This window comes from Glycomyces sp. NRRL B-16210, from assembly GCF_000719515.1.
Lineage (GTDB): Bacteria > Actinomycetota > Actinomycetes > Mycobacteriales > Micromonosporaceae > Glycomyces.
The window spans coordinates 1-57671 of sequence record NZ_JOGR01000012.1; the positions used below are offsets into that span (position 1 = coordinate 1).

Here is a 57671-nt window from a genome sequence, read left to right on the forward strand (position 1 = left end):
CACCCTCGACCTGGTCGTGGACATCGAGACGTTGCAGGGCAAGGACACCGGCCGCCTGCCCCTCCTCGAAGGCCGCCCCATCTCAGTCGCCGGGGCCCGGCTCCTCGCCTGCGAAGCCGGGATCATCCCCTCAGTGTTCGACTACGCCACCGGCGAAGCCGTGGAACTCGGCCGGGCCCTGCGCCTGCCCAACACCGCCCTCCGCCGCAAACTCGAGCTGGAGCAACCTGAAGGGTGCGCTTGGCAGGGCTGTGACCGGCCTGTCGCGTGGACCGAGGCCCACCACATCACCCATTGGGCCGATGGCGGACCCACGGTCGCTGCGAACCTGATCTTGCTGTGCCGGTTCCACCACGGGCGCATCCACACCCCTGGCTGGACGGTTGAGAAGACCGGCCCCGGACAGGCCTTGATCGTCCACCACGACGGCCACGACACCAGCCCTGAGGCACAGGACGGCCAGGGCGGCCAGGGCTCCAATAGCACCGGCTGCGGGTGTGCGGACTGGCGTACCGATGCGGACATGGATGCCGAACACGCCAGCGCGGACGACACCGCGGGCCTGTTCCCCACTGGTCTGTACCGGTCGGAGTGGTCGGAGATGCTGACTCCTGACCTCAATGACCGGGCCGAGGCCGCCGAAAGAGACCGGGTCCTCGCCGAGATCGCGGCAGCCCGTGCACGGCTGCGCGAGAAGTTCGGCACCACGAACCTTGAACCCGCCGAGCAGGCAGCTGATCCCACGCCCACCGCGAAGCGAGCGCCTCTCGACCTCGGCAGGACCGCACGGCCTCAGGCGAAGACGCCCGTGCTGGCGGTACCCGTTGACTACGGTGAGCCGCCGTTCTTAGGATGCCCGTCCCGGTGGCGATCGGGGCGGGGGGAAGGGAGCACACTGAGTGTCTTCCCGCCCGAAACCCAGACGGGTTCGGGCCCTTCACCATGCCCGGAAACAGAACAGAGCGCTCACATACCCACACGCGCCGCAAAGCCGATGAACCCACCCCGGCCCGGCACCACCGCTTTCGTCGCCGCCATCCTTGACCGCCACCCAATACCGCCGGAAGGCCGATAGACCCACCCCGACCCAGCACCGTCCTCTTTGTCGCTGCCATCCTTGACCGCCACCCAGTACCGCCGGGAAGCCGATGAACCCACCCCGGCCCGGCACCACCGCTTTCGTCGCCGCCAGCCCTGACCGTGGCCATCAAGACACCAGCACGCCGAAGGCCAAGCCCAAGAACACCAGACCCGTTATCGCTGCCCTCTGTAACCCCAACCTTCTACGGTTTGCGAGCCGAAGGTGTACCTCAGGACCAAGAGGCCCCTTTATCGCTGCCTTCCCTAACCGCGACTATCACCTCAGCAGCAGTTCAGTCGCCGGCCTGCCTACGAAACAGCTCGTCCTTCACTGCCACGGTCGAAGCGGCCTAATGCCTTGAAGAGACTTATACCTTGTTGCGGGTGTGGGGAAAGGCTGCTGCAATCGAGGATGCGCCTGCACCGGTTGTGGTGCCTCTTCGAAGGATCTCGCTTTGCCGCCGAACGACCTCGATTACGCCGATGCGGTCCGTGCCGCTGCCGAGTCCGCACTTGGCCGTTATGACCTGGCCGGTCCTGTCTCGTTGGAACCGATCCGGCTGCTTAACAATGCTGTGTTCGCCGTGACTACCGGTGATCGGGAACGGTTCGTGTTGCGAGTGCACCGGCCTCGGTGCCGGCTCGATGCGCACAGTCGCTCGGAGTTGGATTTCCTGGACTCGATACATGAGCCTCTGGGCCGCGTTGGTGTGCGAGTGCCCGCGCCGGTCAGGGCTGCGGATGGTGCGTTGTCCGTGGAGGCCACGCTGCCCGAGATCGGGGAATCCTCTCCGCGGGTGTCCTGTGATCTGCTGACTTGGGTGGAGGGACAGGTACGGCGGCCAGGGACCGGCCTCGGTTTGAGCGGGGTGCGGAGGATCGGGCGCGGGATGGGGCAATTCCATCAGATCTCCGAGACCTTCGTGCCTCCTGAGGGATTCCGGCTTCCCACGTGGGATGCCCGGGCCATGTTCACCGAGGATTCGCCCTACCGGCCCGGCCCGTTCCGAAGTCTGCTGAGCCGATCGGATCGAGCGGTGTTCGACGAGGTTTCGGAAGAAACTGCCGCGATATTCGAGAGCCTCGGAGGAGGAGGCGAAGCGTTCGGCCTCATTCACAACGACTTCATCCTCGGCAACTGCCACCTGGTGCGCGCTCGGAACGGTTGGGACCTTGGTGTGATCGACTTCGATGATTGCGGTTGGGGCCACTTCCTCTACGACCTGGCCCCGGTCATGGGCAATTTCAGCGACTACCGGCATTTCCACCGGCTGCGTGCGGCCTTTCTGGACGGGTACCGGTCGGTCCGGGCGCTGCCGGTCGAACTGGAGGCGCATTTGCCGGTGCTCATGGCCGCACGTCATGCCGGGCATTGCCTTTGGGCTGCCGGGTTGGTGCACAGCAATGGGAGTCGAGGGCTCGACACGGCCGAGCACATCGCCTATCGCATGCGGGAGGTGCGCCGTTGCCTGGCGATGCGGCCGCTCTTCGAACCGTGAGGGGTGTTGGTCACCAGTCGGCGCCTGCTCGTTTGATGCGGGACGGGGCCAGGCCCGTCTCGTCGAGCAGGTAGGTGCGCATGGCCTCCAGGCCCGGGGAGTAGACGTGGAGGCTCACCGCGGGCGCGTTGGAGTCGTTGCGCATGGCGTGGACCGTGCGGTCGTCCACGACCGAGACCTCGCCCGCCTGGAGCGGCTTGCGTCGCAGTCCGGGGAAGTCGCCGGGCTGGACGGTGTACTCGGTGAGGGCCCCGGAGACGACCGCTACGGCCGCGGCGGCCGGGCGGGCGACGCCGCCGTGGTCGTGCAGTTCGGTGGCCTGCCCGGGGAGCCAGGCGAGGAGCCAGGCCTCGTGGTCGGGCCCGGCGAGGACCCGCCTGGCCCAGCGGCTGCCCTTGGTGAATCGCGGGCGCAGGGTGAGGTTGGCGGCGTAGAAGTCGGCGAGCGCGGTGAGCCGGTCGGCGGCGATGCGGTCCGCCGCCGTGGGGTCGGGCGCGGTGCGACCGGGCAGGACCGGGGTGGGCGGGTTCTCGGGAGCAGTGCTCATGGAGCGAATGACCTTCGGTGTGTCGGATATCTGTCGTCGCGGGCGCGCCGAGCGGCGGAAGCGGCTCAGCGCTGGTGACAGTGGCGGCGACACGACGTGAAGGTCATGTGCGCCATCATACCAATTCCCAGACAACTCACAGGAGCGACACACCATCGGTGGAATGCTCGTTACCCTGCGAATTTGTCACCGCCGGGGTCTTCCGGTGGATATTGGGGCGCGCTAGGCTCATGTTCGGCCCGGTGGCGACGTGCGTGAGCCCCAGGCCAGGAGAGCACCCCGACCTCCCCCTGATCCCGAAGGAGCACCCTCCTCGTGAAGCAGTCGTCTGCCCGACGCAAGTGGACTTCCGCCGCCCTCGTCGGCGGTCTGATGGTCTCCCTGGTGGGGTCGTCCCCCGCGTGGGCCCAGCGGGACACTTCTGAGATCAACGACGAGATCGCGGCCGCCGACGAGGACCTGGGCGTGGCCGTCGAGGCGTACAACGTGCTCGCACAGGACGTTGCCGACAACCGCCAGCTCATCGAGGAGACCGAGGCGTCCCTGGGGGTCGCGGAGGCCGAACTCGACGACCTGCGCGAGCAGCTCGCCGACTTCATCAACGAGACCTATGTGGACCAGGGCATCGGCGACGCGGCGATGCTGCTCGACTCGGGCTCCCCGCAGGCGTTCGTGGAGCGCCTCGACCGGCTCAACTCGGCGAACCTCTACAACTTCGACCTCATGGAGGAGCTGCGCGAGGCCTCGGACTCGTACACCGCGCAGCTCGAACTGCTCGAAGACCTCCAGACCGACCTGGAGAACGAGGAGGCGGAGCTGGAGCGGGTCGCCGAAGAGCTGACCTCGCGCATGTCCGACCTCGAATCGGAGTGGCAGACCGCCGCGGGCCAAGAGGTCAGCGCCTTCAACGAGTACGACCTGCCGCACATGACCGACGACCAGTGGACGGTGGTCAAGTTCGCGCTCAACCAGCGCGGCGAGCCGTACGTGTGGGGCTCGGCCGGGCCGAACAGCTGGGACTGCTCGGGCCTCATGCTCGGCGCCTACTCCCAGCTCGGGATCAACCTGCCGCACAACGCGGCCGCGCAGTTCCGGCAGACCGCGAGCATCAGCCGCGACGAGTTGCAGCCGGGCGACCTGGTGTTCTACAACAACCTCGCGCACGTGGGCATGTACATCGGCAACGGCCTGATCGTGCACGCCCCGAACTCGACGACCGTGGTGAAGATCGTCCCGCTCGACCACGGGAACGTCTACTACGGCGCGACCACGATCCTGCACTAGTCGCTCAGTCGCTCAGTCGCTCAGTCGCTCGGTCGCTCAGTCGCTCGGTCGCTCAGTCGCTCGGTCGCTCAGTCGCTCGGTCGCTCAGTCGCTTGGAGAAGAGCCCCGTGGCCTCGGCCGCGGGGCTTTTCCGTGTGTCGCTCTAGGCCCGTCAGTCGCCGTCGCAGCGGACGACGAGGATCGCGATGTCGTCACGGGGGGCCTCGGGCGAGAACGCCTCGACCGCCTCCAGCAGTGCCGTGGCGACCTGCCGGGCGCTCTTGCCCGCCACGTCGCGCACCGAGCGGGCGATGCGGTCGTGGCCGAACATGGCCGCGCCGTCGCGGCGTTCGGTGACGCCGTCGGTGAAGAACACGAGGGCGTCCCCGGCTTCGAGCCGGATGACCTCGGGGTTGACCTTGACCTCGGGGAAGAGCCCGACCGCGGTGCCCTCCTTGCCGACCCAGGAGGCCTGGCCGCCGGCCCGCAGCAGGAGCGGTCGGTCGTGGCCGGAGAGGCAGAGGGTCGCGGTGAGTGAGCCGGGCCGGTCGCGGTCGAGGAGCGCGGAGGCGACGGTGGCGTAGCGCATGTCGCCGGGCTGTTCGAGGAGGGTCGCGTTGAGCAGTTCGAGCGCGCGCGGGAGCGGGCGGCCGTCGCGGGCCATGACGCGCAGGACGTCGCGGACGACGCCGGTGACGGCCGCGGCCTGGGCGCCCTTGCCGCACACGTCGCCGATGGCGACCCAGAGGCGGTGGTCGTGCAGTTCGGTCGCGTCGTAGAAGTCGCCGCCGACCTCGGTGCCGATGATCGGGCCCGGGCCCGATCCGGGAAGGCGCCGCGCGGTCGCGGGCAGGTACTCGGCGGCGAAGGACACGCCGGGCACGTCCGGGAGCGAGCCGGGCATGAGGGCGGCCTGGAGTTCGTTGGCGACGGCCTGGCGTTCGGCGTGGATGCGGGCGTTGTCGAGGGCGAGGGCGCTGCGCTTGGCGAGGTCGGCGACGACGGCGCGTTCCTCGGAGGAGTGCTGGCGCTCGATGGGGCGCCCGACGGTGAGGACGCCGATGGTCGCGCCGCGCGCGGAGAGGGGGACGGCGATGCCGTCGAGGCCGCGGGGGACGGGCAGTTCCATGCCGGTCCAGCCGTCGGTGGCGAGCGCGCCGGCGAGCGCGGGCGCGGCGCCTTCGAGGCGACGGCGGAGCTGTTCGAGCTCGGACTCCTCGGCGTGGGTGAGGGCGGCCAGGCGCAGGTCGCCGCCGTCGCCGGTGAGGTGGACGGCGGCCCAGCGGCCGAGCTGGGGGACGATGAGCTGCGGGATGAGGGCGACGGTGAGGTGCTCTTCGAGGGAGTGGGCGAGCAGTTCCCCGGCTTCGGCGAGGTAGGTGAGCCAGCCGGAGCGGCGCTGCTCGTCGACGCGCATCCGGTCGATCTGGACGGCCAGGGCGATGCGCTCGGCGACGAGTTCGGCCAGGGGCCGCCAGGAGGGCTGGGGGTCCCCGGCGAGGAGGAGCTTGCCGCAGGCGGGGGCGGTGAGCGGCAGGGGCACGGTGAGGGTGATGGAGCCGACGTCGCCGAACTTGGCGAGGATCTGGGCGCCGGTGCCGTCGCCGGCGTCGTATTCGATCGCGCCGCCGGCGGCGGCGGTGGCGTCGTGGCAGCGGGCGAGGAGCTCGGTGACGAGCTGGTCGACCGGCAGGCGCGACTGGAGCACGGGGGCGACGGTGAGGAGCGCGGCGAGCTGGGGGAGGTCGGGGAGGGCGGGCTCGACCTGCGCGTCGGGCACGGGCCGGGCGGCAGGGCGCGCGTCGGGGTCGCGGTCGATGCGGAACCAGATGGACTTGCCGGTGACGTCGTGGGTGGTGCCCCAGGAGGAGGCGAAGCGGTCGACGAGGAGGAGCCCGCGGCCGCCTTCGGCGGTGACCTCGGGCATGGCCGTGTCCATGGGGTCGATGCCGCCGCTGCGGTAGTCGGTGACGGTGACGCGCACGCCGATCGAGTCGGCCGCGACTGTGAGGTTGATGTCGGTGCCGGCGTGGACGACGCCGTTGGTGGCCAGCTCGGTGGTGAGCAGGAGGGTCTCGTCGAGCAGCTCGGAGAGCCCGGCCTCGGCGAGCACCGCGCGGACGGCGGCGCGGGCTGCTGCGGGGGAGCGGTCGTCGGCCGGCAGCCGCAGCCGACGGGCGGCCCTCTCGGGGTACGTCACGATCCCCAGTCTATGCCTGGGCGGTGGCGGTCCGCCGCACCCGTGCGGGGTGGTTCACCTGGTCCGGAGGTGTGGACGGTGACGGCCGCCACGGCCCTGGAAGGCGGTGGCGGCCCGGTGGCGCCGCGGGTCGCGTTCGCCTTGCGGCGCAAGGACGGCCGAGCGCACCGGGCGAGCCGGACATGACGATGTGGACGCATTGCGCCACGAGTGGCCTATATGGCCTGGTTCACACCCCGCCGAGTGAGGGGCTGGAGGCGCCGGTCGCACGGATGCGCCGGTTCCGCTCTGGTGACGGATGGTGATCGTCGATGGTGGCTTGAGTAACCTGCCTTCACGTTTGTCGCCTCCGTGTGACAACCTGGAGGTCGAGCCAGACCCTGCAGTTGAGGAACCGGCGCAGTTGAGGAAACCGCGCAGTCGCAGAACCACCGCAGTTGAGGAACCACGCCATGACGGACACCGCTTCCCGTACAGCGAACCCCACCGACGAGTCCGACCTGCTCCGAAGCCTGGCCGATGCGCTGGGCGCGGTCGAGCGGGGCGATTTCTCGGTGCGGCTGCCGCGGGGCGAGGGCCTGGCGGGGGAGGTCGTCGACCGCTTCAACGCCGTGGTCGAGCAGGCCGACCGGCAGACCCGCGACCTCGCCCTCATCGCCCGCGCCGTCGGGCAGGAGGGCTCCTGGAACCACCGCCTGGTCATCGAGCACCTCGACGGCGGCTGGTCCGAGGGCGCGGCCAGCGTCAACCGGCTCGTCGAGGAACTGGTGCGGCCCACCACCGAGCTCGGGCGCGTCCTGGAGGCGGTCGCCGCGGGCGACCTCTCGCAGGAGGCGGCCCTGGAGATCGAGGGCAAGCAACTGCGCGGCGAGTTCCGCCGCCTCGGCGAGACCGTGAACCAGATGGTCGGGCTCCTGCGCTCCTTCGCCGGTGAGGTCACGCGCGTGGCCCGCGAGGTGGGCACCGAGGGCCAGCTTGGCGGCCAGGCCGACGTCCAGGGCGTTTCGGGCACCTGGCGGTCGCTGACCGACGCGGTGAACACCATGGCCTCGAACCTCACCGAGCAGGTCCGCTCGATCTCCACGGTGACGCAGGCGATCGCCTCGGGCGACCTGAACCAGAAGATCACCGTCAAGGCCTCCGGCGAGGTCGCCGAGCTGGCCGACACCATCAATTCCCTCACCGAGACCCTCCAGGTCTTCGCCGGTGAGGTCACGCGCGTGGCGCGCGAGGTGGGCACCGAGGGCCGCCTGGGCGGCCAGGCGGAGGTGCCGGGCGTCTCGGGCACCTGGAAGAACCTCACCGACAACGTGAACTCGATGGCCTCGTCCCTGACCGACCAGGTGCGCGACATCGCGAAGGTCACCACCGCCGTGGCGCGCGGCGACCTGAACCAGAAGATCGCCGTGCCCGCGCAGGGCGAGATCCTCGAACTCAAGACCACCGTCAACACGATGGTCGACCAGCTCTCCAGCTTCGCCGACGAGGTGACGCGTGTGGCCCGCGAGGTCGGCACCGACGGGCGCCTGGGCGGCCAGGCGAACGTCCAGGGCGTCTCCGGCACCTGGCGCGACCTCACCCAGAACGTGAACCAGCTCGCCGCGAACCTCACCGAGCAGGTCCGCAACATCGCCAAGGTCACCAGCGCCGTCGCCGCCGGCGACCTGGGCCAGAAGATCACCGTCGACGCCCAAGGCGAGGTCGCCGAGGTCAAGACCACGGTCAACACGATGGTCGACCAGCTCTCGCGCTTCGCCGACGAGGTGACGCGCGTGGCCCGCGAGGTCGGCAGCCAGGGCCGCCTGGGCGGCCAGGCGGACGTGCCCGGCGTCTCGGGCACCTGGAAGGACCTCACCGAGAACGTCAACCTCATGGCCGCCAACCTGACCAGCCAGGTCCGCAACATCTCCTCGGTCGCCAGCGCCGTCGCCAAGGGCGACCTCAACCGCCAGATCACCGTCGACGCCCAAGGCGAGATCCTGGAACTGAAGTCGACGATGAACTCGATGGTGGCGCAGTTGTCGCAGTTCGCCGACGAGGTCACGCGTGTGGCCCGCGAGGTCGGCACGGACGGCAAGCTCGGCGGCCAGGCGAACGTCCAGGGGGTCTCGGGCATCTGGGAGGCCCTGACCGACAACGTGAACTCGATGGCCTCGAATCTGACCAGTCAGGTCCGCAACATCTCCTCGGTGGCCTCCGCGGTCGCCCGAGGCGACCTGAACCGCCAGATCACCGTCGACGCCCAAGGCGAGATCCTCGAACTGAAGTCGACGATGAACGCCATGGTCGACCGGCTCTCCTCCTTCGCCGACGAGGTCACCCGCGTGGCCCGCGAGGTCGGCACCGAAGGGCAGCTCGGCGGCCAGGCGAACGTCGCGGGGGCCTCGGGCACCTGGAAGGACCTCACCGACAACGTCAACTCGATGGCCTCGAACCTCACCAGTCAGGTCCGCGACATCGCGAAGGTCACCACCGCCGTCGCCAAGGGCGACCTGAACCAGAAGATCACCGTCGACGCCCAAGGCGAGATCCTGGAGCTCAAGACCACCGTCAACACGATGGTCGACCAGCTCTCCAGCTTCGCCACCGAGGTCACGCGCGTGGCCCGCGAGGTGGGCGTCGAGGGGAACCTCGGCGGTCAGGCCGAGGTCGCCGGGGTCTCCGGCACCTGGCTCCTGCTGACCCGCAACGTGAACTCCCTCGCCGCGACCCTGACGCTCCAGTTGCGGGCCATCGCGAACGTCGCCCACGCTGTCGCCCGAGGCGACCTCACCCAGTCGGTGGACTTCGAGGCCGCCGGCGAGATCGCCGACCTCACCGAGTCGATCAACCAGATGATCACCGCCCTGCGGGACAAGACCCGTCAGAACACCGACGCGGACTGGCTCAACTCGAACCTCGCGCGCATCTCCTCGCTCCTCCAGGGCCGCCGCGGCGTCGAAGAGGTCACCCGCATGGTCCTCGACGAGGTCACGCCGCTCATCGACGCGCAGACCTCCACGTTCTACGTCCGCCACGAGGACGTCTCCGGGTACGTCACGTACCGGCTCAACGCCGTCTACGGGCACCCCAGCCCAGGCGAGAAGAAGACCATCGAGGACAACGAGGGCATGGTCGGCCAGGCCGCCGCCTCCAAGCGCACCATCCACCTGCACGACATCCCCGAGGGCTACCTGGAGATCTCCTCCGGGCTGGGGCAGGCCACCCCGACCGACCTCATCATCCTGCCCGTCCAGTTCGGCGACAAGGTCCGCGGCGTCATCGAGTTCGCCTCCTTCAACGCCTACTCCGGGCTCCACAAGCGGTTCCTGGACGCGCTGGCCCCCAATGTCGGGGTCACGCTCGCGACCATCGAGGGCAACGCCCGCACCGAGGTCCTGCTGCGCGAGTCCCAGCGCATGGCCCAGGAGCTGCGGGCCCAGTCCAACCGCCTCCAGGAGACCAACGTCGAGCTGGAGGAGAAGGCGCAGCTGCTGTCGGCGCAGAACAAGGCGATCGAGCTGAAGAACGAGGAGGTCGAGACCGCCCGCAAGGACATCGAGGAGAAGGCCGACCAGCTCGCCCAGGCCTCGAAGTACAAGTCGGAGTTCCTCGCGAACGTCTCCCACGAGCTGCGGACCCCGCTCAACTCGCTGCTGCTGCTCGCGCGGCTCTTGTCGGAGAACGCCGACGGGAACCTCTCGGAGCGCCAGGTCGAGTTCGCGCGCACCATCTACAACGCCGGCACCGACCTGCTCACCCTCATCGACGACATCCTCGACCTGTCGAAGATCGAGGCCGGGCGCATGGTCGTGTCCGTCCACCCGGTCGACCTCGCCGAGATCCTCGGCGACATCGACGCGGCCTTCCGGCCCCAGGCCGAGGACCGCGGCCTGGAGTTCGCCGTGGACGTCGGCACCGGCGTCCCGCAGCTCATGCAGACCGACGGGCAGAAGTTCCAGCAGGTCCTGCGCAACCTCCTGTCCAACGCCGTCAAGTTCACCCGGGTCGGCTCGGTGACCCTCGCGGTGCGGCGCGTCCCGGCCGACGTGCGCTTCGACGCCCCGCACCTCAACGCCGCGGCCGAGCGGATCGCCCTGAGCGTCATCGACACCGGCATCGGCGTCGCCGAGTCGAAGAAGTCGATCATCTTCGAGCCGTTCCAGCAGGCCGACGGCACCACCCGCCGCAACTTCGGCGGCACCGGCCTGGGCCTGTCGATCTCCAAATCGCTCTCGCAGGCGCTCGGCGGCGACGTGTTCATCGAGCACACCGGCGACGCCGGATCCAAGTTCACGTTCGTCGTCCCCGTCGAGATCGACGCCGACGGCGACTTCCCGGTCGTCAACACCGAGCTGCCGCTCCCGGTCGAGGAGCCCGCCGGGATCCTCACCGGCGCCCCCGAGACGCCCTCGTCCTCGGCCGCCGCCCAGCAGCTCGAGGGGACCACCGTCCTCATCGTCGACGACGACATCCGCAACGTCTTCGCCCTCACCGCCGCGCTCGAACTGCACGGCATCGAGGTCCACTACGCCGAGAACGGCGCCGACGGCATCGACGCGCTCCAGCACCACCCCGGCATCGACATCGTGCTCATGGACTCGATGATGCCGGGCATGGACGGCAACGAGACCACCCGCGTCATCCGCCGGATGCCCCAGTTCGCCGACCTGCCGATCGTGTTCCTCACCGCGCAGGCCCTCGCCGAGCAGCGCGAGAAGTCCGTCGAGGCCGGCGCCAGCGCCTACCTCACCAAGCCCGTGGACCTCGATCTGCTGCTCGACACCATGTCCCACTGGATCGGCGACGACACCGGCGAGGACGAGGCGGCACCGGGCGCGGACGGCGAGGCGCCTGGCGACACCGTGAGCCTCCGCGCACTCACGGCCGGACCCGACGCACCCGACGCCGCGCCCGAGCGGGACAATGGCGGACCGACCGTTGGAGGCACCGCATGAGCACCGCCCGCGTCCTGCTCGTAGACGATCGATCCGAGAACCTCCTCGCCCTCGAGGCGATCCTCCAGGGACTGCCCGTCAACACCATCGCCGTCACCTCCGGCGAAGAGGCCCTCAAGCGGCTCCTGGCCGAGGACTACGCCGCGATCCTCCTCGACGCGCAGATGCCCGGCATGGACGGCTTCGAGACCGCCCGCCACATCAAGCAGCGCGAGAAGACCCGGCACACCCCGATCATCTTCCTCACCGCCGCCGACCGCGACGCCCACCTGGCGATGCGCGGCTACTCGGTGGGCGCGGTCGACTACATCACCAAGCCCTTCGACCCGTGGATGCTGCGCACCAAGGTCAAGGTCTTCATCGACCTGTGGGCCCAGGGCCAGGCGCTGCGCCAGACCTCCGAGCGCACCAAGGACCTCCGCGAACGCGAGGAGCACCTGCGCCGACGCCTCGGCGCCGCCCACGCCTCCCTCGCCGAATGGGCCGAGAAGCGCGGCGGCGACGAGGAACTCGAACGCATTCTCGGGATGCTCGAACCCGACAGCCGCTGAAGCTCGGCTAGGGTTGGTCCCGTGGTGCACCAGAAGCTCGACATCTCGGTCTACCGCGAGGCGAACGAGACGATCGTGGCGCTGACCGGCGAAATCGACCTGCACACCGCGCCACGGCTCTCCAGCGCCGTCGACGCCGCGCTGGCCGACGCCCCCGTCCGCGTCGTCCTCGACATGCGCGGCGTGACGTTCTGCGACTCGCGCGGTCTGGGAACCCTCGTGGTCCTCGCCCGCGCGGCGGCGCGCTCGCGCGCGGTCCTCGTCCTCTCGAACCTCGGGGACTTCCTCAAGCGGCTCCTGGCGGTCTCGGGGATCGGCGAGCACTTCGTGATCCGCGAGGCGCCGGAGGACGAAGACGACGCGGTTCCGGACGCCGACGCTGCCGACTCCTCAGCCGACGACCTCTCCGCGGACGACGCCTCCTCGACCGAGGACCTCCCGGACGCCGCCTCCTCGAACGATGATTCCCCGAACGCCGACTCCCCGGACGAGGCCGGCGGTCCCGAACGCCCCGACCAGGAGCCCACTCGATGAACCTCGCCGATCTCGCCGAGCTCTTCGAAAGGCTCCTCCCGCTCGTCATCGCCGTCGGCCTGGTCCTGATCGGCACCGTGCTCGCCTGGATCGGCCTGGCCCGGCGCGTCCGGGCCCTCGCCGTCACCGGGACGCTGGTGCTGTTCGCCGGCGGGGCCACCGTGCTCGCCTGGGCGATCATCGAAGGCGCCGGCGCCCGCGCGGCCGCCGTGGGCCTGACCGCCGCGCTCGTGCCCGCGCCGCTGCTCATCGGCGCGTTCGTGTGGCTCGGCCGCTACCGGCGCCGCCCCTGGCTCGTGCTCGCATTCTGCCTCGGCTGGGGCGCGTGCGTGTCCACCGCGATCTCCTTGGGCGTCAACACCGGCGTGGCGTACCTGCTGTACCGCAACGACCTCAACCAGGACCTCGCGGCCGTCATCTCCGCGCCCGTCATCGAGGAGATCACCAAGCTCCTCGGCCCGCTGCTGGTCTACTGGGTCGCGCGCCGCCACTTCACCGGGATGCTCGACGCCCTCGTCTACTGCGGTCTCGCCGGAGCGGGCTTCGCGATCGCCGAGAACGTCCTCTACGCCTCGGGCGCGTACGTCTCCGGCGCCGAGATGTTCGACGCGGCCGCCGGGATCGCCCAGGTCACGATCCTGGTCGTCATCCGCGGCCTCGCCACCATGTTCGCCCACCCGCTCATGACGGGCCTGTCCGCGATCGGCCTCGGCAAGGCCGCGCGCAAGCCCGGGCGCAAGGGCGTCCAAACCGCGTGGATCATCGGGATGCTCCTGTGCGGCATGGGCCTCCACGCCCTGTGGAACGGCGCCTCGGTCCTCGGCGTGGAACTCGACCTCCCCGCGCTGTGGTTCGCCCTCTACCCGGCGTTCCTGGCGCCCCTGTTCTTCACCATGGTCGGCGTCGCCCTGTGGCTGCGGGCCGCCGACGCGCGCCGCACGCAGACCGTCCTGGCCCCCTTGGTGTCCGCCGCCCAGGTGTCCCCACCCGAGCTCGCCTCCCTCGCGACCTTCTCGCGCCGCTCGGCCGCCCGCGCCTGGGCGCTGCGCTACGCCGGGAAGCGCGGCGAGGCCGCCATGAAGGACTTCCAGAGGGCCGCTTCCGAAGTGGCCGAGCAGTACGACCTCGCCTCGATCGGCCGCCCCTGGAGCGAGCAGGTCGTGCACGAAGGCGTGCAGCGCATGAACGCCGCCAGGGCCGCCTACGCGGGCGCCGACCCGCGCACGCCGCGCGCGCTGTGGGACGGGCACCGGTACCACGTGACCTTCCCCGACGGGCGGGTCCGGCCGGTCGAGCCGCCCGTCCTGCCGGTCATGCCGCTGCCGATCGCGCCGCCGCCCGCCTACCCCGCGCCGCCTGCGTACGCTGTCCCCTATGCATGAGGGACCCATCGGGCCCACATCCTGGAACGGCCCCGAAACGCCCCTCCCTCGCAGCGGCAGACCCCGCTGGAGGGAACCGCACCCCGTCCGCGTCGGCCCCACCGCCGCCGGGTCGGCCCTGTGCACCCTGTGGATGCTCATTTGGCTGCTGGCGTATGCGAAAGGCGCCGGCGCGGCGCCGCTGACCGCGGCGGGCTTCGCCTGGGTGACTTTGGCCGCGAGTACGATCGGGGCAGTCGCCGCAGCCGCGCTCGCGCGCTACGGTGACCGCGGAGCCGCGGTCGGCGTTGCGGCGGTCGCAGGGACCGCCGCTGGGGTCACGGGGCTCTCGTGCGAGCTGTATCTTTTGCTGACCGGCGACTGGATCCTGTGGTTACATCAACCGCAGGTCGCCACATCCTTCAGTAGGTCGTATCGGACCGCTGCCCTTCCGGCCGCTGGTTCCATTGAGAGAGAAGACGGGGACGGATCGTGTCGTATTTCGCTGTGGCAGTGGGCCGCGAGGGCGACGAATGGGAGGCCGCGGAGGCCGACCTCGACGCTGTTGCCGACGTCGAGGACGCCGCCGAGGTCATGCGTGAGGCTTTCCCTGACGCCGACCTGACGCTCCTGTTCGTCGACGCCGACGACGAGTACCTGACGGTTATGCGCCTGGACAAGGGCGACGACCTGCGCACGTTCGGCTCCGACGCCGAATACGCGTCGCAGTCGCGCCTGGGCGAGGCCCTCCTGGGCGACCTGGAGCCCGAGGACACCGAGGAGATCGACGCCGAGGACGAGGAGTCGATCTCCACCCGCCCGACCGAGCTCGACGCCGAGCCCGTCGGCGAGGCGGACCTGCTGGGCGACCTGGGCGTGCCCGGTTCGGCCCTGCTGGCCTTGTGCGCCAAGGAGGGCATGATGCCCTCCGACGTGGTCGCCGCGGTGGCCTCCTCGATCGGCTTCGCCGAGGCCCTGGAAGACGCCACCGGCGCCTGAGCGCCGAAGGCCCCCGACCGATGCAGTCCCGCCGCGAGGTCCACGAGCACTGGATGCGCCGCGCTCTCGAAGCGGCCCGATCCCCCGGTGCGGGCCTCCCGGCGGGCGAGACGCCACCGAAACGGCCAGGCAGCCCGGCACGCCAGGCCGACAGCATCGAGGGGCCGCGCTCGGACCTGCCCGTGGGCGCGGTGGTCTACGGACCCGACGGGCGCGAACTCGCCGTGGCGGCCAACGCCAGAGAGGCGCTGGGCGACCCGACGGCGCACGCCGAGGTGCTCGCGCTGCGCGAGGCCGCGGCGGCGTACGGGGACGGCTGGCGCCTCGAAGGCTGCACGCTGGTGGTCACGTTGGAGCCGTGCACGATGTGCGCGGGCGCGGCGGTGCTCGCGAGGGTGGGCACGATCGTCTTCGGCGCCTGGGAGCCCAAGACGGGCGCGGTGGGCTCCCTATGGGACGCGGTCAGAGACCCCAGGCTCAACCACAACCCCGAGGTCTACGCAGGAGTCCTGGAAGCGGAATCGGCGGCCCTGTTGAGGGAGTACTTCGGCCGGAGGCCGAGGAGCTAGTCCAGCGGGCGGAGGCCGAGAAGCTAGTTCAGCGGCCGGAGGCCGAGAAGCTAGTCCAGCGGACGGAGTCCGAGCAGCTAGTCCAGCGGACGGAGTCCGAGCAGCTAGTCCAGCGGGCGAAGCCTGAGCGACCCAGCGGCCAGAGGCCGAGCGGGTAGTTCACCAGCCGGAGCCCGAACAGGCAGCCACCGAGCCGAGCGACCCAGCGGCCGGAGGCCGAACCGATAGCCACCGGGCGATGCCCGAAGCTCCGGCACGGCCTCCTATGCCGCAGCAGCCCTACTCGGTCGCAGCGGCCTCCGCGCGCTTCTCCTGGGTCCTTGCCAGCAACTGGGCGATGTCGATGACCTCGACGTCCTCGCGGCCCGCGTCGGCGACGCCGTCGCGCAGCATCGTGGAGCAGAACGGGCAGCCCACGGCCACCGTGCCCGCGCCCGTCGCCACGGCCTCGTCGGCCCGCTCGCGGTTGACGCGCTTGCCGATCGGCTCCTCCAGCCACATCCGCGCGCCGCCCGCGCCGCAGCAGAACGACTTCTCGTTGTTGCGCGGCATCTCGGTGACCTCGGCGAAGGAGCCGAGGAGTTCGCGTGGCGGCGTGAAGACCCGGTTGTGGCGGCCCAGATAGCAGGGGTCGTGATAGGTCAGCTTGCCCTCGTGCTGCTCGACCGGCTTGATCTTCCCGGCGTTCACCAGGTCGTTGAGCAGCTCGGTGTGGTGCACGACCTCGTACTTCCCGCCGAGGTCCTCGTACTCGTTGCCGATGGTGTTGAGGCAGTGCGGGCAGGTCGCGACGATCTTGACCGCCCCGACCGAGTTGAGCGTCTCCACGTTCTGCTCGGCCATCATCTGGAACATGAACTCGTGCCCGATGCGCCGCGCCGAGTCGCCCGTGCAGGTCTCGGCCTCGCCGAGTACCGCGAACTTGACGCCCGCGTCGTGCAGCAGGGTCGCCACCGCGCGGGAGGTCTTCTGCGCCTTGGGGTCGTACGCGCCCGCGCAGCCGACCCAGTACAGGTACTCGAACTCGGTGTCCCCGTCGGCGATCGGCACCTCGAAGTCGAGGCCCTCGGCCCACTTGAGGCGCTGGGCGGGGTTCTCGCCCCACGGGTTGCCCTTGTTCTCCAGGTTGCGGAGCATGGTCTGGGCCTCGGCGGGGAAGTCCGACTCGATCATGACCATGTTGCGGCGCAGGTCCATGATGTGGTCGACGTGCTCGATGTCCACCGGGCACTGCTCCACGCACGCGCCGCAGGTGGTGCACGCCCACAGCACGTCCGGGTCGATCACCGAGCCGATGATGTTGATCTTCTCGTGCGGGTCGGCCTCGCCGCCGCGTTCCTTCGCGATCGCCGCGGCCTTGAGGTACGGCGCCTGCTCGTAGAGGTGGTCGCGCAGGTCCGTCACGAGCTTCTTGGGCGACAAGGGCTTGCCGGTGTTCCAGGCGGGGCACTGCGACTGGCAGCGCCCGCACTCGGTGCACGTGGAGAAGTCGAGCAGGCCCTTCCAGGTGAAATCGGCGATGGTGGCCACCCCGAACGGGTGGGTCTCGGGGTCGGCGGTCTCGAAGTCGGCCGGCTCGCCGTCGATGAGCATCGGCTTGGCCGCGCCGAGAGCGGGAGCGCCGTCGGCCTCGCGCTTGAAGTAGAGGTTGAAGAACGCGGTGACGCGGTGCCAGCCGATGCCCATCGAGGGGATCAGGGCCAGCATGAGGAAGAACGTCCAGGAGACGAGGATCTTCACTCCGGCGACGACCGTGATCGTGGTGTGCAGCCCGTCCTCGGAGACCCCGTTGTACATGTTGGCCAGCAGCGAGGACACCGGGGAGGCCCAGGTCTGGTCGATCGCGCCGATCGCCCATTCGGCCGAGCGGATCGCGAAGAAGCACAGGACGATCGCGAGGATCGTCGCCTCGATGTAGAGGGCCTGCCACTGGCGGGAGTTCTCGAACCGCGAGGTGGAGGAGCGCTGCCCGGCCTCGGAGGCCTCGCCCTCGGGCGGGATGCGGTGCGTGCGCGGCTGGTTGACCAGCCGGATCGCGAACAGCGCGAGGATGCCCAGCCCGGTCAGGGTCGCCATGACCTCGGAGAGCAGCAGCCAGGGCGTCCAGTGGCCGACCCACGGGATCGACCAGGTCGGGTTCAGCGTCTCCAGATAGGCCTGCGCGAGGATCGGGAAGAGCGAGAAGAACCCGAAGAACACCGCCCAGTGCGCCAGGCCGACCCAGGTCCACTGGAGCATCCTGGTGTGCCCCAGGGACTCCCGGAGCATGGTCTTGATCCGCTGCCCCCGGTCGCCCTTGCGCGTCTTGTCGGGCGCGCCGAGCCGGACGAGTTCGAGCATCCCGAGCCCGGCGCGGACGAACAGCCCGATCGCGACCGCGGTGTACGCGAACGCGATCGTGGCCGTGACGATTTGGACGACTCCCATGGCGACCTCTCGACTGTTCTGGTGCACGGCGGTGCGTGCTGCCGATCACGATACATGTTACTGATCAGTAATCAGTCTGTCGAGCCAGGCTCGCCTCACTCGAGACCGAAGGCCCGGCTCCATGCGGAGCCGGGCCCTGTCTCGAGGGGGTCGAGTCTTCGGTCAGGCGGATTCGCGGACGACGATCCTGGTGCCCAGGATGGTCACCAGCGGTCCGGCCTCCTCGCCGCGGATGCGCCCGCACAGCAGGCGGGCCATCTCGCGGCCCATCGTCTCGGTCGGCTGGTGCACCGTGGTCAGCGGCGGCTCGGCGACCTCGGCCAGCGGCGAGTCGTCGAAGCCGACCAGCGCCAGGTCGTCGGGGACGCTGACGCCCCGCTCGCGCGCCACGCGGAGCGTCGCGATCGCCAGCGGGTCGGAGTGCGCGAACACCGCGTCGAGCTGTCCGGCGCTGTCGAACAGCTGCCGGGCGGCCTTGATGCCGCTGGCCTCGTCGAAGCCCTCGGCCACCGAGACCAGGCCCTCCTCGACCGGCAGGCGGCTGCCGCGCAATCCGTCGCGGTAGCCGTTGAGCCGGTCGACGCCCACGGCCATGTCCTGCGGGCCGGCGATGAGGCCGATCCGCCGGTGGCCGTGCTGGGCCAGGTACTCGACCGCCTGGCGCGCGCCGGAGCGGTTGTCGCAGTCGACGTACGCGACCGGCCGGAAGCCCACCGGCGTGCCGCACAGGACGATCGGGATCCCGGCGTCCTCCAGCCGCTCGGGGAGCGGGTCCCCGGAGTGGCTGGAGACCATCATGACCCCGTCCACGTGCTGGCCCATGAGGTAGGACTCCAGGTCGGCGCGGTTGCCGTCGCGCGGGGCGAAGGTGAGCATGAGCCGCATGTTCTCCTCGGCGAGCTGCTCGGTGATCCCGCGCAGCACCCCCGCGAAGAACGGCTCCGACCACAGCCACTCCTGCGACTCGGTCACGACCAGCGCCACCGTGTCGGTCCGCTGGGTCACGAGGGTCCTGGCCGCCTGGTTGGGGACGTACCCCAGCTCCTTGATGGCGGCCAGGACCGCCGCGCGAGTGTCCTCGGCGACCTTCGGCGAGCCGTTGATGACGCGAGAGACCGTCCCGCGGCCGACGCCGGCGTGCCGGGCGACGGTGTCGAGCGTCGGCCTGCCGCCGGTGCGGCGGCGGCGCTCAGCTCGTCCGGCGGCCGGCATCGGCTCGTCGGAAACCTCGGTTCGGGTCTCGGTCATCGTGCATCACCTCGGGCAACGGTAGCGGTGGATCTATTCTGCCTCACGAATCGAACGTGCGCGTCGCACCAGGTCGCCGTACCAGCGACCGGAGTCCTTGACCGTGCGCTCGCCGGTCTCGAATTCGACGTACACCAGTCCGAACCGCTTCGTGTAGCCCCAGGCCCACTCGAAGTTGTCCGCCAGGGACCAGGCGAAATAGCCCACGAGGGGCACCCCGGCCTCGACGGCGTCGGCGCACGCGGCCAGGTGGCCCTGCACGTAGTCGAGCCGTTCGAGGTCGTGGACCTGCCCGTCGTCGAGCTTGTCGGGGAAGGCCGCGCCGTTCTCGGTGACCGCGAGCGAGACCTCCGGGTACTCGGTGTGCAGGCGGGTGAGGACCTGCGTGAGCCCGGCGGGCTCGATCTCCCAGCCCATGTCGGTCACGGGGAGCCCGGCCGACACGAACCCGATGTGCTCGTTGGCCGGCCACGCCGACCCCGCCCCGGTCGGGGCGGCCGAAGCGGAGGTCGCGCCTCCGTTACCGGTAACGGTGAACCGAGAGTAGTAGTTCACCGACAGGATGTCGAGCGGCGCCTTGATCGTCTCCAGGTCGCCGTCCTCGATGAACGCGAAGTCGCTGATCGCCTTGAAGTCCTCGACGATGTCCTCGGGGTAGGCCCCGCGCAGCGCGACCTCGGTGAACCACCGGTTCTGGACGCCGTCGACCCGCCGCGCCGCGTCGACGTCGACCGCCGAGTCGCTGGCGGCGTGCACCGGGTAGAAGTTCAGCCCGATGCTGATGGTCGCCTCCGGGTCGGCGGCCTTGATGGCGCGCGCGGCCAGCCCGTGGCCGAGCATGAGGTGGTGGGCCGCGGCGACCGACGCGCTCGGGTCCCGGCGGCCGGGGGCGTGCTCGCCCGAGGCGTAGCCGAGGAACGCGGCGCACCACGGCTCGTTGACGGTGATCCAGTGCTTGACGCGGTCCCCGAGGGCGTCGTGCGCGATCTTGGCGAACTCGGCGAAGCGCAGCGCGGTCGCCCGCTCCGGCCAGCCGCCCGCGTCCTCCAGGACCTGCGGGAGGTCCCAGTGGTAGAGGGTGATCCACGGGGTGATGCCCTCGGCGAGGAGGGCGTCCACGAGGTTGGAGTAGTAGGCGAGTCCCGCCTGGTTGACGCGGCCGTCCCCGTCGGGGCAGATCCGGGGCCACGACAGGGAGAACCGGTAGCTGTTGAGGCCGAGCGCCTTGATGAGGGCGACGTCCCCTTCGATGTTGCGGTAGGAGTCGATGGCCGTGTCGCCGTTGGAGCCGTCCACGACCCGGCCTGGTTCGTTGACGAACGCGTCCCAGATGGATTTGCCGCGTCCGTCGGCGTCGGTGGCGCCTTCGACCTGGTAGGACGAAGTCGCCGCCCCCCAGGCGAATGCGGATGGGAATCGGGCGGCCAGCGCCGGCCCTTCGATATCGTTGCTCATTACTTGGTGGAACCTTCCATGATGCCGCTCACGATCTGCCGTCCGAACACGACGAACAGGATCGCGATGGGAATGATCGAGATCAGCGTGCCGGTGAAGATCATCGACAGGTCCGCTGACCACGTCGCGGTGGACAACTGCCGGATGGCGAGTTGGATGGTCGGGTTCTCGCCGCTGAGCACCATGAACGGCCATAGGAATTCGTTCCAGTTGAGCATGAAGGTGAGCAGACCGAGCACCACCATCGCCGGCCGCAGCGCCGGGAGGACGATCCGCCACCAGATGCCGATCGTGGAGGCGCCGTCGATGCGGGCCGCCTCGATGATCTCGTCGGGCACCGCCTGCTCGACGTACTGGCGCATCATGAAGATCCCGAAACCGTTGACGAGGAACGGCAGGATCACCGCCTGGAGCGTGTCGAGCCACTGGAGCTCGACCATGATCATGTACAGCGGCACGATGCCCAGCTGCTGGAGCGGCACCATCATGGCGAACAGGACGACGCCCATGAGGATCTTGGACCCGCGGAACTTGAGCTTGGCGAACGCGAAGCCGCCGAGGGTCGAGATGAGGATGACCGAGGCGGTGACCGTGCCGGTGATGATCAGCGAGTTCTGGAGGCCCAGGAGCAGCCGCGCCTCGGGGTTCTGCAACGCCTCGATGAAGTTCTCGCCGAGGTTGCCGCCGGGGATGAGCGCCGGCGGGAAGCCCGCGGCGTCCGAGGTCGTCCGCGAGGCGATCACGACCATCCAGTACAGCGGGAAGATCGACAGGATCGCGACGGCGACCAGCGCGACGCGGGTCATCATCGTCGGGGCGAACACGCCCGCGCCGGACTCGACGTCGTACTTCTTCTTGCCGCGCTTGCTGCTCGGCGGCCGCCGCGAACCGTCCGCCAGGGGCGCGGATGCGGGGCTGGGGGCGGTTGCGGTGCTCATTTGTTCCCCTGGATGCGGTTGACGATCAGGAAGTTCACCATCGCCACGATGCCGATGACGATGAACAGCAGCCATCCGGCGGCAGCGGAGACGCCGTAGTTGCCGTGGGTGCGGAGAATGTCGACCAGGACCATCGCGGTGGTCTGGAACTGGCCGTCCGTGCCGCCGCCGAGCCTGCCGGAGCCGAACATCATCGGCTCGACGAACATGGTCATGCCGCCGACGGAGGAGACGAACACGGTGAAGATGATGACGGGCTTGAGCTGCGGGACGGTGATCTTCCAGAACTGCTGCCGGGGCGTGGCGCCGTCGACCGTCGCGGCCTCGTAGAGGTTTCGCGGGATGGTCTGCATGGCGGCCAGGTAGATGAGGGCGTTGTAGCCCATCCAGCGCCAGTCGACCATCGAGGAGATGGCGACCCAGGAGGTGAGCCGCTCGGCCTGCCAGTTGATCTTGTCGACCCCGAACATGCCCAGGAAGCCGTTGACCATGCCGTACTCCTGGCCCCAGATGCGGGCGAAGATGATACCGACGGCGACCACCGAGGTCACGATCGGGGCCAGCACGAGCATCCGCCACAGCATCGGGCGCTTCAGCCGCCGGTTCAGGGCGTTGGCGACCATGAGCGCGCAGATGAGCTGCGGGACGGTCGCCATCACGAACATGCCCAGCGTGTTCACGACCGACCAGTTGAAGCGGCTGTAGTCGACCAGGAGGAACTCGTAGTTCTGGAACCCTACGAAGGCGCGTTCGGGATTGCCCAGCTTCCACGTGTGCAGCGAGGCGTAGAACGTGTACCCCATCGGGAACAGTCCGAACACCGCGAACAGGATGAAGAACGGCGCGACGAGCGCGTAGGGCGTCGCCTTCATGTCGGCCCGCGTGAGTCGCTCGCGCCAGCTCAGGCGCGGCGGGGCGGTGGTGGTGGTCATGGTCTTCCTTTTCGTCCGGCGAACGCTTGCGGGAGCCGACGGTCCGGTCCGGGGGCGAACGCTTCCGGTGCCGTGTACCGGCGATCGTCCGCGCAGCCGTGAGCCGGCCGGCCGTCGCGGGGTGGAGAGGGAGCCGGCCCGCCGCGGGTTGGGGCGCGGCGGGCCGACACGGTGCCGCCGAGAGGGGTTCGGGACCTGTCCTGGGGCGGGACGTCGAACGGATGCTGGGAACCGTTCGACGTCGGTCCCGGCTCGGCGGCACTGGGTCTAGCAGCGCTGGCTCTGGGTCAGCGGCACTTGACCCGGGGTCGGTTCCGGCGGCGGCAGGTGCCGCCGGAACCGACCCGCGGGAGTGGCCTAGAGACCGGAGCCGGCCAGTTGCAGCGCGTTCTCCGCCTCGGACTGGATCTGGTCCCACACCTGGTCATGCGAGTAGGTGCCATCGATGAGACCGTTCAGGACGTTCTCGACGGCGCCCTTGACCGGCGGGTGGTAGTACGAGTACTCGAGCGGCGGGAAGCTCTGCACCGAGGCGGTCAGGATCTGACCGGTCGGGGCGTCGCTGAAGTACTCGTTCGCGGAGTCGGCGACCTTCGGGTCGGCCTGCGCCTCAGGCGAGGACGGGAAGTTGCCGACGGCCTCGAAGACCTTGACCTGCTGCTCGGGGGCGCTCAGCCAAGCGGCCAGCGCGGCGGCCTCCTCGGGGTGCGGGACACCCTCGGGGACCGCGAGCCAGGAACCGCCCCAGTTGCCGCCGAGGCCGGGGGCCGAGGCGAAGTTCCAGTTGCCGGCGTTCTCCGGGCCGGCGTTGCCTTCGACGACGCCGCTGGGCATCCAGCCCGGGCAGGCCATGACGGCGTAGCCGCCCTCGGACTGCGCGGCGGTCCACTCCTCGGTCCAGGAGACGAAGTTGCCGATGGCGCCCATCTCGTGGAGGTCGAGGATGGTGTCGATCGAGCCCTGGACGGCGGCGGAGTCGAGCGTCAGCTCGCCGTCGGCGTCCACGTACATCTGGCCGTCGCCCTGACCGGCGAGCTGGCCCAGCAGCATGTTCTGGAGCTGGGTCGGGCTGTCGAGGAAGGCCGCGTCGATGCCGGAGTCGACGTAGGTCTGGGCGACGGACTTGAAGCCCTCCCAGTCGGACCACAGTTCGGCCAGCGCTTCGCGGTCGGTCGGGAGACCGGCCTCTTCGAACAGGTCGTTGCGGTAGCACAGGCCCATGCCGCCGACGTCGGTGCCGAAGCCGACGAGCTTGCCGTCGGGGGAGTGCCCGAGGTCCCACTTCCACTCGACGTAGTCGGCGGCGCGGTCCTCGTAGCCGAACTCGGCCAGGTCGGTCCAGTGGTCGCCGTTGCTGAAGAGCTGGACGACGCCCTGCTCCTCGACGCCGACGATGTCGCCGGTGACCGAGCCGGTCTCCAGACCGGTCTCCAGGGTGGGCCGGTACTCCTGCTCCCAGTTGACGCCGTCGCCTTCGATGACGACGTCGATGTTCTCGTTGAGGGCCTCGTACTCGGCCTCGAGGTTGGCCTGGGTGTAGCCGAAGGTGCCGAAGAGGGAGACGGTGAGCTGGATCTTGCCGTCCTCGGTCAGGCCGTCGTTCTCGTCGTCGCCGCCGCCTGAACAGGCGGTGAGGGTGAGGGCCCCCGCGGCGACGGCCGCGAGAGCGACCCTGCCGTGCTGTCGTTTGAGGAGATGCATCGTTGCTGGTTCCTTCCAGGCGCCTCGGCGGCGCCATGCGTTTCCCGAGGGGTTTCGAGGGACTCGATTCCTTTGCTGCCCAGGACGGTCGTGATGCGGGCCGCCGTATGTGCGCGGCGGCCCGCGGACTGAAACCGCCGAGGCGATCGCTCTTGGGAGCGATACCAGGATCGTACGGGAGCGTGTTCCACGACGCAAGCCCGGGTGTGAGAGTCGTTACTCGGTTGTTACACCGTTCATCGAGGCGAAGAAATCGAAGATCGCAGATGCGTAACTATGAAAACGGACGAACGGGACGCTGAGCTGGCAAAATGTTTGCCAACCAGCAGGGTAGGGCCACCTCGTCGTAGAAATTTAGGGATGTCAATGTATTGACATATTGGGACAACCCTTGGGAGCATGGCCTGGGAGCGCTTCCGCATTGCGGTCCGTTTCGTTCCACTCGAGCGATTCAATGTCCGCGAACCCGGCATGAGCGCTCCCACAGAACCGGACATACCACCCACTCTCAGGAGTAGCCATAATGGATCTCGACAATCCGGCCCCGCCGCGGAAGCGGCGCCGATGGCGCCGTACCGCGGCGGTGACCTTGCCGGTCGCCCTCGTCGGCACGTTCGCCGCGGTGGCCGCGCCCAACGCGTTCGCAGCGCAGTACTGCGGCGGCCTCGACTACAACGTCATCTCGACCTGGGGCGACGGCTTCCAGGCCAATGTCGTCCTCACTTCCGGAGACGCCGGGCTCAACGGCTGGGACATCGAATGGGACTTCCCGGCCGGTACCTCGGTCTCCAGCGCCTGGAACGTGGACTGGAGCCAGAGCGGGGCCCGCTTCAGCGCCAGTGACGTCGGCTGGAACGGCACCATCGCCGCGGGTCAGTCCCAAGAGGTGTTCGGCTTCATCGGCTCCGGCTCGGCCACCGCGCCGACCAACATCTCGGTCAACGGCGAGGCCTGCGACGGCTCGAGCAACCCCGACCCCGGCGGCGACGCCGCGCTGACGACCTCGCGGACCAACGTCGTGGTCGACGCCGGCTCCACCGGCTCGATCGACGTCAACTTCTCGGCCGCCATCGACGAGGCCGCCACCGTCACGACCACGCACACCGCGGGCTCGACGGACATCTCGGTGTCCTCGGGCGCGTCGCTGTCGTTCGCGGCCGGCGAGACCTCGGCCCAGTCGGTCGTCTTCAGCGCCGCCGAAGGCGCCGAGGCCGGCTCCTCGGCGACCTTCGCGGTCGCCGCCGACGGCTACGACACGATCAACGTCAACGTCACGGTCGCCGACCTGGGCGAGGTCACGCAGAACGAGGAGCGCTTCCTCACCCTGTACGACCAGCTCACCGGTTCGGACTCGCCGTACCTGCACTCGACGGGCGTCCCCTACCACTCGGTGGAGGAGCTCATCGTCGAGGCGCCGGACTACGGCCACCAGACGACCTCCGAGGCCCTGAGCTACCTGATGTGGCTGGAGGCCGCTTACGGCCAGGTCACCGGCGACTGGTCGGGTTACAACAACTCCTGGCAGATCACCGAGGACTACCTGATCCCGGATCTCAACCCGACCAACTACAACCCCGACGACCCGGCCTCCTACGCGCCCGAGTCGGACAGCGTCACGGACTACCCGACGCAGCTCGACTTCGACGTGCCCGTCGGCCAGGACCCGATCGGGGCCGAGCTGGCCTCGACCTACGGCACCAACAGCATCTACGGGATGCACTGGCTGCTCGACGTCGACAACGCCTACGGCTACGGCGAGTGCGGCGACGGGACCACCGAGCCGGTCTACATGAACACCTTCCAGCGCGGCTCGCAGGAGTCCACGTGGGAGACCATCGGGCACCCGTCGTGCGAGACCTTCGACTTCGGCGGTCCCAACGGCTTCCTCGACCTGTTCGTGGGCGACGAGGAGTACGCGGCTCAGGAGCGTTACACCAACGCCCCCGACGCCGACGCGCGCGCCGTCCAGGTCGCGTGGATGGCCAAGCAGTGGGCCGAGGCCCAGGGCCAGGAAGGGGACATCTCCGCTTCCCTGGACAAGGCGTCCATGATGGGCGACTACCTGCGGTACGCGTTCGCGGACAAGTACTTCAAGCAGATCGCCGGCGACTGCATCGGGGCCGCCTCGTGCCCGGCCGGCTCTGGCAAGAACTCGTTCCACTACCTGATCAGCTGGTACTACTCGTGGGGCGCCGGCCTGAACGGCGACTGGTCCTTCCGCATCGGCGGTTCCGGTATCCACCAGGGCTACCAGAACGTCATGGCCGCGTACGCCCTCTCCGAGGGCGGCCTCGAGCCGGACTCGGCGACGGGTGCGGCCGACTGGGCCCAGAGCCTCGACGCTCAGCTCGACTTCCTCGAGTGGCTCCAGGTGCCGCAGGGCTCGACCGGCGCCGGCGCCCTCGCGGGCGGCGCGACCAACAACTGGGGTGGCAACTACGGCACCCCGACCACCTCGGCCGAGTTCAACGGTCTGAACTACGACGAGCAGCCCGTCTGGCACGACCCGCCGTCGAACCGCTGGTTCGGCTTCCAGGCCTGGGGCATGGACCGCACCGCGCAGCTCTGCATGGAGACCGGTGAGACCCGCGCCTGCAACATCCTGGACAACTGGGTGGCCTGGGCTCTGAGCGAGAGCACCATCACGCCGACCGGGTACAGCATCCCGGGCGACCTGACCTGGAGCGGCGAGCCCGGCTCGGGCCTGTCCGTCACCGTCGCCAGCCAGTCCGAGGACCCGGGTGTGGCCGGCGCCCTCGCGAAGATCCTGTCCTACCACGCGGTCGCCACCGGCGACACCGCGTCGCAGGAGGCCGCCGCGAACCTGCTGGACGTCCTCTGGGAGGCCAACGACGGCATCGGCATCACGCAGCCCGAGCAGCGCTCGGACTACTGCCGCTTCGGCGACGAGGTCTACATCCCGCAGGGCTGGACCGGCACCATGCCGAACGGCGACGTTCTGGAGAACGGGGTCACGTTCATCGAGACCCGGTCCTTCATGCAGAACTTCGACGGCTGGGACCAGGTCGAGGCCTACATCAACGGTGGCTGCTCGGGCGACGCGCCCGAGTTCAGCTACCACCGCTACTGGCACCAGGTCGAGGTCGCCACGGCGTTCCAGACCTACGCGGTGCTCTTCGAGTAGCCGACCGATGCGGCGCCCCGCCGGCTGACGGCGTCGCGACCCCTTGGGGCCGTGACCGTCCGGGGCGCCGCACCGACTGGTGAATGAAAACGGCGCGGCCGATCGCGAGAGCGATCGGCCGCGCCTTCTCTGTACGTCCTTGTATTTCCTCGCCGCTGTTTCTCGCCGCCGTCCGCGGCCGGATTCACGGCTCCGCTCATGGCCTCTGGTGCTCTGAGCACACAGGTCGGGTCCGCCGGACTCCAGGTCCCCGCGAACGGAACGTCCACCGGGCCCGACCTCTATGCTCAGCGACTACCGGTCTTCATTGGCCGGTGCGCTGGATGTGCTTGCGGCGCCGCCGGATCGGCTGCGCGGTGATGCGATGGGAGCCTCGGCCCCGAAACGCCGACCGAGGACGTAAATCCAGGTCGATGTCGAGGTCCTGCGCCGCGTCCCAGAAGCTCTCGGACACGGGGCTGGTGCTGGCGATCCCGGCGAGTGCCGGTACGCCGCCGGGCAGGTAGGTGGAGGCGATCGTGGTGTAGTCGACGCCGTCGTCGGCATGGGCCACGGTGATGGTGCCGCCGGAGCGGATCAGGCGCAGCCAGATCTCGTCGGACTCGGTGTCCACCGGCGCGAGCGACCAATTGGTGTGCTCGCGGGTCGTCACGGTGCTGACGAGGTGCTGCCCCCCGAGGTACTCGGCGCCGGTCTTGACCCAGTTCGACTCGTCGACGCGGATGGTCAGCGAGGCCTCCGAGTGCTGGTGGCGGTGCTCGGGGCGGAAGCGCATCGCGATCTCGCCGTCACCGTCGAGCTTGAGGCCGTAGATGTAGACGTGGTCGCGCTGGTGCTCGAGACCGGCGCTGCGGCGGAGGGTGGTCTTGGTCTCGAAGTAGGGAGTGATCAATCCACCGTCTACCGTCCATTGTACTTCTTCTGAAGGAGACTGCATGAAAACAATGATGCCACACGTGAACGGGGCGAATTCTGACAAAACGGACGTCGTAACCCAAAGTTAATGCAGACTTAGGGTCCGTCACAGGTCTGAAACCCCAGCTCAACAACGCTATGATGCAGCAAGTGCGGTTTCCGTTACTCCTTTTGGAGAACGCAGAGCCAACGCCCCATGGGCCCCACCCGCAACTCCGGTCCCGGGTTCGGCACGGGACTCGCGACACCGCTCGGGCCCTTGGGGCGCGGCCCGAATCGGCTCGATTCGCCCAGGCTACTCCCCGCTCGCCCGCGCATCCAGCGTGACGGGCCGCCGGATCGAACTGATCCGAACACGGCCTTCTCGCGGCCTTCTGGGGCCGCCGTCCCCGCTCCCGTCGGACCGTCGCCGCGCCCTGCCTGCGGCGGTGAAACGGGGCGTTCGGGGACGGATCGCCCGGGCGGCGCCGGGCGGGTTCGGCACGGCCGGATGCGAGTGCCGGGGGCTCGTACCCGTGTCCTCGCGGCCCGCTCGACCGTTAGACCGGACAGAGGAGTACGCAGGGCACGGAAGCGAAGGCGAATGAGGAGATAGCGTGAGCATGCAGCATTCAACGAGGCCGGTGTCGCACGACTCCGACGCCCCCGAAGCGGGGCGGGGCCTGCCGCGCCAGGACCGCGCCGCGCCGCCTCGCCGCACGCGCCACAACCAGGACCTCGACACCGTCGAGCAGACCTCGATGGTCGTCCCGATCACCGGCCGCAACCGCCGCGCGCGGCGCGAGGAGCCCTCGAAGCTGTTCTCCGTGGAGGAGCCGCCGCCGCTGGAGGCGCCCGCCGGGATCACCGAGATCACCGGCTGGGCCCTGGCCTCGGCGATGTGGCGCGACCACCTGCCCGAGCAACTGCTGGGCATCGACTGCGCCTCCTGCAAGCAGACCTGGCCGTGCGACACCTGGAAGATCGCCGACGACCTGCTCACCGAGTGCTGCGAGGCGGCCGGCCAGGTCCCCGCCGCGGCCCGCTGACCGTACGCGACCGGAGCGTCGCGAAGTTGAGTCGACCCGACTCAACTTTAGTGCATTTCGTCACAATCATCGAGATCAGCTTGACAGTCGACACCGGCCGGAACAACATTGAGTCTATCCGGCTCAACTTGGTCCAGGGTTCCCGCCCGGCCGCTTGAGACAGAGATACTTCACGGAGCACCGGTCCTCGGGGCGCCGCGACATCTGTTCGACTACAAGGAGATCAACATGGCACGTGCGGTCGGTATCGACCTCGGCACGACGAACTCCGTGGTCAGCGTCCTCGAAGGCGGGGAGGCCACGGTCATCACCAACGCTGAGGGGGCAAGGACCACCCCGTCCATCGTGGCGTTCGCCAAGAACGGCGAAGTGCTGGTCGGCGAAGTGGCAAAGCGCCAGGCGGTCACCAACCCCGACCGCACCATCCGCTCGGTCAAGCGCCACATCGGCACCGACTGGTCGGTGGACATCGACGGCAAGTCGTACACCGCGCAGGAGATCAGCGCGCGCATCCTCATGAAGCTCAAGCGCGACGCCGAGGCCTACCTGGGCGAGAACGTGACCGACGCGGTCGTCACCGTGCCGGCCTACTTCTCGGACGCCCAGCGCACCGCCACGAAGGAGGCCGGCGAGATCGCCGGGCTCAACGTCCTGCGCATCATCAACGAGCCCACCTCCGCGGCCCTGTCCTACGGGCTCGACAAGGGCGACGAAGAGCAGACCATCCTCGTCTTCGACCTCGGCGGCGGCACCTTCGACGTGTCCCTGCTGGAGATCGCCGACGGCGTCATCCAGGTCAAGGCCACCTCGGGCGACAACCACCTCGGCGGCGACGACTGGGACGACCGGGTCATCCAGCACCTGGTCAAGACCTTCAACGGCCAGTATGGCGTGGACCTGTCCAAGGACAAGATGGCCATGCAGCGCCTCAAGGAGGCCGCCGAGAAGGCCAAGATCGAGCTCTCCAGCGCCACGCAGACCTCGATCAACCTGCCGTACATCACCGCCGGGCCCGACGGCCCGCTGCACCTGGACGTCTCGCTCTCGCGCGCCGAGTTCGAGCAGATGACCTCCGACCTCCTCGACCGCTGCAAGAAGCCGTTCGAGCAGGCCGTCAAGGACGCCGGGATCAACGTCTCCGAGATCGACCACGTCATCCTCGTGGGCGGCTCGACCCGTATGCCCGCCGTGTCCGACCTGGTCAAGCGCCTCATCGGCCGCGACGCGCACAAGGGCGTGAACCCCGACGAGGTCGTCGCCATCGGCGCGACCCTCCAGGCCGGCGTCCTCAAGGGCGAGGTCAAGGACGTGCTGCTCCTCGACGTCACGCCCCTGAGCCTGGGCATCGAGACCAAGGGCGGGATCTTCACCAAGCTCATCGAGCGCAACACCACGATCCCGACCAAGCGCTCGGAGGTCTTCACGACCGCCGACGACAACCAGCCCTCGGTGCTCATCCAGGTCTTCCAGGGCGAGCGTGAGATCGCGGCCTACAACAAGAAGCTCGGCACCTTCGAGCTGACCGGTCTGCCGCCGGCGCCGCGCGGCGTCCCGCAGATCGAGGTCACCTTCGACATCGACGCGAACGGCATCGTGAACGTCTCGGCGAAGGACTCGGCCACGGGCAAGGCCCAGTCGATGACCATCTCGGGCGGCTCCAGCCTCGCCCAGGACGACATCCAGCGGATGATGTCCGAGGCGCAGGAGCACGCCGAGGAGGACCGGCAGCGCAAGGAGGAGGCCGAGGCCCGCAACCTGGGCGAGTCGCTGGTCTACCAGACCGAGAAGCTGCTGGCCGAGTCGGGCGACAAGATCCCCGAGGACCTCAAGGGCCGCATCAACGAGGCCACCGGCACCCTCAAGGGCGCCCTGGGCGGCAGCGACATCGAGGCGATCAAGTCCGCCACCGAGGAGCTGTCCAAGGTCAGCCAGGAGGCCGGGCAGGCCATGTACGCGGCGGCGCAGACCGATCAGGGTCCGCAGCCGACCGCCGACGCGGGCGCGCCGGGCGCCGACGACGTCGTCGACGCCGAGATCGTCGATGATGACAAGGACCAGAAGTGACAGCGGAAGACGGCAAAGACGCCGACGACACGCCTCCCGACGAGCAGAACGGGGACGGAGGCGGCACCGGTGAGAACGGTGCGGTCGAAGGCGACGGGGAATTGACGGTCGACGACATCCTGGCGGCCGCGTCGGACGACGGCCAGGCCGCCGACGACGCGGTGCTGGTCCTCCAGGCGACCCTGGAGGAGCGCACGCGGGACCTCCAGCGCATCACCGCGGAGTTCCAGAACTACCGCAAGCGGGTCGAGCGCGACAAGGCCCGCGCCGGTGAGCTGGCGACGGCGGCGGTGCTCCAGAGCCTGCTGCCGGTGCTCGACGACCTGGACCGGGCGCGCGACCACGGGGACCTCACCGGTCCCTTCGGGTCCGTGGCCGACCAGCTCTTGAACGCACTGACCAAGCAGGGCCTGGAGTCCTTCGGCACCAAGGGCGACCGGTTCGACCCGACCGTGCACGAGGCCGTGGCGCACATGCAGATGCCCGGCGTGGACGGTCCGACCTGCATCGACGTGATGCGGTCGGGCTACCGCCTGGGCGACAAGCTGCTGCGCGCGGCCCTGGTCGCGGTCGCCGAGCCGGCGGACGAGGACGAGGCGGCGCCGGCCGAGGAGCCGGAGGCTCCCGAGACCGACGAGGCCGAGGAGCCCGCGGAGGCTTCGGAGGCCGAGGCGCCGGAGGCGTCCGACGGGGCCGAGCCGGCCGAGGCCGACGACACCGCCGAGGCCGGTGCCGAGGAGTCTTCCGACGAGGCGGTGCAGTCCGACGCGCAGTCCGAGGACGGTCCGCCGGCGGCCGAGGCCGCCGAGGACGAGCCGGCGGAGGACCGACGCAAGGGCAAGAAGAAGAAACGGTAGGAGTGCGGCCCGCGGGCCCGGCCTGCGCTGCGGCGCAGGGCATCGGGTCCGCGGGCCGGTTCCTCAGGCTCGAAGGCATTGAAGGGAGCGTCCGGTGGCATCGCAGGAGTGGCTTGAGAAGGACTTCTACGCCGTGCTCGGCGTGCCGCAGGACGCTTCCAAGAAGGACATCGAGAAGGCCTACCGCAAGCTCGCCCGCGAACTCCACCCCGACCACAACCCCGACCCCGACGCCGAGGAGCGCTTCAAGGGCGTCTCGGAGGCCTATTCGGTCCTCCACGAGGACAAGGCCCGCGCCGAGTACGACCAGATCCAGTTGATGAAGTCCGGCCGCGGCGGCTTCGGCGGGATGCACGCCGGCGGCGGGATCAACTTCGAGGACCTCTTCTCCGGCTCCGGCGGCTCGGGCGGCGGGTTCTCCGACCTCTTCGGCGACCTGTTCTCTCGCGGCGGCGGCGGAAGCCACCGGCGCGGCGCCGCGCAGCGCGGCGGCGACCTGCGCACCCACATCTCGCTCGACTTCGCCGACGCGGTGAAGGGCACGACCACCGAGATCCGGATGCGCGCGCCCGGCGAGTGCGAGACCTGCCACGGCTCGGGCGCCAGGCCCGGGACCTCCCCGACCACCTGCTCCCGTTGCGGCGGCAGAGGACTGGTCACCGAGAACCAGGGCGCGTTCAGCTTCGCGCAGCCGTGCCCCGAATGCGAGGGCACCGGCTCGGTGGTCTCGGACCCGTGCCCCGACTGCGGCGGCACCGGAGCGACCACCAAGGACCGGATCATCACCGTGCGGGTCCCGGCCGGGATCGGCGACGGCCAGTCGATCCGCCTGGCCGGTCGCGGCTCCCCCGGGGAGCGAGGCGGCCCGTCCGGGGACCTGCTGGTCCGCGTCACGGTCCGCGCGCACCCGCTGTTCGCCCGCGACGGCGACAACGTGACCCTGCGCCTGCCGGTGTCCTTCCCCGAGGCCGCCATGGGCGCGAAGGTGAAGGTGCCGACCCTCGACGGGCCGGTCACCTTGAAGGTCCCCGCGGGGACGCCGACCGGGCGCGTGCTGCGCGTCAAGGGCCGCGGCGTGCCGAACAAGGGCGACCTGCTGGTGACCGTCGACGTGGAGGTCCCCGCCTCGCTCTCGGCCGAGGCCAAGGAGGCCCTGGAGAAGTACGCGGCGGCCGCACCGGGCGCCGACCGCTCGAAACTGGAACAGTTGACGGGCCAATGACCGGGCGCGAGTCGAATCGCAGCGGCGGCGTCCCCGCCGCCATTCGGCGCGCCCGGATTCGAACCTCCCTTTGGGACTCCAGCGCCTTCGCGGCCGCGCCGGTGCCGCACGTTGCGGGCCCGTTCACCGCGCCCGCGTCCGGCGCTCGCACGCCGGCCGCTCAAAGTCGCTTTCGACTCGGGGCCGGAACACTTCACGGGCCCGATGCGTTGCACGAGACGGACCGCGAAGGCGGGGCGACCGCCCTCGCGTTCTCGCGCCGCGCTCACGCGCCGTCCCTTGCGGGCGGACGCCCGATCGCGGCAGGATGGACCGGCACCGACCGAAGGAGGGCACCGTGACCGCCTCCGAGCCCACCCCCGACCGCGCCTCCGACCGTGCCGCCAAGCCCGCCGCCGACGGCCCCGCGGACATGGGCGGCCGCGCGCACATGCGCATCGAGATCGCCTACCACCAGCGCGGACCGCTCGGCGACGAGATCGACTTCGACGCGAAGATCCTCGCGATCTCGGCCGCCGCCGAGATGGCCGGGATGCACCCGCAGACGCTGCGCCAGTACGACCGGCTCGGCCTGGTCGAGCCGGCGCGCACGCCCGGCGGCGGCCGCCGCTACTCCGTCCGCGACGTCACCCGCCTGCGCGAGATCCAGCGGCTCAGCCAGGACGAGGGCGTGAACCTCGCCGGCATCAAGCGCATCATGGACCTCGAGCGCGAAGTCCAGGCCGTCCGGGCCGAGGCCGCGGCCGCTCTGGACGAGTTGCGGCGGGCCCGCACCCAGCTCGCGGAGCTGCGCGCGATGGCCGGTCCGTTCCGCCGTTCGACCGACATCGTCCTGTGGCGGGGCGAACAAGGTTGACCGCTTGCCCTGCTCGGCCGTCCCGTTAAGATCGGCTCCATGCGACGAAAACGACGACGATATCGAAGTCCCCGGCCCGTAAGCGGCAGCAGGCTCCTCGCATCGGAGCCCCATCGGGGGCATGAGCGATGCTCATAGTCATCGGACTGGTCATCATCCTGGCCGTCACCGCCGCCACGGGCTTCTTCGTGGCTCTCGAATTCGCCTACACCGCCGTCGACCGGTCCCGCCTCCACGACATCGCCGACGGCGACCCGCGCCGCGCCGCGCGCGCCCGCCGGGCCCTCAAGATCTGCTCCAGCCTCTCGTTCGCGCTCTCGGGCGCGCAGCTCGGCATCACCGTCACCGCCCTGTTCGTCGGCTTCTTCGCCGAGCCCTACCTCGGGCGCGGCCTGGCCGACCTCCTCGGCGTCGCCGGGGTCCCCGCGGCCGTGTCGGTCAGCCTCGGCGTGGCGCTGGCGTTCCTCATCGCCAACGTCATCCAGATGATCCTCGGCGAACTGGGCCCCAAGAACCTCGCCCTCGCCCGCACCGAGTGGCTCGCGCTGTTCCTCGCCGCCCCCACGAGCGCGTACCTGACGGTGTGCGGGCCGCTCATCAGGTTCTTCGACACCACCTCCACGAAGCTGCTCAACCTCATGGGCATCCAGGCGGTCGAGGAACTGGAGCACAACGCGACCCCCGAGGACCTGCACCGCATCATCGACCTCTCCCGCGACGAGGGCGCGCTCGACCAGAGCCTCTCGGAGCTGCTCGACCGCGGCCTGGACTTCTCCGAGACCGTGGCCGACCAGGCCATGACCCCCCGCGTCAACGTCCAGACGCTCTCGGCCGACGCCACGGTCGCCGACGCGGTCGAGGCCCTCGCCGGGGGCCACTCGCGCTTCCCGGTCGTCGGCGACGACGTGGACGACCTGCGCGGCGTGGTCGGCATCGGCCAGATCATCGGCGTCCCCCGCGAGGAGCGCGCCAAGGTCCGGCTCTCCGAGGTCGCCGACCCCGCGCTGCTCGTCCCCGCTTCGCTGCCGCTGCCGACGCTGCTGGAGCGGATGCGCAGCCGCCACCGCCAGCTCGCGTGCGTGGTCGACGAGTTCGGCGGCTTCGCCGGGATCGTGACCCTCGAAGACCTCGCCGAGGAGCTCGTCGGGGAGATCCGCGACGAGCAGGACCGCTTCGAGGCCGTCCCGGTCGCGCTCGCCGGCGGCGCCTGGCTCGTGCCGGGGCGGTGGCGCATCGACGAGGTCGCCGACGCCACCGGCATCGCGCTGCCCGAAGGGGAGCACTACGAGACCATCGCCGGGCTCGTCATGGCCGAGCTGGGGCGCATCGCGCATCCCGGCGACACCCTCGAAGTCGACACCGTCCCCGGGCACGGGGACGCCGATGAGGAGGACCCCGATCGCGCCGACCGCGTCCGCATGGTCGTGGTCTCCTGCTCCCGCCATGTGCCGCAGGCGATCGAGCTGCGGCCCGTCGCCAGCGACGACCACGCGGAGGCCGCCAAGTGAGCACCGGACCCGCACTGCTGATATCGGTGATCCTCCTGATCGCCAACGCGTTCTTCGTGGCCGCCGAGTTCGCCCTCGTGGCCTCGCGCCGCCACCGGCTCGAACAGGACGACTCCGCCTCCGCTCGGGCCGCCCTGCGCGGCACCAAGAACCTCTCGCTCATGCTCGCGGGCGCCCAGCTGGGCATCACCGCGTGCACGGTCGGCCTCGGCGCCCTGGCCGAGCCGGCGCTCGCCCACGCCATCGAGGTCCCGCTGAAGGCGATCGGCCTGGAGGCGGCGGCGCACCCGATCGCGTTCACGATCGCGCTGATCATCGTGGTGTTCCTGCACATGGTCGTCGGCGAGATGATGCCGAAGTCCTGGGCGATCAGCCACCCCGAGTCCTCGGCGATGGCGCTCATCTGGCCCTTCACCTGGTTCGTGTTCCTCACCAAGCCGATCCTGCTGGGCCTCAACCAGGGCGCGAACGCGCTGCTGCGGATGTTCGGGGTCGAGCCGGCCGACGAGAAGGCCCAGGCCCACTCGCCCGAGGAGCTGCGCTACCTGCTGCGGTCCTCGGCCGAGGCCGGGATGCTCGGCGAGCCGGAGCACCAGATGCTCACGCACGCCATCGAAGTGCAGCGCCGCGGGGTCGGCGAGGTCGCGATCCCGTGGGCCGAGGTCGTCACGATCCCGGCCGGCTCGACCGCCGTCCAGGCCGAGGAGCGCAGCCGCGACACCGGGCGCTCGCGCATGGTCGTCGTCGACGCCGACGAGCGCCCCGTCGGGCTCGTCCACGTCCGCGAGGCCGTGCAGGCCGAACCGGGCGCCCCGGTCGCCGACCTGGCCGCCGCGCCGCTGATGGTCGGCGCCGACACCACGGTCGCCGCCGCCGTCGCTCTGATGCGCCGCCAGCGCTCCCAGCTCGCCCTCGTGACCGGGGAGGGCCGCGAGGTCACCGGCCTGATCGCCATGGAGGACCTGCTGGAGGAGATCATGGGCGACTTCGAGGACGAGACCGACAGCACCGAATAACGCGACCGCACCCGCCTCAGCGAGGGCCCCGGCGAAGCCGGGGCCCTCGCCTCGTCGTGCCCGGCTCTGGACGAAATCGCGCCGACACGCGCACCTGGCGTGTTCATCGCCGATTTCGACGCCTTCAGGCGTGATCATGATTCATCAACCGTTTCCTGTGACTCTGGAAGACCATGTCGAAATTCTTCGAGGAAACCGGGCCTGAATTCGCCGTCTCGATGCGCGGCTACGACCGCCATCAGGTCGACGAGTTCACCTCCCGGCTGTACCAGAACATCAAAGCCCACGAACAGCACCGCGACGAGGCCGCGCGTGCGTTGGAGGCCGCCGAGCAGCAGCTGCGGCGCGCCGAGGACCGCATCGGCGCCCTGGAGCGGCGCGTGGCCGACCGGGCCACGCAGATCGCCGAGGCCGAGGCCCCGACCCTGGCCGGACTCGGCTCGCGCGTCGAGAAGATCCTGCGCGCCGCCGAGCAGGAGGCCGGCGTCCAGCGCGCCGACGCCCGCCGCCAGGCCGCCGCCATGGTCCACCAGGCCCGCGCCGAGGCCGAGACGATGATGCGCTCGGCCCACACCGAGGCCGCCGAGCTCACCGCCACCACCGACCAGGACGTCACCGAGATCCGCGTCCGCGCGGTCAACGAGACGACCGAACTGCGCGAGAACGCCCGCCGCAACCACGACCTGGCCGTCGCCGACGCCCACCGCGAGGTCCAGACCGCCCAGGGCCAGTCCCGGTCCGAGGCCGAGAAGTCCCGCTCGCAGGCCGAACGCGAGATCGCCGTCCAGCGGGCCACCGCCGAACGCGAGGTCACCGAGCTCAAGGCCCACGCCGCCCGCGAGGCCGACGAGCAGCGCGGCGCCGCCCAGCGCCTGCTGACCGAGGCCGCCGAGCACCGCAAGCGCCGCACCCAGGAGCTGGCGCTCGCCGAGGCCGACCGCCGCGAGCGGGCCCAGAAGGAGGAGGCCGACCGCCACCAGCAGGCCATCGCGACCGCGCAGCGGATCGTCGCCGAGGCCGAGGACCGCCTGGCGCTGGCCGAGGAGCGCGCGCGCAGCGCCGAGAACCGGGCGCTGGAGCGGCGCGAGGAGGCCGACCAGCACGCCAAGGACGCCCTGCACCGGGCCGTCGAGCAGGCCAAGGTCGTCAAGGCCGACGCGGAGAAGGAGGCCGAGCGGCTGCGCCGCAGCGCCGACGAGCGCGCCGCCGAGCGCGTCCAGCCGCTCGCCGAGGAGGTCGCGGCCCTGACCCGCCAGCGGGACAGCGCCGGTTCGAACCTGACGGACCTGCGCCGCCAGTTGGGCCTGGTCTCGGGCGAGGAGGAGCCGGCGCTTGCGATGGCGTCCGCCGGGGCGTTCGCCTCCGAGCCGGAGCGGCCGGTGATCAACCGGCAGCGCGAGGGCTCCGACCTCGACCGGACCCAGCAGCTCCCGATCATCCGCTAGAAGACAGCCGCGCGCCGCGGTCAGCCGGTAGCCGAACGTACGGAATACGTTCGCCGCACTGGCCGACCGCGGCGCGGCCCTATATTATAAATAAACTGAACTAATTCGGTGGGGGCGAACCGCCGCCACCGCAGACCCCGGCACGGTCCGCGCCACGGCGAAGCGTCGCGGACCGCACAATCGCACCAGACCACAGGAGCCCCCGCACTATGCAGCGCCGCATCTCGCTGATCCCGCAGCCGCAGCAGCTCACCGCCGCTGACGGCGAACTCGACCTGGGCACCCTCGGCGCCATCGTCGCCGACGGCCCCGCAGAAGCAACCGAGCTGCGCTCCCTCGCCTGGCTCCTGTCCGACCTGCTCAATCGCGGCACCGGCCTGCGACTCACCGTCACCGAGAACGGCGCCGTCGAAGGCCCGGTCCTGCGGCTGCGCCTCGAAGGCGAACGCCCGGACGACTTCACCACCGCCGCCGAGGCCTACCGGCTCGACGTCGCGCCCGGCGGGGTCGAACTCGCCGCCGCCCACCCGGCGGGCATCGCCCGCGGCATCGCGACCCTGCGCCAGCTCCTGCCGGCCGACGCCCTGCGCGAGGCCCCCGCGGCCGACCCGGTCGTCCCGCTCGTGTCGATCACCGACGAGCCGCGCCTGCGCTGGCGGGGGGTCATGCTCGATGTCGCCCGGCACTTCCAGCCCAAGGACTTCGTCCTCAAGATGATCGACCGGGCCTGGCTGCACCGGCTCAACGTCGTGCACCTGCACCTCAACGACGACCAGGGCTGGCGCTTCGAGGTGCCCTCGCGCCCGAGGCTCGCCGAGGTCGCCTCCTGGCGGGCCGCGACGAAGATCGGGCACGCCCGCGACGAGGCCGCCGGCTTCGAGCCGACCCCGCACGGCGGGTTCTTCTCGGTCCCGGACCTGCGCGAGATCGCCTCGTACGCGCGCGAGCGCCACATCATGATCGTCCCCGAGGTGAACCTGCCCGGGCACGCCCGCGCGGTGCTCGCCGCCTACCCCGAGCTCGGCGCGGGCCAGGAGAAACCCGTCTGCCCGACGTTCGGCGTGTTCGAGGAGGTCCTGGAGCCGACCCAGGCCGCGCTCGACTTCGCCTTGGAGGCCTACACGGCCATCGGCGAGGTCTTCGACGGCCCGTTCGTGCACATCGGCGGCGACGAGGTGCCCATGACGCAGTGGGAGTCCTCGCCGGTCGCCCGGGCGCTCATGGAGCGCGAGGGCCTGGAGGACGTGCGCGGGGTCCAGGCCTGGTTCACCAAGGCCTTCTGCGACCACCTGCGGGGCATGGGCAAGCGGGTCATCGGCTGGGACGAGATCCTCGACGGCGGCGCCCCGGACGAGGCCGTGGTCCAGGTGTGGCGCTCGGAGGCCTACGTCAAGAAGGCCGTCGCGGCCGGCCACGAGGTCGTCACCTCGCCCGAGCCGTTCGTGTACTTCGACCACTACGAGGGCGAGGGCCCCGAGGAGCCGCTGCGCATCCACGGGCTCACCACCGTCGCGAAGGTCGCCGGTTGGGAGCCGGTGCCGCCCGGGATCGACGAGTCGAAGATCCTCGGCGTCCAGTGCCAGCTGTGGTCGGAGTACCTGCCCAGCCCCAAGGACGTGGAGTACGCGGCCTTCCCGCGCCTGGCGGTCCTGGCCGAGGTCGCCTGGACCGACCCCGAGGTGCGCGCGGCCGACTCGGTGCTCGACCGCCTCGGCGACCACCTGGAGCGCCTGCACGCCATGGGGATCGGCTACCGGCCGCTGGAGGGCCCCGAGCCCTGGCAGCAGGGCGGGACCGGTCGGCGGGAGCGCTTCGACCACCACTTCGTAGAACACCCCGCGGACTAGCGCGCGGCGCCTGGACGCGAGGAGCCGTCCCACAACGAGAAACCCGCGTGAACCGCTTCGGCGGTTCACGCGGGTTTCTCTACGCTGGTGTGGCCCCCGGCGGCGGCACGGGCGCATTGCGGGTCAGCAGAGTGGGTCGGCAATCGAGACCGCCCGCGTCGCCGCCGGGGAGTCGATGGGGCCCGAGGGCCCGTCTCCCTTCCCTCTACGGGCGTCCGTAGCCGTAGATGGACCCGTAGTCCATGTTCGCGATCTTCACGACGGTGGTCGAGTTCGGGGCGTGGATGATCTCCCCGCCGCCGATGTAGATGCCGACGTGACTCAGGTTCGAGTAGAAGACGAGGTCGCCGGGCTGGAGTTCGTCGCGGGAGATCCGCGCCGTCTCGTTCCACTGCATCGCGGCGTTGTGGGAGAGCGAGACGCCCGCCTGCGCCCACGCGGCCTGGGTCAGGCCCGAGCAGTCCCAGGCGTCCGGGCCCGAGGCGCCGTAGACGTACGCGTCGCCGAGCTGGTCGTACGCGAAGGCCACGACCGCGGAGTCGCCGGTGTAGTTGTCCCAGGTCTTCGGGGGGTTCTCCTTGGCGTACGCGTCGGCGTAGTCGTCTTCGAGGGACGCGATCTCGGCCTCGATCGCCTCCTGCTGCTCCTCGATGTCGGCGAGGATCTCGTCGGCGTCCGCCCTGAGGGTCTCCAGTTCGGTCCGGCGCGTCTCCAGCTCCTCGATCTGCGCGAGCGCCTCGGCGATGGCCGCGTTCTCGGCGTCGGTGAGGTTCGTCAGGTACATGAGCCGGTCGGCGAAGTCCGACGGGTCGCCCGACAGGACCGAGTTGACCATCGCGAAGTTCCCGCCGGTGTAGGCGGTGGAGGCGATCTCGCCCATGTGGTCGGCCGCGGCCGCGGCGGCGGCCTCGATCTCGGGCAGCTGCGCCTCGATCTCCTCGATGAGGTCGTTGGCGTCGTCGAGTTCCTCGCGCTTGGCGTTGTAGTCCTCGATGACGACTTCGAGTTCGTGGTGGCGCTCTTCGATCTCCTGCTCGATCTCGCTGCTCGTCTGCGCCGAGGCCTGCGAGGAGGTGAACACCGCAGCGGCGGCGGGGACCATTGCTACGGCCGCTATGGCGGCGACGATCCGGCGGGTACGCACCAGGACTGCGCTCCTTCCTTTGGCCGCCTACCGGGTTAGCTGTCGGGTTCGGGCGGAAGGAAGGGTCGCCCTACGCGTCCGCGGACGCGATTCACCCCGTCAGCTCTCGCTGACTGCTGGTTCCCCGGCTCGGTCGCTGCTCGTCCGCGGCTGCATGTGGGCCGCGGTGGGGGGAAGGACCGACTCGGCGGTGCCGCGCTGCGGGTGCGGGGTGCATCCGAGTTTCCGGCGCGACGGCCTTCACGTTAGAGGTCCCCAATGGTCGAGACAAGGGCGGGGGGAGAATTTCTCGGACAATGGCACGGAATACTACGGGCCGCTGTTCAGGGCTGACGAGCAGTTGCCGCTATACCCCTGCGGGGTATACACTGACGACCGGAGGGAAGCGACATGGCGAGTGATCAGACCGACTGCGGCACCGCGCACGGCAGCGAGGACGGCAAGCAGTACTGGTACCACGGCGACAAGGCCGCGCTCACGCGCCGCCTCAAGCGCGTCGAGGGCCAGATCCGCGGCATCCAGCGGATGATCGACGAGGACGAGTACTGCATCGACGTCCTCACGCAGATCTCGGCCTCGACCAAGGGGCTCCAGGCCGTGGCGCTGAACCTCCTCGAAGGCCACCTGGCCCACTGCGTCGCAGAGGCGCAGGTCTCCGGTGACCCGACCGCCGCCCAAGCCAAGGTCAAAGAGGCCTCGGACGCGGTGGCCCGACTGCTCCGCACTTGAGAACCGAGCCTGAACACCGACAGGAGTCGCCATGGAAACCGTGTACGTCGTCAAAGGCATGACCTGCGGCCACTGCGCCGGAAGCGTGACCCAGGAGCTCTCTGCCCTTCCCGGGGTCGAGCACGTGGACGTCGCGCTGGAGACCGGCCAGGTCACCGTCAAGAGCGCCGCCGCCCTCGCCGAGGAGGCGGTCCGCGAGGCCGTCGACGAGGCCGGTTACGAACTCGTCGGCACCGCGAAGTAGCGCGCCGACCCGGGCCCTGGACTCCCGTTCACCGGGTGTTCAGGGCCTCGTCGCTGCCGAAACCCCGAGCCCCTGAAGTAGAGTCGGAACCATGGCAGTCTCCGACGACGAACGGTCCGTCGAGCTCGAAGAGGACTTCTCGGTGCTCCCCGACCAGACCTCCGACGACACCGACCGCGGCTGGGGCGAGGCCCTCGCGCCGACCCCGCCGGCCCGCGGCAAGGGCCGCGCCGCGCTCTCGGCCCGCGACCTCGACCTCCTCGCCGAACGCCCCCCGCACTGGTCCTGAACCCCCGCATACGCGAAGGCCCGGGCCGCGGCGAGGGAGGCTCGCCGAGGCCCGGGCCCCTGGCGCCTGTCGCTCGCGAGCCTCGAATCGGCTCAGCGACAGGCTTTCTCCGTGTCGAGCAGTGGTCTCGTGCCGCTACCCCTTCACTGCCCCGCCGGTGAGACCGGAGACGATGTACCGCTGGAGGCTCATGAACACCCCCACCGTCAGCACCGAGGTCAGCAGCGTCCCGGCCGCGAAGATCCCGAAGTAGCTCGCCGGCGAGTTGTCCGCCGTCAGCGTCTTCAGACCCACCGCGAGGGTCATCTCCGGGCGGTCGGTCAGGAACAGGCTCGCGAGGATGAAGTCGTTCATCGTCCCCACGAACGCCAGGATCCCCGAGATCGCGATGATCGGCGCCGCCAGCGGCAGGATCATCCCGAAGAAGATCTGCGCGTGGCTCGCTCCGTCGATCGTCGCCGCCTCGTCCAGCTCCTTCGGGATCGTGTCGAAGAAGCCTTTCATCAGCCACGTCGAGACGCCCAGCGCCCCGCCCATGTACACCAGCATCAGGCCCAGCTTCGTGTTCAGGCCCGCCACCGGGTAGAACTCGCCGATCGACCCGAAGATCAGGTACAGCGCCACCACGGCCAAGAACGCCGGGAACATCTGGATCAGCAGCAGGAACAGCAGCATCGGCCGCCGCCCCTTGAACCGGAACCGGCTGAACGCGTACGCCGCCAGCGAGGAGATGAAGATCGAGATGAACGCCGCCGGGACCGCGATCATCAGCGAGTTCGCGAACCAGGCGGCGAACGGCACGTTGTCGTCGGTGAACAGCCGCTGGAAGTTGTTCAGGCTGAACCCGGTCGGCAGCAGGCTCGTCGAGGACAGCGTCCCGTTGGGGTTGAACGCCGCCGAGATCACGTAGATGATCGGGATCAGGCCGAACACCAGCGCCGCGATCGCGACCACGTGCCGCCACCCGGTGTCGGCCGCCCACTTCACGAAGGGGCTGCGGCCCTTGCGCCGGGGCTTCACCGCATGCGTCATGAGTACACGTCCTCCTGGTTGCGGGTGAAGCGGAACATGACCGCCGAGATCGTGGCGACGATGAGGAAGATGAACACGCTGATCGCGCTGGCGAAGCCGTAGTCGGCGCTGGAGGAGCCGAAGGCCTGGCGGAACGCGTACGTGATGAGCAGGTCGGTGCCGCCGACGGCGTCCCCGGCCTTGAACGGGTTGCCGCCCGAGAGCAGCTCGATCGCGTTGAAGTTGTTGAAGTTGAACGCGAAGCTGGAGATCAGCAGCGGGGTCAGCGCGATGAGCAGCAGCGGCAGGGTGATCTTGCGGAAGGCCGTGACGCCGGTGGCGCCGTCGATCTTCGCGGCCTCCAGCGAGTCCGAGGGCAGGGCCTGGAGCGCGCCGAGGGAGATGAGGAACATGTACGGCCAGCCGAGCCAGGTGTTGGCGATGAGGACCATCGCTCGGGCCGACCAGGTCCCGCCGTACCAGTTCACGTTGAGGTTGAACAGGTCGTTGACGAGGCCGAAGTCGCGGTTGAACATCTGCGCCCACACCAGGAGCATCGCGAAGGACGGCATGGCGTACGGCAGGATCATGAACGCCCGGTAGACCTTGGTGCCGCGCATCCCCGGACGGTTGAGCGCCATGGCGGTGCCCAGGCCGATCGCGAAGGTGAACAGGACCGATCCGGCCGCGAACATGATGTTCCAGGTGAAGACCCCGAGGAAGGGCCCGCGGATGTCGGGGTCGGTGATGACGGCGAGGTAGTTGTCGGCGCCGATGTTGACCCGCCAGCCCACCAGGGCGGCGCGGCCGTCGTCGGTGACGAAGGTGCCGGTCTCGTCGTCGGCGTACCAGGTGGTGCCGGTGGCCGAGTCGGTGATGCAGTCGCAGGCCTCGTCGTAGGAGCGGGTCGAGACCCCTTCGAAGGCCGAGAGGCCCTGCACCTTGATGCCGGTCTCCTCGCCGGTGGGCACGGCCAGCTCGGTGACCTCGGAGAGGCGCTCGTTGAGCTCGGCGAAGTCCCACACGGTGTAGTCGGGGGCGGCGGTGATGCGGCCCGACTCGTCCTGGGTGGCGCCTTCGAGCTCGGTCAGGCCCGCCTCGGTGCCGGCCCAGGTGGAGCCGTCGGCGTTGTCGGTGAGCAGGAGGGTGAGCTCGCCGGCGGCCGATTCGCCGACGGCGAGCAGGTAGGTGGTCCCGCCGGGGGTCTGCTGGACGCCGGCGGCGACGATCGCGTTGATCGCCTGGTCCTTGTCGACGCGGTGGCCGTCGCCGTAGTTGGAGAAGGAGGTGCCGATGGTCAGGATGACCGGGAGGATCTGGAAGGCGATGAGCAGCAGCGTGCCGGGGATGAGGTACTTGAGCTGGACGGCCCGGCGCTGGAGGTAGACGTAGAAGACGACGGCGACTACGGCCGCCTCCAGTGCCAGGCCCCACCAGGCCCCGGCTGCGATGAGCGGCAACGCCGCCCAGACGGCCAGCGCGGCGACCACCGCGAGCACGCCGATCTTGACGATCAGGCCTGCCGCGGTGGTGGAGCCGGCCGTCCGAGAACGTTGGTCGAGCACAGTGCGATCCTTCGCTCGTCGAGGACTGTCCGCCGACTAGGAGACGGCGTCGCGGATGGACTGCGCTGCGGTCGTGGCGGCTTCCTCGCCGGTGGAGACGCCGTCGACGGCGTCGGCCTGGGCGCGGCCGAAGGGCTCCCAGACGGCGTTCATCGCGGGGATGTTCGGCATGGGGACGGCGTTCTCGCCGGCGGCGGCGAAGCCCTGGACGTCCTCGTTGCCCTCGGAGAAGACCTCGGCGGCGGTGGTGAGCGCCGGGAGGCGCCCGCCGGCCTCGGCGAGGGAGACCTGGAGGTCTTCGGTGAGGACGTAGTTGGTGACGAACTCCTGGGCGAAGACGGCGTTCTTGGCGGTGGCCGAGACGTAGAAGCCCTGGACGCCGAGGAACGGCGAGGCCGGGCCTTCGCCCTCGAAGCCGGGGATGGCGGTGACCTCGTAGTTGAGGCCCGCTCCCTGGACGTCGGTGAGGGCCCAGGGGCCGGAGATCATGAAGGCGGTCTTGCCGTCGACGAAGAACGGGATGGTGTTCGAGGAGTCGATGGTGGTCTTGAGGACGCCGGCCTCGCCGAGTTCGGCGAACTTCTCGAACGCGGCGATGCCGCCCTCGGAGTCGACGCCGACGTCGTTCGGGTCGAGGGTGCCGGTGCCGTCGTCCTTGAACAGGTAGCCGCCCATGGACGCGAACAGCGGGTAGGCGCTGTAGGCGTTGCCGTCGACGCCGACCTCCATGGTGAGCACTTCCTGGGTGCCGGCGGCCTCGCCGGCGCTGATGAGCTCCTCGAAGGTGGCCGGGGCCTCGGGGGCGAGGTCGGTGTTGCGGATGAGGCCGAGGTTCTCGAGCGCGTAGGGGACGCCGTAGAGGTTGCCGTCGACGGTGAAGGCCTTGACGGAGGCCTCGTTGAGGGCGGCCTGCTGGTCGGCGCTGAGGGTGATGGGGGCGATGACGCCGTCGGCGGCGTACTGGCCGGACCAGTCGTGCGCGCCCACGATGATGTCGGGACCCTGTCCCTGCTCGGCGGCGGTGAGGAAGTCCTCGCGGAGGGATTCCACGTGCTCCTCGACGGTGACCTTGACGCCGACGCTGTCCTCGAAGTTCTTGACGAACTCCTTGAGGACGGGTGTGCGGGTCTCGTCCGCCCAGATGACCAGCTCGCCGGAGAACGACTGCGTCGAGTCGTCGCTCGGCGAGTCGTCGTCCGAGCCGCAGGCCGCGGCCGCGCCGAGTGCGGCGGCCGAGACGGCGGTGATACCCAGGGTCCTTCTACGCATGGCTTCTTTTCTCCTCATTGAGGGGCCCCGGGGCGGGGGCCGGTGGTCCCGGGACTCGCGTCCCGACTGCTCACACATTAGCAAGATGTTTCAGAATCAGGAAAGCCTTGCAACCAAACTGTTGCTAAGTTTCAGATAGGCTAGTCTGTCATCATGCGGCTTCGACTCTCTGACATCGCCCGGCAGGCCGGGGTCAGTGAGGCAACGGTGTCCCGGGTGCTGAACGACAAGCCCGGCGTGGGTCAGCAGACCCGACAGTCCGTCCTCACTGCACTCGACGTGCTCGGCTATGAACGCCCCCAGGCCCTCCGCAAGCACGCTATCGGCCTGATCGGCCTCGTCGTGCCCGAACTGGAGAACCCGATCTTCCCGCTGTACGCGCAGACGATCTCCAACGTCCTGGCCGGTTCCGGCTACACCCCGGTGCTGTGCACGCAGACCCCCGGCGGGGTCTCCGAGGACGAGTTCGTGGAGATGCTCCGTGAAAGGGCCGTCGCCGGCATCATCTTCGTTTCAGGCCTGCACGCCGACACCGCCGCGAGCACCGAGCGCTATCAGGAGCTCAAGGACAAGCGCCTGCCGGTCGCGTTCGTGACCGGCCACCCCGAGGGCGTCGAGGCCGCCTCGTTCTCCTGCGACGACACCGTGGCCGCGCGGATCGCCGTGGAGCACCTGGCCGGGCTCGGGCACGAGCGGATCGGCCTGGTCTCGGGGCCCGACCGCTACTGGCCGGTGCGCCGCAAGATCTCCGGCTACCGCGCCGCGATGCGCGGGGTCGGGCCCGAGCTCATCGAGCTCACCCTGTTCGGCGAGCAGGGCGGCCACGCCGCCGCGAGCCGCCTCATCGACCGCGGCGCGACCAGCGTCGTGTGCGGCTCGGACATGATGGCGCTGGGCGCCATCCGGGCCGCCGAGGAACGCGGGCTCGACGTCCCGCGGGACTTCTCGGTCGTCGGCTACGACGACTCCCCCCTCATCGCGCACACCAACCCCCCGCTCACGACCGTGCGGCAGCCGGTGCGCGACATCGCCACCGCGGCCGCCCGGGCGCTGCTCGACGAGATCGCCGGGCAGCCCACGCCGTCGTCGGAATACCTGTTCCGGCCCGAACTCGTCGTACGCGGTTCCACCGGTGCGGCGCCCCGAGACTGAAAGGGATCTCACCGATGAGTCAACACTGGTGGCGCGACGCGGTCATCTACCAGGTGTACCCGCGCTCCTTCGCCGACGCGAACGGCGACGGCATGGGGGACCTGGAGGGGATCCGCTCCCGCATCCCGTACCTGGCGAAGCTCGGCGTCGACGCGATCTGGCTGTCGCCGTTCTTCGCCTCGCCGCAGAACGACGCGGGCTACGACGTGTCCGACTACCGGAAGATCGAGCCGCGCTTCGGCGACCTCGACGACTTCGACCGGATGCTCGCCGACGCCCACGAGGCCGGGATCCGCCTCATCGCCGACATCGTGCCGAACCACACCTCCTCGGAGCACGAGTGGTTCCAGGCCGCCCTCGCCGCCGGGCCCGGCTCTCCCGAGCGCGAGCGCTACCACTTCCGCGACGTGAACCCCGAGCTGCCGGACTCGCCGCCGAACAACTGGCAGTCGATCTTCGGCGGCCCGGCCTGGTCGAAGACCGAGGACGGGCTGCAGTGGTACCTGCACCTGTTCGACGCGACCCAGCCGGACCTGAACTGGGAGAACCCCGAGGTCCACGAGGAGTTCAAGTCGATCCTCAGGTTCTGGCTCGACCGGGGCGTGGACGGCTTCCGCATCGACGTCGCGCACGGCATGGTCAAGGCCAAGGGCCTGCCCGACACCGGCGGCGACGGCTCGATCGAGATGATCGGCACCACGCAGGCCCCGTTCTTCGACCAGGACGGCGTGCACGACATCTACCGCACGTGGCGCCCGATCATCGAGGAGTACGAGGGCGACCGGATCTTCGTGGCCGAGGCCTGGACCGACTCGGCCGAGCGCCGCTCGCTGTACCTGCGGCCCGACGAGCTGCACCAGGCCTTCAACTTCGACCTCGTGCTGGCGCCGTTCAATGCGGTGGACTTCCGCAAGGCCATCGACGACGAGATCGCCAACAACGCCGGGGTCGGCGCGCCGTGCACGTGGGTGCTGTCCAACCACGACGTGCAGCGCCACGTGACCCGTTACGGCGGCGGCGAGGACGGCCTGAAGCGCGCGAAGGCCGCGACGCAGCTGCTGCTGTCGCTGCCGGGCGTCGTGTACGTCTACCAGGGCGAGGAGCTGGGGCTCAACGAGGTCCTGGACCTGCCCGCCGAGGTCCGCGAGGACCCGACGTTCTTCCGCACCAACGGGGAGCAGATCGGCCGCGACGGCTGCCGCGTCCCGCTGCCGTGGACCCGCGAGGGCACCTCGTTCGGCTTCGGCGCCAACGGCGCGTGGCTGCCGCAGCCGGCCGAATGGGCCGAGCTGTCGGTGGAGGCCGAGGACGGCGTGGAGGGCTCAACGCTGGAGTTCTACCGCAAGGCGATCGCGCTGCGCCGCGAGCACAAGGCCACGGGCCTGACCTGGCTGGACGACCCGGGCGAGAACGCGTTCGCGTTCGACAACGGCGAGCTGGTCGTGGTGGTCAACTTCGGCGACGAGTCTGTCCCGGTTGAGCGCTATGGCACCGACCCGATCCTGACCAGCACCCCCCTGGAGAACGGCGCCCTCCCCGGAGGATCGACCGCCTGGTTCACCAAGTAGCACAAGCAAAGGCAGGTGCCCGGCCGCAAAGCGGCCGGGCACCTGCCTTCTGAACGAGTGAGGCGGCGGGGCCGAAGCCCCGCCGCCTCACTTCGCTCGCGGTGTGTTCAAACGTGAAATCCGATGGCTAGTCGCCTAGCATTGGACCATGGCGACAGTAGAGGTGCACGATGTGCCCGATGACGTGCTCGCGCGGCTCCGCGCCCGCGCCGACGAGGCGCATCAGTCATTGCAGGGATACCTCAAGACCCTGCTCGACCGTGAAGCAGGCATGTTGACGATGGCCGAGGCCGCCAGACGAGCCGAGGAGATCGCCTCCGGCAGCGGTGTCACGACCGATGACATTCTCGCCGCGATCGAGGAAGAACGGGCGCGGCACGAGTGATCGTCCTGGACAACTCGGCGTTGATCGAGTACCTCACCGAAGACAGCGAACTCGGCCGTCGGGTACGGCAATTGTTGATCGGACAAGAGATCGCGGTACCTCATTCGATCGACCTTGAGTGCGTTTCGGTGCTCCGCCGCCTGGTCCGGCACGGCCAGCTCGACGTGGATCGTGCGACTGCGGCTCTCGAACTGTTCCGTCAGATGGCGCTTCGGCGCTATGACCATGTCTCGCTGCTCCCGCGCATTTGGGAGCTGCGGGGCAACATGACTTCGTACGACGCGGCCTTCGCCGCGTTGGCGGAGCAACTCGGCGCATCGCTGCTCACCGTGGACAAGAAGTTCGACAAGACGCCAGGACTTCGCTGTCAAGTTCTCAACCTGAGGACTGAGAGCGACTGAATGTCCGAACTGCCCGGCCGCGTAGCGGCCGGGCACCCGTCCTTTCGAGCGAGTGTCGTCAGCCGTCTGCGGTACGGCGTCGTCAAGATCCCGCTGCATCCCACCGACCGCCTGGTGGTGTCTTCCGGGAGGTTGTACATCGGCCACTTCAACGGCGCCTGGACCGTGGTGTCGCTCAACCGCCACCTCCTCCGCGGTTCGGACTGGGCGGCGTTCGAAGCGGCGGTAGCCCGCCACTGGCCCGCCGCCCCCCACCAATGACAGAGCCCGGACCGCGAAGCGGTCCGGGCTCTGTCTCGCCTCGTGCGGGGGTTACTTGATCTTGTTCCCGGCGCTGCGCAGTTGCTGGCAGGCCTCGACGATGCGGGCGGCCATGCCGGCCTCGGCGAGCTTGCCGTAGGCGCGCGGGTCGTAGGCCTTCTTGTTGCCCACCTCGCCCTCGACCTTGAGCACGCCGTCGTAGTTCTTGAAGATGTGGTCGACGATCGGGCGCGTGAACGCGTACTGGGTGTCGGTGTCGATGTTCATCTTGATGACGCCGTAGTCCACCGCGTCGCTGATCTCCTGGGCGCTGGAGCCGGAGCCGCCGTGGAAGACCAGGTCGAACGGCTTGTCCTTGCCGAGCTCCTTGCCGATCTCGTCCTGGATCTCCTTGAGGATCTCCGGACGCAGGTGCACGCCGCCGGGCTTGTAGACGCCGTGGACGTTGCCGAAGGTCAGCGCGGTCATGTAGCGGCCGTTCTCGCCCGAGCCGAGGGCCTGGACGGTGGCGCGCGCGTCTTCGACGGTGGTGTAGAGCTTGTCGTTGATCTCGGCCTCGACGCCGTCCTCTTCGCCGCCGACGACGCCGATCTCGACCTCGAGGACGACCTTCGCCTTGGCGGTGCGACCGAGCAGCTCCTGGGCGATCTCCAGGTTCTCGTCCAGCGGCACGGCCGAGCCGTCCCACATGTGCGACTGGAACAGGGGCTCCTCGCCGCGGGCGACACGCTCTTCGCTGATGGCCAGCAGCGGGCGGACGAAGCCGTCGAGGTGGTTCTTCGGGCAGTGGTCGGTGTGGAGGGCGACCTTGACCGGGTAGTTCTTGGCGATCTCGTGGGCGGCCGAGGCCAGCGCCACCGCGCCGGCGACCTTGTCCTTGATCGTCGGGCCGGAGAGGTACTCGGCGCCGCCGGTGGAGACCTGGACGATGCCGTCCGACTCGGCCTCGGCGAACGCCGCCAGCGCGGCGTTGAGCGACTGGGTCGAGGTCACGTTGATGGCCGGGTAGGCGAAGGAGCCTGACTTCGCCCGGTCGAGCATCTCGTTGTATTCCTCGGGTGTTGCGATGGGCATGCTGCCTGCTCCTTACAAGTCGTTGATCGCTCCCCGACCGGGGGCGGGACTCAGACGCCGCTGTCTGACGGCCTCGGACTGTTGCGTCGGGGTGAAGTATTGCCCACGAGCATGTGAAGGCCATCCTCAGGCTACCTGGTGGTTCACCGGCCGCGTGGGCTCGGGCGCGTCTACGGTTGGTATATGAACTATCACCGCGAATGGGAGGGCGACGCCGACGCGTTGTCCGAGTTCGACCTGGCCGGCTCGTCCGAGCCTCCCGAGGAGGGCGACCCGGAGGAGGCCCTCGCCGAGGAGGAGGGGACGGTGCCCGACGAGGCCGATCCGGTCGACGCGGCCGAGCAGTTGATCGAGATCCCGCTCGAAGACGACGAGCCGCGCGGCGGCTGACGCGAAGGGCCCGGTTTCGCGACTGCGAAACCGGGCCCTGTGCTGCGTGCGCCGGATGCGTCGGCAAACGGCCGCCTATGCGGCGGCCGCCGAACCGGCGCCTAGGCGCCGGTTACGCCGCGCCGAGGCGGTCGAGGACCCAGGCGAGATTGAAGGCCTCTTCCTCCCAGGCGTCGTAGCGGCCCGAGCGGCCGCCGTGGCCGGCCTCCATCTCGGTCTTGAGCATCACGTCGGAGCCGGGGCTCTCGTGGCGGAGCTTCGCGATCCACTTGGCGGGCTCGTGGAAGCCCACGCGGATGTCGTTGAGGCTCGTCACGGCCAGGATCGACGGGTAGTCGACGCCGGTGACGTTCTCGTAGGGCGAGTACGACTTCATGTACGCGTAGACCTCGGCCGATTCGAGCGGGTTGCCCCACTCCTCCCATTCGCCGACGGTGAGCGGCATGGACGGGTCGAGGATCGTGTTGAGCGCGTCGACGAACGGCACGTCGGCGAGCACGCCGGCGAACCGCTCGGGCGCGAGGTTCGCGATCGCGCCCATGAGCAGGCCCCCGGCCGAGCCGCCGCGGGCGACGATCCGGTCCGGCGCGGCCCATCCGGCCTTGACGAGGTGGTTCGCCGCGTCCACGAAGTCGGTGAAGGTGTTCTTCTTGTGCAGGAGCTTGCCCTGCTCGTACCACTGGCGGCCCATCTCGCCGCCGCCTCTGACGTGGGCGATCGCGAAGACCACGCCGCGGTCGAGGAGGCTCAGGCGCGCGATCGAGAAGTACGGGTCGATGGAGTGCTCGTACGAGCCGTAGCCGTACAGCAGGCACGGCGAGGTCCCGTCGGCCTCGACGCCGGCCTTGGCGACGATCGAGATCGGCACCTGGGTGCCGTCGGCGGCGGTGGCCCATTCGCGGTACTGCACGTAGTCGGCGGGGTCGAACTCGCCGAGGACGGCGGTGCGCTTGCGCAGGTGCAGTGCGGCGGTGTCGATGTCGTAGTCGTAGACCGACGGCGGGGTGACCAGGGAGGCGTAGCCGATGCGCAGTAGGCGCGAGTCGTAGTCGGGGTTCTGGCCGAGCCCGACGTCGTAGAGCGGCTCGTCGAAGGCGATCTCGGTGAGGCGCTCGTCGGCGTCGAGGAGGGCGACCTGCGGCAGGCCGTCCCGGCGGAGGGAGACGACGACGTGGTCGGCGAAGGCGTCGACCGATTCGAGCCGCACGGCGGTGTCGTGGGGGATGACCTCGTTGAAGAGAGTGGTGTCCTCGACGGGGGTCCAGCCGAGCGTGAAGTTCTCGGCGTCGCGGTTGTGCAGCACCCAGAACCGGTCGCCCTGGTGGTCGATGACGACCTCGACGCCCTGCTCGCGGCCCGCACCGAAGACCGTGAAGTCGCCGGTGGGGTCGCCCGCGTCCAGGTAGCGGTACTCGGTGGTGGTGGAGGAGCCGGAGTAGACCACGAGGTAGCCCTTGGAGCGGGTCAGGGCGATGCCGGTGCGGAACCGCGCGTCGTCCTCCTGGTAGACCAGGGTGTCCTCGGTCTCGCCGAGCACGTGGCGCCACACCTGGTGGGGGCGCCAGGCGTCGTCGACCTTGGAGTAGAAGAACACCGAGCCGTCGGCCGACCAGGCGCCGCCGTAGAAGACGCCCTCGATCTCGTCGGCGAAGACCTCGCCGGTGCGCAGGTCCTTGAACCGCAGGGTGAACTGCTCGTCGCCGGAGTAGTTGACGCCGAAGGCGAGGAGGTTCCCGTCGGGGGAGACGTCGTGGACGCCCTGGGAGAAGAAGTCGTGGCCCTCGGCGAGGGCGTTGCCGTCGAGGAGGATCTCCTCGCCGGCCACGGCCACGCCGGCCTCGATCTCGGGCGGCGTGTCGCCGTCCGCCTTGAGGCGGCACTGGATGGCGTACTGCTTGCCCTCCTCGGTGCGCCCGTAGTACCACCAGCCGCCGTCCCTGACCGGGACGGACAGGTCGGTCTCCTGAGTGCGGTCCTTGATCTCGCCGAAGATCGCTTTGCGCAGCCCGTCGAGGTGGGCGGTGCGCGATTCGGCGTAGGCGTTCTCGGATTGGAGATAGGCGACGGTGGCGGGGTCCTCGGGGTCCTTGAGCCAGGCGTAAGGGTCGTTCACGGTGTCGCCGTGGTGAGTGCGCGGGTGGTCGCGGCGAGGTGCCGCGGGTTTCGCGGGTTGCGTTTCCGACATGCATCAACTGTAAGGGCCGGACGCCGGAAGCGCCGATCACAGCGCCCCGGGCTTGGCGTGAGCATAAGTTACTCATGAGTAACATATGCGTGGTCGGCAACCCGCGAAATAGCCCGAACCAGGGCGCATCGGCCTGTGAGGATGGTCCCCATGAGCGACAGGAGCGACGAGACCGGGCAACAGCCCGAAACGTCCCGAAGCGGCGACTCGAATCCGAGCCCGCCCGCCGAACCGCATTCGATTCCCGAAACACCCGCGGACGCAACCGGATCGCACCACTGGCCGGATCCGCCCGCGGAGACTCCCGACACGGTGCGCGGCCCCGGAGGGGACCCGAGCGCGGCCGATCGCGGGGACACAGAGGTCTTCCCAGTACCCGCGAAAGCGTCAGAGCCGGAGGCTGTCGCCGATCCCGATCCCGATCCCGATCCCGATCCCGATCCCGATCCCGATCCCGATCCCGATGTGACCACTGCGCTCCCGGCCCCAGGGGGCGGCGCGGCCGAATCCCTCTCCGAACCGGCGGGAACCACCGAGCCAACCGTCCCGGCTGAACCCGATGCCACGCAGGCCTTTCCGGCCGCCGACCCGTCGACCGAAGCGCTCGAACCCGAGGCCACCGCAAGTCCTGACGCCACCGTCGCGCCGCCGGCCGCCGAAGGACACCCGACCGAGGCGCACGCCGCTCCCGTCCCCGAGCCCGCGGGCACCGCCGAACCCCCTGTCCCGACCGAACTCGACGCGACCCGCATCTACCCCGCGACCGGTTCGATCGACGGTCCCGCCCCGGATCGGCCGAACGGGCCGCCGTTCCTCACCGCTCGCGGACTCACCGCGCGCGGCCATCAGGGCCCGATCTTCACCGGCGTCGACCTCGTCACCGGTCTTGGCCAGCTCGTCGCCGTCTGCGGCGACTCCGGCGACGGCCGCACCTCGCTCCTGCTCGCCCTCTGCGGCCGCTTCGCCTTCCAAAGCGGCGCGCTGCGCGTCGACGGCCAGACCAGGCCCGGCCAGATCCGCCGCCGCTTCACCGTCGCCCAGGCCGGCCCGCCGATCCGCTTCGACGAGTACCACACCGTCGCGAGCTGCATCAAGGAGACGACCGCCGTGTCCAAGGGCACGGCCACCCGCGCGAACATCCACGCTTGGCTGGACCGGCTCGCCGTGGACGTCGATACCGGCGACACGTTCGGGTTCCTTCCCCGCATCGACCAGATCACCTTCGCGATCGCGTGCGCCGCCGCCAGTCGTACTCCCGCGATCGTCGTGGACGACGCGGACACCGGGCTCGACCGCTGCGGCTCCGAACGCGTCTTCGAGGCCCTGCGCACGGTCGCCGACGCGGGGCAGCTCGTGCTCGCCGCCTGCACGCGGTCCGATCCGCCCGCAGACGCCGTCGTCGACCTCCGCGGCCAGGACCGCAGACCCGGCGGACGCCGGGCCCGCTTCGACCACCGCAACGGCGACGAGGCCGGCGCGACCCGCCGCCACCGCCGCGAAGACGCCCGAAACGGAGGCCACCAGTGAGCCCGTTCAAACTCGCCGCCGCCGAACTGCGGCGCTTCCGCGGCCACCCGATCCGCTCGCTCGCGCTCGTCGCAGTCGTCCTCATCCCGCTCGTCTACGGCGGCCTATACCTCTGGTTCGCCTGGGACCCTTACGGAAAGCTCGATCAGATGCCGGTCGCGGTCGTCAACGAGGACACCGGCGCGAGCGTCGAGACGAACGGCGAGACCACCGACATCAACGGCGGGGACCAGCTCGTCGAACAGCTCAGATCCGACCCGATCTTCGACTGGCGGTTCGTCACGGCCGACACCGCCCGCCAAGGCCTCGAAAACGGCGACTACTACATGGTCATCACCGTCCCCGAGGACTTCTCCGCCCACCTCGCGAGCCTCTCGGGAAGCAGCCCAGAACAGGCGACCGTCCACTTCGACCTCAACGACGCCAACGGGTACGTCGCCGGGATCATGGCCGCCACCGTCGAGGCCGAACTGCGCAACCAGATCAACACCGCCGTCTACGTCACCTTCGCCACCACCATCTTCGGCGACCTCACCGAACTCAACGCGGGCCTCACCGATGCCGCCTCCGGCGCGGGCGAACTCGCAGACGGCATCGGCACCGCCCAGTCCGGCGCCGCCGAACTCCAGACCGGACTCGGCGACCTCGCCACCGGCGCCCAGCAGGTCGCCGACGGCGCGAACCAGGTCAGCGCCGGAGTCGACCAGGCCGTGGGCACCGCCCAGCCCGTCCTCGAAGCACTCTCCGAGAACTGGGCCCAGATCCAGTCCGGCTCCGCGTCCGCCGCCGACCTGGCCAACCGCGCCAACAGCGAACTCGACGGCATCTACGGCGCGCTGTGCGACGCCGAGGACGCCACTGTGGACGCGTGCGCGAACCTCCAGGCGTTCATCGAGGACGCCGACCTCGCCAACGACGACATCCAGCAGGCCAACGACTCGGTCCAGGGCACCTCCACCGGCACCATCGAGCAGGCCTCGGCCGACCTCACCGAACTCCAGACAGGCGCCGCCGACGTCGCTACTGGGGCCGGCGAGGTCGCGGCTGCCGCCGCCACCGCCGAGAGCGGCGCCGGGGACCTCGCGAGCGGCCTCACCGAACTCCAGGAAGGCGCGACCACCCTCGCCGACTCGCTCAGTGCCGCCGCCGCTTCGGTGCCCAGCACCAACCCCGCCGAGGACTCGGACAACGCCGAGGCCTACGGCAGCCCCGTCGCCATCGACGAGGAGAACCTCAACCCCGCCGAGACCTACGGGCGCGGCCTCGCACCGTTCTTCATCGCGATCGCACTGTGGGTCTTCGGCCTCATGGCCTACCTCGTACTCAGTACGGTGAACAACCGGGCGCTGGCCGGACCGCTGCGCTCGCTGCCGGTGGCCCTGGGCGGCTGGCTCCCCGGGGCGGCCCTCGGCGTGCTCTCGGCGCTGGTGCTCTACCTGGCCGTGCAGCTCGGACTCGGGCTCGACCCGAAGTACGCGCTCGCCACGGTGGGCCTGTCGGTGCTGGTGATCCTCACGTTCTCCGCGATGGCGCACCTGTGCAAGCTCGCGTTCGGCACTGCCGGGAGCCTGCTCCTGGTCGTGCTCCTCATGCTCCAGTTGACCAGCGCGGGAGGCCTGTACCCGGTCGAGACCACGCCGGGGTTCTTCCAGGCGCTACATCCGGTGCTGCCGATGAGCCACGTGGTGGACGCGCTGAGGGTGACCATCAGCGGCGGCGAGACCGCCCATGTCGTGCGGGCGGTGATCGTGCTGGGGGCGTACCTGGTCGGCTCGCTGGCGGCCACGACGCTGGTCGTCGCAGGAAGACGCAAATGGAAGCCGGGAAGCCTCCACGAGCCGCTACAGGTATGAGAGAGACAGCGGACCGAGACCGGCACAGGTCAGCGGTCGACAAGAACCGCAACCAACCCGGGCGAAGGACCCCGGCCGGAGAACGGAGTGCGGCTTTCGGCGAGCACGGAAGCATGTAGAGCCGCAAACGCCTAGGAAGCGGCTCCGGGCGGCGAAGCAGCGGTCGAAGTGTGACCGGCCCGGGGCTTAGGTCGTGTTCGAGAACTGAGGGAGCTTCCAGTTAGTTTTGTTGTGTCGCAACGAAACTCAATACTGGAGGCTCCCGATGTCCAGGATACCGGTCCATGCTGTGCTCACCGATGGTCAGTAGCGGCACTTGCGCCGATGGCTGCCCGCCCCAGCAGTGACGAGGCGGCCGATCACCAGGCCGCGCCGCCGACCCGTGCCCGGCGAGCCCGACAACCATGCGCTGGGTCGCTCGCGGGGCGGCTGGACCACCAAGATCCACCTCGCCGCCGACAACTCGCAGACGGTCATGAG

General features: G+C 69.8%; 46 protein-coding genes and 1 riboswitch (1 of these 47 running past the window's edge). Of the genes, 31 read left to right on the forward strand and 15 right to left on the reverse strand.

Annotation, left to right across the window (positions count from 1 at the left end):
- On the forward strand, window positions 1-1075 hold a 1075-nt coding region (locus tag IF12_RS23255), incomplete at its 5' end, for an HNH endonuclease signature motif containing protein (RefSeq protein WP_035749511.1).
- Between the two features lie 460 nt (window positions 1076-1535).
- On the forward strand, window positions 1536-2579 hold the full coding sequence (locus IF12_RS0117625) for a phosphotransferase enzyme family protein (protein ID WP_166659541.1): 1044 nt from the start codon (window positions 1536-1538) through the stop codon (window positions 2577-2579).
- 10 nt (window positions 2580-2589) lie between these two features.
- Here IF12_RS0117625 and IF12_RS0117630 read toward each other — a convergent pair whose 3' ends face one another.
- Window positions 2590-3126: a hypothetical protein gene (locus tag IF12_RS0117630; protein WP_051704547.1), complete on the reverse strand. Its 537-nt coding sequence runs from the start codon at window positions 3124-3126 to the stop codon at window positions 2590-2592.
- Between the two features lie 315 nt (window positions 3127-3441).
- On the opposite strand from IF12_RS0117630, the gene IF12_RS0117635 reads away from it, so the two are divergent.
- On the forward strand, window positions 3442-4410 hold the full coding sequence (locus IF12_RS0117635; protein ID WP_030160726.1) for an NlpC/P60 family protein: 969 nt from the start codon (window positions 3442-3444) through the stop codon (window positions 4408-4410).
- Window positions 4411-4561: 151 nt separating this feature from the next.
- On the opposite strand, the gene IF12_RS0117640 is transcribed toward IF12_RS0117635, so the two are convergent.
- Complete coding sequence (locus IF12_RS0117640; protein WP_051704548.1) at window positions 4562-6589, reverse strand: SpoIIE family protein phosphatase; 2028 nt, start codon at window positions 6587-6589, stop codon at window positions 4562-4564.
- A gap of 452 nt (window positions 6590-7041) precedes the next feature.
- On the opposite strand from IF12_RS0117640, the gene IF12_RS0117645 reads away from it, so the two are divergent.
- From IF12_RS0117645 to IF12_RS0117670, 6 genes are all read left to right on the forward strand, one after another.
- Window positions 7042-11526, forward strand: a complete 4485-nt coding sequence (locus IF12_RS0117645; protein WP_081913716.1) for a HAMP domain-containing protein — start codon at window positions 7042-7044, stop codon at window positions 11524-11526.
- Window positions 11523-12077 carry a PleD family two-component system response regulator gene (locus IF12_RS23260; protein WP_035749513.1) on the forward strand — a complete coding sequence of 185 codons (555 nt, stop codon included), beginning with the start codon at window positions 11523-11525 and terminating at the stop codon, window positions 12075-12077. Before IF12_RS0117645 ends, IF12_RS23260 begins: the two co-directional genes overlap by 4 nt.
- Before the next feature lie 21 nt (window positions 12078-12098).
- Window positions 12099-12611 (forward strand): STAS domain-containing protein, encoded by a 513-nt coding sequence (locus IF12_RS26285; RefSeq protein WP_231492640.1) that lies wholly within the window; start codon window positions 12099-12101, stop codon window positions 12609-12611.
- Window positions 12608-13993 (forward strand): PrsW family intramembrane metalloprotease, encoded by a 1386-nt coding sequence (locus IF12_RS0117660; RefSeq protein ID WP_051704549.1) that lies wholly within the window; start codon window positions 12608-12610, stop codon window positions 13991-13993. Before IF12_RS26285 ends, IF12_RS0117660 begins: the two co-directional genes overlap by 4 nt.
- 471 nt (window positions 13994-14464) lie before the next feature.
- Window positions 14465-14971, forward strand: coding sequence for a tRNA adenosine deaminase-associated protein (locus IF12_RS0117665; RefSeq protein WP_030160733.1), 507 nt, complete (start codon window positions 14465-14467; stop codon window positions 14969-14971).
- A 20-nt stretch (window positions 14972-14991) separates the two neighbouring features.
- The gene (locus IF12_RS0117670) at window positions 14992-15540 is read left to right on the forward strand and encodes a nucleoside deaminase (RefSeq protein ID WP_035749515.1); all 549 of its coding nucleotides are present in this window, start codon (window positions 14992-14994) and stop codon (window positions 15538-15540) included.
- 279 nt (window positions 15541-15819) lie between these two features.
- On the opposite strand, the gene IF12_RS0117675 is transcribed toward IF12_RS0117670, so the two are convergent.
- The 6 genes from IF12_RS0117675 to IF12_RS0117700 all read right to left on the reverse strand — a co-directional run bounded on the left by IF12_RS0117675 (window position 15820) and on the right by IF12_RS0117700 (window position 24241).
- Entirely contained in the window at window positions 15820-17967 is a 2148-nt protein-coding gene (locus tag IF12_RS0117675; RefSeq protein WP_030160740.1) for a (Fe-S)-binding protein, read from the reverse strand.
- 162 nt (window positions 17968-18129) lie between these two features.
- Entirely contained in the window at window positions 18130-19215 is a 1086-nt protein-coding gene (locus IF12_RS0117680) for a LacI family DNA-binding transcriptional regulator (protein WP_231492641.1), read from the reverse strand.
- A 33-nt stretch (window positions 19216-19248) separates the two neighbouring features.
- Window positions 19249-20670 (reverse strand): GH1 family beta-glucosidase, encoded by a 1422-nt coding sequence (locus IF12_RS0117685; protein WP_035749517.1) that lies wholly within the window; start codon window positions 20668-20670, stop codon window positions 19249-19251.
- The gene (locus IF12_RS0117690) at window positions 20670-21608 is read right to left on the reverse strand and encodes a carbohydrate ABC transporter permease (RefSeq protein ID WP_081913717.1); all 939 of its coding nucleotides are present in this window, start codon (window positions 21606-21608) and stop codon (window positions 20670-20672) included. Before IF12_RS0117690 ends, IF12_RS0117685 begins: the two co-directional genes overlap by 1 nt.
- Entirely contained in the window at window positions 21605-22540 is a 936-nt protein-coding gene (locus tag IF12_RS0117695) for a carbohydrate ABC transporter permease (RefSeq protein WP_030160745.1), read from the reverse strand. Before IF12_RS0117695 ends, IF12_RS0117690 begins: the two co-directional genes overlap by 4 nt.
- Window positions 22541-22897: 357 nt before the next feature.
- The gene (locus tag IF12_RS0117700; protein WP_030160747.1) at window positions 22898-24241 is read right to left on the reverse strand and encodes an ABC transporter substrate-binding protein; all 1344 of its coding nucleotides are present in this window, start codon (window positions 24239-24241) and stop codon (window positions 22898-22900) included.
- A 523-nt stretch (window positions 24242-24764) separates the two neighbouring features.
- On the opposite strand from IF12_RS0117700, the gene IF12_RS0117705 reads away from it, so the two are divergent.
- Window positions 24765-27386 (forward strand): glycoside hydrolase family 48 protein, encoded by a 2622-nt coding sequence (locus IF12_RS0117705; protein ID WP_030160749.1) that lies wholly within the window; start codon window positions 24765-24767, stop codon window positions 27384-27386.
- A 304-nt stretch (window positions 27387-27690) separates the two neighbouring features.
- Here IF12_RS0117705 and IF12_RS0117710 read toward each other — a convergent pair whose 3' ends face one another.
- The gene (locus IF12_RS0117710; protein ID WP_030160751.1) at window positions 27691-28278 is read right to left on the reverse strand and encodes a DUF1349 domain-containing protein; all 588 of its coding nucleotides are present in this window, start codon (window positions 28276-28278) and stop codon (window positions 27691-27693) included.
- A 619-nt stretch (window positions 28279-28897) separates the two neighbouring features.
- Between IF12_RS0117710 and IF12_RS0117715 the strand changes: the two genes are divergently transcribed.
- The 9 genes from IF12_RS0117715 (at window position 28898) to IF12_RS23270 (ending at window position 40144) form a co-directional block, all read left to right on the forward strand.
- Window positions 28898-29329: a hypothetical protein gene (locus IF12_RS0117715; RefSeq protein WP_133884066.1), complete on the forward strand. Its 432-nt coding sequence runs from the start codon at window positions 28898-28900 to the stop codon at window positions 29327-29329.
- A gap of 228 nt (window positions 29330-29557) precedes the next feature.
- Window positions 29558-31393, forward strand: coding sequence for a molecular chaperone DnaK (gene dnaK, locus IF12_RS0117720; RefSeq protein WP_030160755.1), 1836 nt, complete (start codon window positions 29558-29560; stop codon window positions 31391-31393).
- A complete protein-coding gene (locus IF12_RS24330; RefSeq protein ID WP_051704550.1) occupies window positions 31390-32250 on the forward strand; it encodes a nucleotide exchange factor GrpE in 861 nt (286 codons plus the stop codon). Before dnaK ends, IF12_RS24330 begins: the two co-directional genes overlap by 4 nt.
- Window positions 32251-32344: 94 nt before the next feature.
- Window positions 32345-33472: a molecular chaperone DnaJ gene (gene dnaJ / locus IF12_RS0117730; protein WP_030160760.1), complete on the forward strand. Its 1128-nt coding sequence runs from the start codon at window positions 32345-32347 to the stop codon at window positions 33470-33472.
- A gap of 430 nt (window positions 33473-33902) precedes the next feature.
- Complete coding sequence (locus tag IF12_RS27055) at window positions 33903-34328, forward strand: heat shock protein transcriptional repressor HspR (protein WP_081913735.1); 426 nt, start codon at window positions 33903-33905, stop codon at window positions 34326-34328.
- A gap of 128 nt (window positions 34329-34456) precedes the next feature.
- The gene (locus tag IF12_RS0117740; RefSeq protein WP_030160763.1) at window positions 34457-35836 is read left to right on the forward strand and encodes a hemolysin family protein; all 1380 of its coding nucleotides are present in this window, start codon (window positions 34457-34459) and stop codon (window positions 35834-35836) included.
- Window positions 35833-36852, forward strand: coding sequence for a hemolysin family protein (locus IF12_RS0117745; protein ID WP_030160765.1), 1020 nt, complete (start codon window positions 35833-35835; stop codon window positions 36850-36852). The genes IF12_RS0117740 and IF12_RS0117745 overlap by 4 nt, the downstream gene beginning before the upstream one ends.
- A 173-nt stretch (window positions 36853-37025) precedes the next feature.
- On the forward strand, window positions 37026-38297 hold the full coding sequence (locus IF12_RS0117750; protein ID WP_051704551.1) for a hypothetical protein: 1272 nt from the start codon (window positions 37026-37028) through the stop codon (window positions 38295-38297).
- A 209-nt stretch (window positions 38298-38506) separates the two neighbouring features.
- Window positions 38507-40144: a beta-N-acetylhexosaminidase gene (locus tag IF12_RS23270; RefSeq protein WP_051704552.1), complete on the forward strand. Its 1638-nt coding sequence runs from the start codon at window positions 38507-38509 to the stop codon at window positions 40142-40144.
- Between the two features lie 205 nt (window positions 40145-40349).
- Here the strand turns inward: IF12_RS23270 and IF12_RS0117760 are convergent, their stop codons facing one another.
- A complete protein-coding gene (locus IF12_RS0117760; protein WP_133884065.1) occupies window positions 40350-41288 on the reverse strand; it encodes an NlpC/P60 family protein in 939 nt (312 codons plus the stop codon).
- A gap of 8 nt (window positions 41289-41296) precedes the next feature.
- Window positions 41297-41447: riboswitch (cyclic di-AMP (ydaO/yuaA leader) on the reverse strand.
- Between the two features lie 231 nt (window positions 41448-41678).
- Between IF12_RS0117760 and IF12_RS0117765 the strand changes: the two genes are divergently transcribed.
- From IF12_RS0117765 to IF12_RS23275, 3 genes are all read left to right on the forward strand, one after another.
- Window positions 41679-42017, forward strand: coding sequence for a metal-sensitive transcriptional regulator (locus IF12_RS0117765; protein ID WP_030160772.1), 339 nt, complete (start codon window positions 41679-41681; stop codon window positions 42015-42017).
- A gap of 31 nt (window positions 42018-42048) precedes the next feature.
- The gene (locus IF12_RS0117770; RefSeq protein ID WP_035749521.1) at window positions 42049-42261 is read left to right on the forward strand and encodes a heavy-metal-associated domain-containing protein; all 213 of its coding nucleotides are present in this window, start codon (window positions 42049-42051) and stop codon (window positions 42259-42261) included.
- A 91-nt stretch (window positions 42262-42352) separates the two neighbouring features.
- The gene (locus IF12_RS23275) at window positions 42353-42550 is read left to right on the forward strand and encodes a hypothetical protein (RefSeq protein WP_035749523.1); all 198 of its coding nucleotides are present in this window, start codon (window positions 42353-42355) and stop codon (window positions 42548-42550) included.
- A 135-nt stretch (window positions 42551-42685) separates the two neighbouring features.
- On the opposite strand, the gene IF12_RS0117780 is transcribed toward IF12_RS23275, so the two are convergent.
- The 3 genes from IF12_RS0117780 to IF12_RS0117790 are packed head-to-tail and all read right to left on the reverse strand — an operon-like array spanning window position 42686 to window position 46395.
- On the reverse strand, window positions 42686-43582 hold the full coding sequence (locus tag IF12_RS0117780) for a sugar ABC transporter permease (protein ID WP_030160776.1): 897 nt from the start codon (window positions 43580-43582) through the stop codon (window positions 42686-42688).
- Complete coding sequence (locus IF12_RS0117785) at window positions 43579-45126, reverse strand: ABC transporter permease subunit (protein WP_030160778.1); 1548 nt, start codon at window positions 45124-45126, stop codon at window positions 43579-43581. Before IF12_RS0117785 ends, IF12_RS0117780 begins: the two co-directional genes overlap by 4 nt.
- A 36-nt stretch (window positions 45127-45162) precedes the next feature.
- Window positions 45163-46395: a maltose ABC transporter substrate-binding protein gene (locus IF12_RS0117790; protein WP_030160779.1), complete on the reverse strand. Its 1233-nt coding sequence runs from the start codon at window positions 46393-46395 to the stop codon at window positions 45163-45165.
- 153 nt (window positions 46396-46548) lie between these two features.
- Here IF12_RS0117790 and IF12_RS0117795 point away from each other — a divergent pair, with 153 nt between their 5' ends.
- The 5 genes from IF12_RS0117795 to IF12_RS0117815 all read left to right on the forward strand — a co-directional run bounded on the left by IF12_RS0117795 (window position 46549) and on the right by IF12_RS0117815 (window position 50162).
- Complete coding sequence (locus tag IF12_RS0117795) at window positions 46549-47547, forward strand: LacI family DNA-binding transcriptional regulator (RefSeq protein ID WP_030160781.1); 999 nt, start codon at window positions 46549-46551, stop codon at window positions 47545-47547.
- A 14-nt stretch (window positions 47548-47561) separates the two neighbouring features.
- A complete protein-coding gene (locus IF12_RS0117800; protein WP_030160783.1) occupies window positions 47562-49115 on the forward strand; it encodes a glycoside hydrolase family 13 protein in 1554 nt (517 codons plus the stop codon).
- A 148-nt stretch (window positions 49116-49263) separates the two neighbouring features.
- Window positions 49264-49500: a hypothetical protein gene (locus IF12_RS0117805; RefSeq protein WP_030160785.1), complete on the forward strand. Its 237-nt coding sequence runs from the start codon at window positions 49264-49266 to the stop codon at window positions 49498-49500.
- Window positions 49497-49901, forward strand: coding sequence for a type II toxin-antitoxin system VapC family toxin (locus tag IF12_RS0117810; RefSeq protein ID WP_030160787.1), 405 nt, complete (start codon window positions 49497-49499; stop codon window positions 49899-49901). The genes IF12_RS0117805 and IF12_RS0117810 overlap by 4 nt, the downstream gene beginning before the upstream one ends.
- Window positions 49902-50162: a hypothetical protein gene (locus IF12_RS0117815; RefSeq protein ID WP_030160789.1), complete on the forward strand. Its 261-nt coding sequence runs from the start codon at window positions 49902-49904 to the stop codon at window positions 50160-50162.
- Between the two features lie 51 nt (window positions 50163-50213).
- Here IF12_RS0117815 and fbaA read toward each other — a convergent pair whose 3' ends face one another.
- On the reverse strand, window positions 50214-51236 hold the full coding sequence (fbaA, locus tag IF12_RS0117820; protein WP_030160791.1) for a class II fructose-bisphosphate aldolase: 1023 nt from the start codon (window positions 51234-51236) through the stop codon (window positions 50214-50216).
- Between the two features lie 183 nt (window positions 51237-51419).
- Between fbaA and IF12_RS0117825 the strand changes: the two genes are divergently transcribed.
- The gene (locus IF12_RS0117825) at window positions 51420-51626 is read left to right on the forward strand and encodes a hypothetical protein (protein ID WP_030160793.1); all 207 of its coding nucleotides are present in this window, start codon (window positions 51420-51422) and stop codon (window positions 51624-51626) included.
- Window positions 51627-51738: 112 nt separating this feature from the next.
- Here IF12_RS0117825 and IF12_RS0117830 read toward each other — a convergent pair whose 3' ends face one another.
- Entirely contained in the window at window positions 51739-53811 is a 2073-nt protein-coding gene (locus tag IF12_RS0117830; protein ID WP_030160795.1) for a S9 family peptidase, read from the reverse strand.
- A 465-nt stretch (window positions 53812-54276) separates the two neighbouring features.
- On the opposite strand from IF12_RS0117830, the gene IF12_RS25805 reads away from it, so the two are divergent.
- The 3 genes from IF12_RS25805 to IF12_RS0117845 all read left to right on the forward strand — a co-directional run.
- Window positions 54277-55338: a hypothetical protein gene (locus IF12_RS25805; protein ID WP_035749525.1), complete on the forward strand. Its 1062-nt coding sequence runs from the start codon at window positions 54277-54279 to the stop codon at window positions 55336-55338.
- Window positions 55335-57191, forward strand: coding sequence for a YhgE/Pip family protein (locus IF12_RS0117840; RefSeq protein ID WP_030160797.1), 1857 nt, complete (start codon window positions 55335-55337; stop codon window positions 57189-57191). Before IF12_RS25805 ends, IF12_RS0117840 begins: the two co-directional genes overlap by 4 nt.
- Before the next feature lie 316 nt (window positions 57192-57507).
- On the forward strand, window positions 57508-57671 hold the start of the coding sequence (locus tag IF12_RS0117845; RefSeq protein WP_133884064.1) for an IS5 family transposase. 424 nt of this gene lie beyond the right edge of the window; 164 of the gene's 588 nt are visible here — the first part of the coding sequence; it begins with the start codon at window positions 57508-57510; the stop codon falls past the right edge of the window.

Coding starts and splice junctions, on each gene's coding strand:
- IF12_RS0117630 (WP_051704547.1), bottom strand. CDS start 3,126: ATGAGCACTGCTCCCGAGAACCCGCCCACCCCGGTCCTGCCCGGTCGC.
- IF12_RS0117645 (WP_081913716.1), top strand. CDS start 7,042: ATGACGGACACCGCTTCCCGTACAGCGAACCCCACCGACGAGTCCGAC.
- IF12_RS23260 (WP_035749513.1), top strand. CDS start 11,523: ATGAGCACCGCCCGCGTCCTGCTCGTAGACGATCGATCCGAGAACCTC.
- IF12_RS0117660 (WP_051704549.1), top strand. CDS start 12,608: ATGAACCTCGCCGATCTCGCCGAGCTCTTCGAAAGGCTCCTCCCGCTC.
- IF12_RS0117670 (WP_035749515.1), top strand. CDS start 14,992: ATGCAGTCCCGCCGCGAGGTCCACGAGCACTGGATGCGCCGCGCTCTC.
- IF12_RS0117675 (WP_030160740.1), bottom strand. CDS start 17,967: ATGGGAGTCGTCCAAATCGTCACGGCCACGATCGCGTTCGCGTACACC.
- IF12_RS0117680 (WP_231492641.1), bottom strand. CDS start 19,215: ATGACCGAGACCCGAACCGAGGTTTCCGACGAGCCGATGCCGGCCGCC.
- IF12_RS0117685 (WP_035749517.1), bottom strand. CDS start 20,670: ATGAGCAACGATATCGAAGGGCCGGCGCTGGCCGCCCGATTCCCATCC.
- IF12_RS0117690 (WP_081913717.1), bottom strand. CDS start 21,608: ATGAGCACCGCAACCGCCCCCAGCCCCGCATCCGCGCCCCTGGCGGAC.
- IF12_RS0117695 (WP_030160745.1), bottom strand. CDS start 22,540: ATGACCACCACCACCGCCCCGCCGCGCCTGAGCTGGCGCGAGCGACTC.
- IF12_RS0117700 (WP_030160747.1), bottom strand. CDS start 24,241: ATGCATCTCCTCAAACGACAGCACGGCAGGGTCGCTCTCGCGGCCGTC.
- IF12_RS0117705 (WP_030160749.1), top strand. CDS start 24,765: ATGGATCTCGACAATCCGGCCCCGCCGCGGAAGCGGCGCCGATGGCGC.
- dnaK (WP_030160755.1), top strand. CDS start 29,558: ATGGCACGTGCGGTCGGTATCGACCTCGGCACGACGAACTCCGTGGTC.
- IF12_RS27055 (WP_081913735.1), top strand. CDS start 33,903: ATGCGCATCGAGATCGCCTACCACCAGCGCGGACCGCTCGGCGACGAG.
- IF12_RS0117740 (WP_030160763.1), top strand. CDS start 34,457: ATGCTCATAGTCATCGGACTGGTCATCATCCTGGCCGTCACCGCCGCC.
- IF12_RS0117750 (WP_051704551.1), top strand. CDS start 37,026: ATGTCGAAATTCTTCGAGGAAACCGGGCCTGAATTCGCCGTCTCGATG.
- IF12_RS23270 (WP_051704552.1), top strand. CDS start 38,507: ATGCAGCGCCGCATCTCGCTGATCCCGCAGCCGCAGCAGCTCACCGCC.
- IF12_RS0117765 (WP_030160772.1), top strand. CDS start 41,679: ATGGCGAGTGATCAGACCGACTGCGGCACCGCGCACGGCAGCGAGGAC.
- IF12_RS0117770 (WP_035749521.1), top strand. CDS start 42,049: ATGGAAACCGTGTACGTCGTCAAAGGCATGACCTGCGGCCACTGCGCC.
- IF12_RS23275 (WP_035749523.1), top strand. CDS start 42,353: ATGGCAGTCTCCGACGACGAACGGTCCGTCGAGCTCGAAGAGGACTTC.
- IF12_RS0117780 (WP_030160776.1), bottom strand. CDS start 43,582: ATGACGCATGCGGTGAAGCCCCGGCGCAAGGGCCGCAGCCCCTTCGTG.
- IF12_RS0117790 (WP_030160779.1), bottom strand. CDS start 46,395: ATGCGTAGAAGGACCCTGGGTATCACCGCCGTCTCGGCCGCCGCACTC.
- IF12_RS0117795 (WP_030160781.1), top strand. CDS start 46,549: ATGCGGCTTCGACTCTCTGACATCGCCCGGCAGGCCGGGGTCAGTGAG.
- IF12_RS0117800 (WP_030160783.1), top strand. CDS start 47,562: ATGAGTCAACACTGGTGGCGCGACGCGGTCATCTACCAGGTGTACCCG.
- IF12_RS0117805 (WP_030160785.1), top strand. CDS start 49,264: ATGGCGACAGTAGAGGTGCACGATGTGCCCGATGACGTGCTCGCGCGG.
- IF12_RS0117815 (WP_030160789.1), top strand. CDS start 49,902: ATGTCCGAACTGCCCGGCCGCGTAGCGGCCGGGCACCCGTCCTTTCGA.
- fbaA (WP_030160791.1), bottom strand. CDS start 51,236: ATGCCCATCGCAACACCCGAGGAATACAACGAGATGCTCGACCGGGCG.
- IF12_RS0117825 (WP_030160793.1), top strand. CDS start 51,420: ATGAACTATCACCGCGAATGGGAGGGCGACGCCGACGCGTTGTCCGAG.
- IF12_RS0117830 (WP_030160795.1), bottom strand. CDS start 53,811: ATGTCGGAAACGCAACCCGCGAAACCCGCGGCACCTCGCCGCGACCAC.